Genomic DNA, 46,177 nt, shown 5'->3' with positions numbered 1-46,177 from the left:
CGACCGAACAGGTCGTCGCGCGTCGTGCTGTCTGCACCGACGTCGGCGTTCTGCGTTGTGGTCCGGGCACGCCTGTGCGCAGGATGAGGTCATGCGCCTCGGACTGCAGGTCTCCTACTTCTCCTGGCCGGGGGCCCCGGCCTCCATCGGCCCCACCTTCGGCCGGATCGCCCGCGACGCTGAAGGCGCCGGCCTGTCCAGCCTCTGGGTGATGGACCACTTCTTCCAGATCTCGATGATCGGCCCGCCGGACCTCGACATGCTCGAGGGCTACACGGCCCTGGCCTTCGCGGCCGGCCAGACCACCCGTATCGAGCTCGGCACGCTCGTGACGGGCGTGACCTACCGCCACCCCGGGCTGCTGGCCAAGACGGTCACGACCCTCGACGTGCTCTCCGGTGGACGGGTGTGGCTCGGGATCGGCGCCGCGTGGAACGAGGAGGAGCACCGCGGCCTCGGCGTGCCCTACCCGCCCACCGGTGAACGGTTCGAACGGCTGGAGGAGACGCTGCAGATCTGCCTGCAGATGTGGGCCGGCGACGACCGGGCGTACGAGGGGAAGCACCACCTGCTCGAGCGTCCCCTCAACGTGCCGCAGAGCCTGCGACGCCCGCACCCGCCGATCCTCATCGGCGGCGGAGGTGAGAAGAAGACCCTGCGGCTCGTGGCGCAGTACGCCGACGCCTGCAACCTGTTCGACAACGGGCTCGGGCCGGAGGGGATCCCGCGCAAGCTGGACGTGCTGCGCCGGCACTGCGAGGACGTGGGCCGCGACTACGCCGACATCGAGAAGACGGTGCTGGCCCGCGTCACGCTGGGGCCGAAGGGCGGCACCAGCCCCTCGGGTGAGCCCTTCGCGTCGGTCGACGAGACCGTGGAACGGTTCGGCCGGTTGTCGGAGGCCGGCGTCGACACCGTCCTCATGGGCATGTCCAACGACACCGACGAGGCGGTCTACCCGCAGGTGGCCGAGCTCGTCCGCCAGGTCGAGCCGCTGCAGGCGCCGGGCCGCTGACGCCAGGCGCTGCGACCGGTGCTCACGCCGTTGGCGAGGCAGCCGTGGGTCATCGGCGGTGGCTCACCCGAGCCGTGGCTCAGCGGGTGGGGGGTTCAGCGGGCGGTGACGAGGCGGATGCCGAGGTCGGCGTACGCGTCGCCGATCGCCGCAGGGGTGCGCTTGATCTCCGGGTCGTACCAGCGGGCGACGTCGACGGCCATCGACATCAGCGCCAGGGTGGTGTCGGGGACGTCGTCGACGCTGAACTCGCCGCTGGCCACCCCGGCCGTGACGACGTCGCGCACCACGGCGTCGATCTGCTTGCGCAGGGCGAGGACGGCGTCGCGGTGCTCGGGGGTCAGGTTGCCGAACTCGTACTGCACGATGCGAGCCACGCGGAAGTGCTCGGCGTGCCAGCGGGAGAAGGTGCCCATGATCGCGCGCAGCGCCTCGGTGGGGGAGCCGGCGCCGGCGGCCGCGGCGACGAGCATGTCGCGTGCGGCCTCGTGGCCCTCGCGGCTCAGCTGGTAGAGCAGCTCCTCCTTGGAGGAGAAGTGGACGTAGACGCCTGCCGGTGACAGCCCGGCGCGGGAGGCGATGTCGCGGGTGGTCGTGGCGTGGAACCCCCGGTCGGCGAACGCCTCGGCGGCGGCCTCGAGCAGGCGGTGGGCAGTGGCCGAGGTCGTGTCCGAGGTCGTGTCCGAGGTCGTGTCCGAGGTCGGTCCCGAAGTCGTGTCGGAGGTGGGGTCGGCCCGGTCCTCGGGGGCGCGCGCGGGGGTCGACATGGTTGACAGCATGCCGCAGCCATCGCAGACTAAGCAAGCGCTTAGTCACCAGCGTTTCACCGTCAAGGAGAGCCATGCCCCGCAACCTCTACGGCCCCGACCACGAGGCCTTCCGCAGCTCGGTCCGCGAGTTCATCGACCGCAACCTCAAGCCCCGCGCCGAGCAGATGCTCGAGGTGAAGTCGATCGACCGCGACATCTGGAAGGAAGCGGGCAAGCAGGGGCTCTTCGGCCTCGACATCCCCGAGGAGTTCGGCGGCATGGGTGCCGACGACTACCGGTTCAACGCGGTGGCCGCCGAGGAGATCGCCGGCTTCAACTTCGCAGTCTCGTCCTGCTTCGGGATCCACTCCGACGTCTGCCCGCCCTACATCGTCGACCTCGGCACGCAGGAGCAGAAGGAGCGCTGGCTGCCCGGCATGGCCAACGGCGACCTCATCTGCGCCATCGCGATGACCGAGCCCTCCGGCGGGTCCGACCTCGCAGCCCTGAAGACCACCGCTGTCCGGGCCGACGACGGCTCCGGCGACTGGATCCTCAATGGTTCCAAGACGTTCATCACCAACGGCTACCAGGCCGACCTCGTGATCGTCGCCGCCCGCACCGACCCGTCCAAGGGCGCCAAGGGCATCAGCCTGCTCATGGTCGAGGCGGGCATGGAGGGCTTCAGCCGCGGCCGCAAGCTCGACAAGGTGGGACAGGAGGAGGCCGACACCTCCGAGCTCTTCTTCGAGAACGTCCGGGTCCCCGACGCCAACCGCCTCGGCGAGGAGGGCCTCGGCTTCATCTCGATGATGCAGCGCCTGCCGCAGGAGCGCATCGGCGCAGCCGTCGCCAACACCGCGCACGCGTTCCAGATCTTCCGCGAGACGGTGGAGTACACCAAGGAGCGCAAGGCGTTCGGCCAGCCCGTGGGCTCGTTCCAGCACAACAAGTTCAAGATGGCCGAGCTGCAGACCAAGCTCGAGGTCACCCAGGCCTACGTCGACGACTGCATCGCCGCCCACGCCGACGGCAACCTCACCGCGGTCGACGCGGCGAAGGCCAAGTGGTGGTCGGCGCAGGTGCAGAACGACGTCCTCGACGAGTGCGTCCAGCTCTACGGCGGCTACGGCTTCATGAACGAGTACCGCGTGGCCCGCGCCTGGCGCGACGCCCGCGTCTCCAAGATCTGGGCCGGGTCCAACGAGATCATGAAGGAGCTCATCGGCCGCGACCTCGGCCTCTGACACCCATGAGCCACCTGACGCACGACAACGCCGTCGCCGTCGTCACGGGCGCCTCTCGCGGGATCGGCCTCGGCATCGCCGAGAAGCTGGTCGCCGAGGGCGCCCGTGTCGTCATCACCGCCCGCAAGCCCGAGGCCCTCGCCGCCGCCGTCGACCACCTCGGCGGCCCGTCCAAGGCCCTCGGCATCGCGGGCAACGCCGCCGACGAGGCCCACCAGGACGAGGTCGTCGCCGCCGCCCGGGAGACCTTCGGTGGCTTCGACCTCCTGGTCAACAACACCGGCATCAACCCCGTCTACGGACCGATGCTCGACACCGAGCTCGACGTCGCCCGCAAGATCATGGAGGTCAACGTCCTCTCGGCGTTCTCGTGGACGCGCAAGGCCGTCGCCGCCGGACTCGGCAGCGAGGCGCACCCCGGGTCCGTGGTCAACAGCGCCTCCATCGCCGGCCTCGGCGCCACGGGTGCGATCGGCTGGTACGCCGTGAGCAAGGCCGCGCTGATCCACCTCACCGTCGAGCTGGCCTACCAGCTCGGGCCCGCCGTGCGCGTCAACGCCGTGGCCCCCGCCGTGGTCAAGACGAAGTTCGCCGAGGCGCTGTACGAGGGGCGCGAGGAGAAGGTGGCCGCCGCCTACCCGATGAAGCGGCTCGGCGTCCCCGAGGACATCGCCGGGGCCGTGTCGTTCCTGCTCTCCAAGGAGGCCGGCTGGGTGACGGGGCAGACGCTCGTCGTCGACGGCGGCGTCACGCTCGGCGGCCAGCTGTGACCCTCGACCTCACCGGCCAGGGCGTGGTCGTGACCGGTGCCGGGCGTGGCATCGGTGCGGCCTACGCCAAGGCGTTCGTCACTGCCGGGGCCCGGGTGGTCGTCAACGACCTGGACGCCGAGGCTGCGTCGTCGGTGGCAAAGGCGTTGGGGGACAACGCAGTTGCCGTGCCCGGTGACGCCTCCAGCGAGGACGGCGTGGGCGCGCTGGTGGCCGCGGCGCGGGAGCACCTCGGCCAGGTCGACGTGTACTGCGCGAACGCCGGCGTTGCCCGGGGCGGCACCGAGGCGGTCGCCGAGAAGGCGTGGGACGTCTCGTGGAACGTCAACGTCATGGCGCACGTCCGGGCTGCCAAGCTGCTCGTGCCCGAGTGGCTGGAGCGGGGGAGTGGCGCCTTCGTCGCGACGATCTCGGCCGCCGGGCTGCTCTCGATCCCCGGCGCGGCGCCGTACGCCGTCACCAAGCACGCGGCGCTGGCGTTCTCGGAGTGGCTGTCGATGACCTACGGCGACAAGGGAGTTCGCGTGCACGCTGTCTGCCCGCAGGGCGTGCGCACCGACATGTTGTGGAGCTCGGGCGCGGCGGGCCGCGCCCTGATGGAGCCGGACGCGGTCGACCCCGAGGACGTCGCCCGCGACCTGTTCGCGGCCATGGAGGCCGGGCAGTTCCTGGTCCTCCCGCACCCCGAGGTCGCCGAGATGTACGCACGTCGGGCGTCCGACCCGGACCGCTGGCTGGCCGGGATGCGGCGCATGGCAGGAGCCCTGCCGGCGGCCACCATGGGCACCGACTGAGGTCCTCAGCCCTGAGCAGCAGGAGGCATTCGTGCAGGCATGGCAGGTCACGTCCCTCGGCGAGCCGTCCGAGGTGTTCGCCCTCGAGGACGTCGCAGCGCCACAGGCGCCCGGAGGGCACGTCCGGGTCCGCGTGCTGGCCACGGCGCTGAACTTCCCCGACGTGCTGATGGCGCGTGGCCACTACCAGGTGCGTCCGGACCTGCCGTTCACGCCCGGGGTGGAGGTCTGTGGCGAGGTGCTGGAGGTCGGGCCGCCCGTCGGTGGGGTCACGACCGACCCCGCGCTCGAGGTCGGTGACCGCGTCGTCGGGACGACCGCCCTGCCGCACGGGGGCCTCGCCGAGCAGTGCCTCATGCCCCTCGCGGGGACGTTCCCGGCCCCCGGCGCCCTCGACGACGCCGAGGCGAGCACGCTGACGATCGCCTACCAGACGGCGTACGTCGGGCTGGTGCACCGGGCGGCGCTGCAGCGAGGGGAGACCGTGGTCGTCCACGCGGCGGCGGGCGGTGTCGGCACGGCAGCGGTCCAGGTCGCCAAGGCGCTCGGTGCGCGGGTCGTGGCAGTGGTCGGCGGCGAGGCGAAGGCCGAGGTCGCGAGGCAGGCCGGTGCGGACGTCGTCGTCGACCGCAGCGCCGGCGACCTCGTCGCCGGACTCAAGGAGGCAGTGGGGCGCTCGGGTGCCGACGTGGTGTTCGACCCCGTGGGCGGCGCGTCCTACGAAGCCTCCACCAAGGTCGTCGCGTTCGAGGGTCGCATCGTCGTCGTGGGGTTCACCAGCGGCATCATCCCGGCGCCTGCCCTCGGCCACGCGCTGGTCAAGAACTACTCGATCCTCGGGCTGCACTGGGGCCTCTACCTCCAGCGCGACCCGGCCGTCGCCCGACAGGCCCACGAGGCGCTCTCGGCGTGGGCGGGCGAAGGCCTGGTGAGACCGGTGGTGTCCGAACGGGTCCCGTTCACCGAGGTCCGGGCGGCACTCACGCGCCTCGGTGCCGGTGAGACGACCGGTCGCCTCGTCGTCGACGCCCCCTGAGGCCCGACAGCAGCCGAGGCGACTCACGCCGTAAAGTGCCCGAATGGCCCCTACTCCCACCAGGTGAGGGCCATTCAGGCAGCTTCCGGCAGCTTTCGCCGCGCCGAAAGCTGCCGAAAGCGCCGGGTCAGGCGACGAGCTGCTGCAGACGGGCGAGCTCGGGCGCCGGGAACAGGGCGCGGGGCAGGAACAGCGAGGGCCGACTGCGCCCGAAGTCCAGGCGCACCACGCGTCGCCCCAGGACGCAGCGGCGCACCGAGGCAAAGGGCCAGGTGTCCTCGAAGTCGTCGTCGGTGCGCAGGCGCAGGCCGGACTCCGTGATGTCGGCGCGCACGAGTCGTCCCGGCCGGTACATGCGGCCGACGAGCCGTACCGTGGCGACCGTGCGCAGGGCCACCAGGCCCAGGCAGAGGACCCCGATGGTGCCGGAGGCGGCATCGGCGTCGGTGACCGCGAACCCGAGCAGCAGGACTGCCAGGCCCAGGAAGTAGTAGGTGGAGGGCCGTCGCCACAACCGGCCGACGACCGCTCGCTGGACGTCTCGCCTCGTGGCGGCAGTGACGGCCAGCTCGAGGGGCAGGTCGTCACCGGGCGTGGTCCCGGATCGAGCGGCGCCGGGGGTGGGTGGTGACAGCAGGAACGCCAGGTCCTCGTCGGTGAGCAGGGCGCTGGGGACGAACCCTCGGTGGCGGGTCCGCCCCAGCCGCAGGAAGGTGACTGCGCCTCGCCTCTGGTACGACTCCACGGAGCCGCCGTGGAAGTCCGTGCGCCCGCGGCCGGACTCGAGGGCCAGGACGCCGGGCGCCGTGTACCAGCTCCGCGCGGTGCTGCCGGGAGGGAGGATGCGACGGGTCTCCCGGCCCAGTCGCCATACGATGAACCCGACCTCGATGAGGTAGAGGGCCAAGGCGGCTGCCGCGAAGAACCACCAGGAGAACGACTCCGCCGAGGCGACGACGAGGTAGCCGAGCGCGATGGCGACGCCGCCCAGGACCAGGCCTCGGATGCTGAGGACCGTGCCCCTGGCGGCCGCGCTGATGACCTCGCGCGTCAGTGCCTTGGTGGACGCGAGCTCGATGGGCGGCCGGCCTGAAGGTGTCGCCTCCGCTGCGGGCCTTGCTCCCGCTGGAGGCATGACCGCCTGACCCTCGGCCCAACCGGGCTGCTGCTCGTCCCCCACGGCCACGGAGTGTAGGGCGCGGTGGTGGGTGGCCGGACGCAGTTCGGAGAACCTGTCCAGCGCCCGCCGACCAGTCAGTCGAGGGGGCCGCCCGCGACGTAGATGACCTGCCCGGACACGAAGCCCGCTTCCTCGGAGGTGAGGAACGCGATCGTCGCCGCGATGTCCTCGGGCTGGCCGACGCGCTGCACCGGGATCTGCGAGGCGGAGTGGGCGATGAAGTCCTCGAACGAGACCCCCATCCGCTCGGCCGTCGCCTTGGTCATGTCGGTCTGGATGAAGCCGGGGGCGACGGCGTTGGCCGTGACGTTGAAGCGGCCGAGCTCGATGGCGAGGGTCTTGGTGAACCCCTGCAGACCCGCCTTGGCGGCCGAGTAGTTGGCCTGGCCCCGGTTGCCCTGCGCCGAGCTGGAGGACAGGTTGACGATGCGGCCGTACTTCTCCACCGTCATGTGCGCCTGCACCGCGCGGGTCATGAGGAACGACCCCTTGAGGTGCACCGACATCACGGTGTCCCAGTCGTCCTCGGTCATCTTGAAGATCAGGTTGTCGCGGATGACGCCCGCGTTGTTGACCAGGATGGTCGGGGCGCCCAGCTCGTCGGCGACCCGCTTGACGGCAGCCTCCACCTGGTCTGCCTTGGAGACGTCCACGCCGACGGCGAGCGCGCGGCCACCCTCGGCGGTGATCGCCTCGACGGTGCCGGCACACGACGCCTCGTCGAGGTCGAGGACGGCCACGGCGTGCCCCTCGGCGGCCAGCCGCCTGGCGGTGGCGGCGCCGATGCCGCGGGCTGCTCCGGTGACGATCGCGACGCGCTGGGTACTCATCGGTCCTCCAAGGGGTGGGACGTCGGTGGGGCTGGCTGGGACGGTCGGTCCGTGTGGTGTGCACTGTACTAAGCGCCCGCTCACCTCCGCGTCGCGCGGGTGCCGTGCGCCGGTCGGCGCGGACGCCGTACCTCCGGCACAATGGGGACCTCCCCGAGGTCACCGGCGCCCTCGACCAGCACGGACGTGGCCCTGGCCGCGACATCGACACGAAGGCGACACATGCAGATCTGGCCCGGCAAGGCTTACCCGCTCGGCGCCACCTACGACGGGACCGGCGTCAACTTCGCGCTCTTCTCCGAGGTGGCCGAGAACGTCGAGCTGTGCCTCATCGACGACGAGGGCGGCGAGACCCGCGTGCCGCTGCCCGAGGTCGACGGCTTCGTGTGGCACGGCTACCTGCCGGGCGTGCAGCCCGGTCAGCGCTACGGCTACCGCGTCCACGGGCCCTACGACCCGGCCGCGGGTCACCGGTGCAACCCCGCCAAGCTGCTGCTCGACCCGTACGCCAAGGCCATCGACGGCCAGCCCGACGGCGACGAGTCCCTGTTCTCCTACCGGTTCGACGACCCGAGCGACGAGCCTGAGAAGGCCAACACCGACGACAGCCTCGGCCACACGATGCTGTCCGTCGTCATCAACCCGTTCTTCGACTGGGGCCAGGACCGCCTGCCGCGCCACGAGTACCACAACAGCGTCATCTACGAAGCCCACGTCAAGGGCCTCACCGAGACCCACCCCGACATCCCGGAGGAGATCCGCGGCACGTATGCCGGCATCGCCCACCCGGTGATCATCGAGCACCTCAAGAACCTCGGCATCACGGCCATCGAGCTCATGCCGGTGCACCAGTTCGTCAACGACTTCACCCTGCGCGACAAGGGCCTTTCCAACTACTGGGGCTACAACACCATCGGCTTCCTCGCGCCGCACAACGGGTATGCCGCGTTCGGCACCCGCGGCGAGCAGGTCGCCGAGTTCAAGGGCATGGTCAAGGCGCTGCACGAGGCGGACATCGAGGTCATCCTCGACGTGGTCTACAACCACACCGCCGAGGGCAACCAGCTCGGCCCGACGATCTGCTTCCGGGGCATCGACAACGCCGCCTACTACCGCCTCGTCGACGAGGACAAGGCGCACTACTACGACACCACCGGCACCGGCAACAGCCTGCTCATGCGTCACCCGCACGTCCTGCAGCTCATCATGGACTCGCTTCGCTACTGGGTCACCGAGATGCACGTCGACGGCTTCCGGTTCGACCTCGCGGCGACACTGGCCCGCCAGTTCCACGAGGTCGACAAGCTGTCGGCGTTCTTCGACCTCGTGCAGCAGGACCCGGTGGTCAGCCAGGTCAAGCTCATCGCCGAGCCCTGGGACGTCGGCGACGGCGGCTACCAGGTCGGCAACTTCCCGCCGCTGTGGACCGAGTGGAACGGCAAGTACCGCGACACCGTGCGCGACTTCTGGCGGGGCGAGAGCGCGACCCTGGGGGAGTTCGCGTCGCGGCTGACGGGTTCCAGCGACCTCTACGAGCACAGCGGCCGCAAGCCCATCGCCTCCATCAACTTCGTCACCGCCCACGACGGCTTCACGCTGCGGGACCTGGTGTCCTACAACGAGAAGCACAACGACGCCAACGGCGAGGACGGCAACGACGGCGAGAGCCACAACCGCTCGTGGAACTGCGGTGTCGAGGGCCCGACCGACGACGCCCAGGTGAACGACCTGCGGCTGCGCCAGCAGCGCAACATGCTGACCACCCTGATGCTGTCGCAGGGCGTGCCGATGCTGCTGCACGGCGACGAGCTGAGCCGCAGCCAGGGCGGCAACAACAACGGCTACTGCCAGGACAACGAGATCTCGTGGATCGACTGGCAGCTCGACCAGGACGAGCTCGACCTCATCGCCTTCACCCAGAACCTCGTCGAGCTGCGCCGGGAGCACCCCGTGTTCCGTCGTCGCCGCTTCTTCGCCGGCTCGGCCGACCACGGTGGCGAGAGCGCCATCGGCGACATCGCCTGGTTCGAGCCCGGGGGCAACCACATGGACGAGGAGTCCTGGGCCAACGGCTTCGCGCGCTCGATGATGGTCTTCCTCAACGGGCAGACCATCCCCGAGCCGGACAGCCGCGGGCAGCAGACCCTCGACGACCACTTCCTCGTGATCTTCAACGGGCACAGCGACGAGATCGACTTCGTCCTGCCGCACGGCGACTACGGCGACCGCTGGGTGACCGTCCTCGACACCACCGCCCAGGAGGTCGAGGCCACCGAGTACAAGCCCGGCGACACCGTCACCGCCCAGGGGCGCAGCACGGTGGTGCTGCGCTGCCCGCGTCCGCTCACCTCGGGTTCGCCTGCCGGGGCGGCCGTCGCCCGCCGATGACCTCGCAGGAGATGGGTATGCAGCGTGGCGCCCCCCACCGTCCCGGCCCGGGGAAGGAGGTGCCCACCGCGACGTACCGGCTCCAGGTCCACGGCGGCTTCACCTTCGACAACGCCTCCGAGCAGGCGAGCTACCTCGACGCGCTCGGGGTCTCGCACGCCTACCTCTCGCCGGTGCTGCAGCCGAGCCCGGGCTCGACGCACGGCTACGACGTGGTCAACCACGACCTCGTCAACGAGGAGGCGGGCGGCGGCACCGAGCTGGCACGCCTGTCGCGGACCCTGTCGCTCTACGGCCTGGGCGTCGTCGTCGACGTGGTGCCCAACCACATGACGACGCCGACCCCCGCGTGGCTCAACCGCCAGTGGTGGTCGGTGCTGCGCGACGGGCGCGGCTCCGAGTACGCGCACTGGTTCGACGTCGACTGGGCCGCTGAGGACGACCGGGTGCTGGTCCCGGTGCTCGGTGCACCGCTGGGCAAGGTGCTCGCCGACGACGAGCTGTCCGTGGCCCACGACGGCGGGGTGCGCGGCGACGAGGCGGTGCTGCGCTACTACGACCACGCCTTCCCGCTGCGGCCCGGCACCGAGCACCTCCCGCTCGAGGAGCTCGTCGAGGCACAGCACTACCTCCTGTGCGACTGGCGCGAGGGTGGCGAGCGGCTCAACTATCGCCGCTTCTTCGACGTGACGACGCTGGCGGCCATCCGCGTCGAGGACGAGGACGTGTTCGACGCGACGCACCGGCTGCTGCTCTACCTGCACCGGTCGGGCTTCGTCGACGGCTTCCGCATCGACCACCCGGACGGCCTCGCTGACCCGGGCGGCTACCTCGCGCGGCTGGCCGGGGCCACCGGCGACGCCTGGGTGGTGGCGGAGAAGATCCTCGAGGGCCACGAGGAGCTCGCCGACGACTGGCGCTGTGCCGGCACCACCGGCTACGACACGTTGCTGCGGGTCGGGGGCGTCTTCGTCGACCCCGCGGGCAAGGGCCCGCTGACCGACCTGCTGGCCCAGGTCGTCGGGCACCCCGAGGAGCTCGACGATGTCGTCACGCAGGCCAAGCGACAGGTGGTCAAGGAGGTCCAGGCTGCCGAGGTCAACCGCCTCATGCGGCTCGTGGCCCGCGTGCTGCCCTGGCACGACCAGGACTCGCTGCGGCGGGCCCTCGAGGCGCTGCTCGTCGCGATGGACCGCTACCGCGCCTACCTGGGGGTCGACGAGCCCGCGAGCGGCGACCAGGTCGCGGTCCTCAACGCCGCCGAGTCGCGGGCCATCGCCGCCGTCGCGGGACCCGACCAGCTCTCGGTGAGCACCATCGCCCAGCTCGCGCGCGGTGGACGCCTCCCCGAGGCCCAGGCCGACACCGAGGACGCCCAGCGCGAGTTCCTCGTGCGCTTCCAGCAGACCTGCGGGCCGGTGATGGCCAAGGGCATCGAGGACACGGCGTTCTACCGGTATGCCCGCCTCACCTCGCTCAACGAGGTCGGGGGCGATCCCGAGCGGGTGGGCATCTCCCCGGAGGAGCTGCACGAGTTCGCCGCCCGGCAGCTGGCCACCTGGCCGACCACCATGACGACCCTGTCCACCCACGACACCAAGCGCTCGGAGGACCTGCGGGCCCGCCTCGCCGTCGTCTCCGAGCTCTCAGCGGAGTGGCGCACGTGGCTCACCGCTGGTCGACGGCTCGCCGCACCCCACCGCGGATCGCGCCTCGACGGCGCCACGGAGTACCTCCTGTGGCAGACCGCCGTCGGCGCCTGGCCGATCAGCGCGGAACGGCTGCAGGCATACGCCACCAAGGCGATTCGCGAGGCCAAGCGGCACACGACGTGGACCGACGTCGACGAGACCTACGAGCAGGACGTCCAGAGGTTCGTGACCGCGCTGGTCACGCAGCCGGCCCTCGTGGCCCACTGCCAGGCCTGGGTCGACCGCACCGCGCAGGCGTCCCGCGTCAACATCCTCGGCCAGAAGCTGCTCCAGCTCGTCGTCCCGGGGGTGCCCGACGTCTACCAGGGCACCGAGCTCGTCGACCTGTCGCTCGTCGACCCCGACAACCGGCGCCCCGTCGACTACGGCGCACGCCGTGACCGGCTGGGCCGCCTCGATGCCGGCGAGACGCCCCACGACCTCGACGACGAGAAGCTCCTGGTCACCTCCCGCGCCCTGAGGCTGCGGCACCACCACGCCCAGTGGTTCACCGGGGAGCAGGCGACCTACGCCCCGGTGCCCACCACGAGCGAGCACGCGTTGGCCGTGGGTCGTGGCGACGAGTCCGGGACCCAGGTGGTCGCGGTCGTCACCCGTCTCAGCGAGGGCCTCGGCGACGGCTGGGGCGATGCCCACCTTGCGCTGCCGGAGGGGGAGTGGCACGACCTGCTCACCGGCCGGGCCGTCGTGTCGGTGGAGGGTCGCCCGGGCGTCCGGCTGGGCCGGGTGCTGGCGGACCTCCCCGTCGCCCTGCTCGTGCGGCATGGCACGCTGGGGCGCGATGAGATCGCCTGAGCCGCACCCGAACCCGCAGTCGGACCAGCACGCCGAGCTGACGGTCTGGGCGCCCTACGCCGAGGGCGTCGAGGTCGAGTGGTCCCTCGACGGGGGCACGTCGCAGCGCACGGCGATGGAACGCCGCCCGGAGGGCTGGTGGGCCGTCCGCCTCCCGGTCGCGACCTCGGCCGCCGCTGCGCAGACGCTCGGCTACGGGTTCCGCGTCGACGGCGGCGACCTCACTCCCGACCCGAGGTCGGCGTGGCAGCCCCAGGGCGTCCACCGCGAGAGCCGCTGGTTCGACACGGGAGCCTTCGCCTGGCACGACGCCACCTGGGCCGGTCCGCAGCAGGGCCTCGGTGTCCTCGGGGCCGTGGTCTACGAGCTGCACGTGGGCACCTTCACCGCCGAGGGCACCCTCGATGCCGCCGTCGAACGCCTCGACCACCTCGTCGACCTCGGGGTCGACGTCGTCGAGCTCATGCCGCTCGCCGTGTGGCCGGGACGCTGGAACTGGGGCTACGACGGGGTCGGCCCGTGGGCGGTCGACGACGTGTACGGCGGCCCGGCGGCCCTGCAGCGCTTCGTCGACGCCTGCCACGCCGTGGGCCTCGGCGTCTGCCTCGACGTCGTCTACAACCACCTCGGACCGGTCGGCAACTACCTGTCCCGCTTCGGGCCCTACTTCTCCGACGCGCACCCCACGCCGTGGGGGTCGGGGTTCAACCTCGACGGCCCCGACAGCGAGCCGGTGCGCCGCTGGATGGTCGACAACGCGCTGCGGTGGTTCGAGGAGTTCCACGTCGACGCACTGCGCCTCGACGCCGTGCACGAGCTGCGCGACGACTCGGCCACCCACGTGCTGGCCCAGCTCGCCGACGAGGTGGGCGACCTGTCCCGCCGGCTGGGGCGGCCGCTGCACCTCATCGCCGAGAGCGACCTCAACGACGCGGTCATGGTCACCGCGACGGGCGAGGGTGGGCGCGGCATGGACGCCCAGTGGGACGACGACGTCCACCACGCGCTGCACGTGGCGCTCACGGGGGAGACGCAGGGCTACTACGCCGACTTCGCGGGGCACTCCCGCGCGCTGCCAGACGGCGGCCCGGTGGCGGTGCTGGCCAAGACGCTCACCCGTGGCTTCCTCCACGACGGCACCTGGTCGAGCTTCCGCGGTCAGGACTGGGGCGCGCCCGTCGACCCGACCGTCGTGGACGCGCGACGTTTCGTGGCCTACCTCCAGACCCACGACCAGGTGGGGAACCGCGCTGTCGGGGAACGGATCTCGGCGCTCGTCAGCCCGTCCCTCCAGGCGGCCGGCGCGGCCCTCTACCTCACCTCGGCCTTCACGCCCATGGTCTTCATGGGCGAGGAGTGGGCGGCCACGACGCCGTTCCAGTTCTTCACCGACTTCGAGGAGCCGGAGATGGCCAAGGCCGTCACCGAGGGGCGCCGGCGCGAGTTCGAGTCGCACGGCTGGGCGGCCCACGACGTGCCCGACCCGCAGGACGAGCAGACCTTCCTGCGCTCCAAGCTGCGGTGGGACGAGCTGGAGGCTGACGACCACGCGCGGATGCTCGGGTGGTACCGCGACCTCATCGCGCTGCGCCGCAGCCACCACGATCTCACCGACGGCCGACTCGACGCGGTGCACGTCGACTTCGACGAGCGTGAGCAGTGGCTCGTCATGCGCCGGGGCGACCTGCGCACCGTGGTCAACCTCGCCGCGTCGCGCTGGACCGTCGCCCTCGACGCCGAGCCGAGCGAGGTCGTCCTCGCGTGGGAGCCGTCGCAGACCAAGTTGAAGCCGCGAGCCCTCTACCTCCCGCCGCACACGGCTGCGGTGGTCAGGGTCGGCTGACCGCTTCCTTCACGCGGACCATGCCCTCCTGCGCCACGGTGGCCACCAGGGCGCCGTCCGCGCCGAACATGCGGCCCAGCCCGAGACCGCGCCCACCCGAGGCCGACGGGGACTCCTGGGTGTAGAGGATCCAGTCGTCGACCTGCGCCGGTCGGTGGAACCACATCGCGTGGTCGAGGCTGGCCGGGCGCAGGCGCCGGTCGCTCCACGCCAGGCCGTGGCGGCGGATGACGGGTTCGAGCAGGGTGTAGTCGGAGGCGTAGGCCAGCACGGCGGCGTGCACCAGCGGGTCGTCGGGAAGGTCGCCGATCGCCTTCAGCCAGACGCTCTGGTGGGCCAGCTGCTCGGGCCCGGGCTCGGCGAAGACGTCGCCCTCCACGTGCCGCAGCTCGATGGGCCGGCGCAGCAGGTGACGCGCGGCGGGGTGGTCGACCGCGCCGTACAGGTCCGACAGCGGCGGCAGCGTCTCGGGGCCGGCCACCTGCGGCATCGTCTCCTGGTGGTCGAGACCTCCGGCGGCCTCCTGGAACGAGGTGATCATCGACAGGATCGGCAGGCCGTCCTGGATCGCGTGCACACGCCGCGTCGAGAACGACCGGCCGTCGCGCATCCGCTCGACCGCGAACCGGATGGGCTTGGTGTCGTCGCCGGGTCGCATGAAGTAGCCGTGCAGCGAGTGGATGGTCCGCACACCGTCGCCGTCGTCGATGTCCGCCACGGTGCGGCCGGCGGCCATGACGCACTGGGCCAGCACCTGGCCGCCGAACACCCGTCCGTGCGGCATCTTCTGGCTGCGCCCGATGAACACCGTCGCCCCGGACTCCCCGAGGTCGATGCTCTCGCCGCCGTCGGCACCCTCGACGGTGATCCGGGCCGTGCCGAGCTCCTCGAGGTGGAGCGTGTCGAGCAGGTCGGTGAGCGGGTCGGGGGAGGCGGGGCCGTCGATGGTCACGGGGCAGAGCCTATGCGCCACAATGTGCCGGTGACGCGGACGGCCCTGACCCCCATGACCCCGCTGCAGCAGCTTCGGGCCGGGCGCACGACGCGCCGGGTGCCGCAGCTGTTCGCCGGGCTCGCGCTCTACGGGATCTCGATGGGCATGCTCGTCCGCGCACAGCTCGGGCTGGACCCCTGGGACGTCCTGCACTACGGCATCGCCCGGCACCTGCCGGTGAGCTTCGGGACCGTGACGATCATCGTCGGCGCTGCCGTGCTGCTCCTCTGGGTGCCCCTGCGCCAGCTGCCGGGGTTCGGCACCGTCGCCAACGTCGTGGTCATCGGCGTCGTCACCGACCTCACGCTGGGGCTGCTCGAGCCCCCGAGCGCCCTCGGGTGGCGCGTGGTCCTGCTGGGTGGCGGCATCCTGCTCAACGGCCTGGCCGGGGCGCTCTACATCGGCAGCCAGTTCGGTCCCGGTCCGCGCGACGGGCTCATGACCGGCCTGGCCCGACGCTCCGGCCGCAGCATCCGACTGGTCCGGACGTCGATCGAGGTCACGGTGCTCGTGGTCGGTTTCCTGCTCGGCGGCGTCGTCGGCGTGGGCACGGTGCTGTATGCCGTGCTCATCGGCCCCACGGTGCAGCTGTTCCTGCCACTGTTCACCGTGCCGCTCGAAGCCCCTGCGGGCCGTGAGGCCGCCGCGCCGGTCGAGGCCCGCTGCGAGTAGCCGCCCAGGGCCGCAGGGCCCCGGCGTGGGCCTCGGGCCGCGACCAAGGGCCGTCCTCAGGCCTCCAGGGCGAGGACGAACGGCAGCACGGCGTCGGCCCCGGCCTCACGAAGCGCCTGCGCTGCCACGGTGAGCGTCCACCGGGACGACGCCAGGTCGTCGACGAGGAGCACCGGCCCGCCGACGGAGCCGAGAGCCTGTCGCATCTCGGGGCCGGGAGCCAGCCGGCCCCACACCCCGGCCAGCCGGAACGCGCTGTTGCCGCCCGCCTCTCCCGCCGGCCCGCCGTGCACCAGGTCGAGGGGGCCCAGCCACTGCAGGCGTCCCATCTCGGCCAGTCCCCGGGCCACCGACTCGACGAGCTGGGGGCGGGTGCGCGACGGAATGCTGGCCACGGCCACCGGGCGCTCGGCCCAGGTCCAGTCGCGAAGGATGGGGACACACGCCCGCAGCAGCTCGGCCGGGGCCGGGCCGTCCTGCTCGCGCAGCAGCGTCCGCAGCTGCTGGCCCCAGCCCAGGTCGGTGAGCCGGGCGACGGCGCGCCCCGGCTCCATCGACTCGCCCGGACCTATGCGGCCCTTGAGCGGCACGCCCAGCCGGTCCATGCCGGAAGGCCACTGCGCCCGCGGTTCGAGCTCGACCCCGGCGCGCTCGAGCCGGCCGCGAGCGGTGGTCACGGCCGTGTCCGGCACCTCGGTGGGGAACCACCCACCGGCGCACGAGTCGCAGCGGCCACAGGGCACGGCGGTGTCGTCGTCGAGCGACTCCTGCAGGAAGGCCATGCGGCACTCGCTGGTCTGCTCGTAGCCGAGCATGAGGTCCTGCTCGCGCACTCGCGCGGCGCTGACGCGCTCGTAGCGCTCGGCGTCGTACGTCCACGGCTCACCGGTCGAGGTCCACCCACCGGGGACGCGCTGCACGGCCCCGTCGACGTCGAGCACCTTGAGCAGCAGCTCGAGACGTGTGCGCCGGATGTCGACGACCGCCTCCAGGGCGACGGTCGACAGCGGCTTGGGCGACTGGGCCAGGGCGGTGAGGACCGCGTCGGCCTGCTCCTGGCGCGGCATCGACGCCGAGGCGAAGTAGGACCAGATGTCCTTGTCCTCCGGCCCGGGCAGGAGCAGCACGTCGGCGCGCTCGGTGGCGCGCCCGGCACGGCCGACCTGCTGGTAGTAGGCCACCGGCGACGAAGGTGCCCCGAGGTGCAGGACGAACCCGAGGTCGGGCTTGTCGAACCCCATACCCAGCGCCGAGGTGGCCACCAGCGCCTTGACCTGGTTGTCGCGCAGCATGGCCTCGAGGCGCTCGCGGTCGGCCGGGTCGGTGCGGCCGGTGTAGGCGCGCACCTCGTGACCCGCCTCCCGCAGGGCGACGGCGACGTCCTCAGCCGCCGACACGGTGAGGGTGTAGACGATGCCGCTGCCGGTCAGGCTGTCGAGGTGGGCCAGCAGCCAGGCGAGCCGCTGCTCGGGAGAGGTGAGGCGCATGACGCCGAGCCGCAGGGAGTCCCGGGCCAGGCCACCGCGCAGCGTCAGGACGTCGTGGCCGCCGGCTCCGAGCTGCTCGACCACGTCGGTGACGACGCGGGCGTTGGCCGTGGCGGTGGTCGCCAGCACGGGGGTGTCGGACGGCAGGGTGGTGAGCAGGTCGCGGATGCGGCGGTAGTCGGGGCGGAAGTCGTGACCCCAGTCGGAGACGCAGTGGGCCTCGTCGACCACGAGCAGGCCGCAGCGACGGGCAAGGTCGGGCAGCTGCTCGTCACGGAACCGGGGGTTGTTGAGCCGCTCGGGGCTCACGAGGAGCACGTCGACCTCGTCGGCGGCCAGGGCCGCGGACACGCGTCCCCACTCGTCGGCGTTGGCGGAGTTCATGGTGACGGCCCGGATGCCGGCGCGCTCGGCCGCGGCGACCTGGTCGCGCATGAGGGCCAGCAACGGGGAGACGATGACGGTCGGGCCCGCGCCCTCCTGGCGGCGCAGGGCGGTGGAGACGAAGTAGACCGCCGACTTGCCCCACCCGGTGCGTTGGACCACGAGCACCCGCCGACGCCTGCCGACCAGGGCCTCGACCGCCTCGAGCTGGCCGTCGCGGAAGTCGGCATCGGCCCGACCCACCAGCCGCCGCAGGACGTCGGTGGCCCGGGCGCGCAGCCCGGACCCCGGCTTAGCGCCCTGGTCGTGGACGGGGTCGGCGGTGGTCGTCTCCATGGTGACCACCGTATGCGGCCGCCCCGACACCCCTGACAGGATGGGCGCATGGCAGACCAGCCCCGCGAGCGTTACCGGGTCAACGTGCCGCTCCGCTGGAGCGACATGGACGCCTACGGCCACGTCAACAACGTGCAGTTCCTGCGCCTGCTCGAGGACGCTCGCGTCATTGGGTTCGAGGAGTGGTTCGGGCAGGACCGCTCGGTGCTCTCGGAGGGGATCCTCGTGGCCCGCCACGAGATCGAGTACCTCGCGCCGCTGCTGTTCCGGGTGCCGCCGATCGTCGTCGAGATGTGGGCCACCAAGATCGGTGGTGCCGGCTTCGACCTCGCCTACGAGGTGCGCGACGGCCACGCCGGCGACGACACCGTCTACGCGCGGGCCGAGACGACCCTCGTGCTCTACGACTTCGCGACGTCGACCCCTCGGCGGATGGCGCCCGACCTGCGCGAGATGCTCGAGGCGCGGGCCGGTGAGCCGGTCCCGTTCCGGTGGCGGCGACGCTGATGGAGCTGCGCTTCCCCGACGCCCAGGGGCTGGACGACCTGCGCACGTATGTCTCGCGCGCCAAGGCCGCCGACGACGACGGAGCGGTGCGCCTGCAGGCGAGCGGCACGACGCTCGCGGCATACGTCGGCGTGCTCCCCGGCAGCGGGCTCATGGGCGAGGGCGCGGTGATCGGGCTGCGCGCCATGCCGCTGGCCGAGCCCGCCGAGCTGGACACCACCGTCTCCCTCGCCTCGCTCACCGACCGGCTCGCCCGCGAGGGCGGCACGACGCTGTCGGTGCCGCCGACCACCGTGAGCGTCGGCTGGGCCGCCATGGCGCCGCCGCGCGCCGGATGGGAGCGGGTCGGTGCCCTCACCGCCGAGGAGGTGTATGCCGTCGCGCGCGACGGCATCGCGCAGGTCGCCTCGGGCGCCCCTTCGGACGCCGGCGGCGCCGCCGTGACGGCGCTGCGACGGCACGTGTGGGGACGGCTGACGACCACCACGCCACCGGTGCCGGCGGGAGGTGCGTTCGCGACCTACGCCCTGGGCTTCGCCGCGCCGGGGTCGGAGGTGACGGTGTGGACCCAAGGCCGTTGGACGCGCCTGTCGACACCGGCCGGGCACGTCCTCATCCGGTGACCTGGCGCGCTCAGGTGCTGATGCGGCGCCCGGCGACGACGACGAGCGCCGACACGGCGCTGAGCCCGAGCCACATCGCGACGTAGACCGGCACGTCCTGCCCCGCCCTGGTGTGCATGGCCGCGAAGACGGCGCCTGCCGCAGCGATCCCGAGCACCGAGCCGAGCACGTCGGCGAGCTGCAGCGAGGACGAGGTCGAGCCGTGGTCGGCCGGTGCCGTGAGCAGCAGGGACAGCACCGAGAGGCTGGCGGTGCCCAGACCCATGCCAGTGCCACAGGCGACGAGGGCGACGGCCACGAGGTAGGGGTTCCAGCCGAAGTGGGTCACCGCCACGACGGTGAGCAGGCCGGTGGTGAGCAGCGCGCCGCCCACGGAGACGAGCCGGTGGCGACGTCCCGCCCAGCGGTCGCGACCCTGCACCCACGACCCGGCTGACCAGCCGAGCGAGCCGACCGCGAGGATCGTGCCGGCGGCCCCGAGGGAGAGCCCCCGCTCGTTGACGAGCATCAGCGGGATGTAGGTGATGGTGCCGAAGAACGAGCAGGTGAGCAGGAACCGCGCCACCATCACCGAGGGCAGCCCGCGCCGCATCAGCCAGGTGCCACGGGGCAGCAGCAGGGGAGCCGCGGCCGCGATACCGGCGACGCCGACGACGGCGACCAGGCTCTGCGCCGACCACTCGACCTCGAGGTCGTGGGTGCCCCACTGCAGGGCCCCGGCCGACGCCGCGATGAGCAGCCCCGCCCACGCCGCCCGGGCGTGGGCGCGGTGGTCGCGACCCGACGCCTCGACGCCCTCGTCGGCGGCGTGGATCTGTCCCCGTCGCGCGACGACCGCGACCATCGCGACGACGACCGGCACCACGACCAGCCAGAAGACCCAGCGCCACGAGAAGGTCGTGGTGACCCACGCGGAGATCGGCGGCCCGAGGAGTGAGGGCAGGACCCACGCCGCCGAGATGACGCTGAACACCTTGGGGCGCAACGACTCCGGGTAGGCGCGGCCGATGACGACGTAGCCGGCGACGATGATGAGCCCGGCCCCCAGGCCGGCCACGCCGCGACCGGCGAGGAAGGTCCCGAACCCGGTCGACGAGCCGCACACGCCGCAGCCGACGGCGAACAGCACCTGGCCGAGGTAGAGCGAGGGCAGCGGTCCGGACCGGTCGCACCAGACGCCGGCGAGGACGATGCCGAGCAGCTGCGTGGTGAGCATGACCGAGAACGCCAGCCCGTAGGACCGCACCGCGTCGAGCTCGCGGGCCGCGGCCGGCATGGCGGTCGAGACGGCCATGCCCTCGAAGGCGATGACGGTGATCAGTGCGACGAGCGCGAGCGAGACGAGGGCGTATGCGGGGTCGAACACCCCGCCCCGCGACCCCGCGGCCTTCACGGCGGGGCGGAGGGACGCGGTCACTGCCCCAACGGTACGCCGCGCTCGGCGAGGACGTCGGCCAGCGTGTCGATGCGGTCGGACACGATCCCGTCCACGCCGAGGTCGAACAGCCGGTGCATCTCCTGGGCGTCGTCGATGGTCCAGACGTGTACGTGCTTGCCCATGGCGTGGACGCGTTCGACGAGGGCGGGGGTGACCAGGTCGAGCCGCCGGCCGCCGACCACGTGGCCCGTGGGGACCTGCAGCACCGCGGCGGGGGAGCGCAGCCAGTCGGCCACGAGGCGGGGTGCGAAGCGCAGCACGCCCACCTCGGAGGGCACGGCCGCGGTCGCCACCGCCGGGCCGAGGAGGGCTCGCACGGCTCGCAGCCTGCCCCGTGAGAACGAGCCGATGCAGACGCGGTCGAAGGCGTCGTGCGCCCGGACGACCGCCGCCAGCGGCTCGATCGCCCCTGCTGCCTTCACGTCGATGTTGACCCGCGCGTCGGGCAGCTCCTCGAGCAGGTCGGACAGCAGCGGGATCGCTTCGCTGCCACCCACGCGGGCGGCGCGCACGGCGGCGTACGGGAGGTCGGCGATGCGCCCCCGCTGGTCGGTGACGCGGTCGAGGACGTGGTCGTGGAAGGCCACGACCCGGCCGTCGCGGGTCGCGTGGACGTCGGTCTCGAGGTAGCGGTAGCCGAGGTCCACGGCGTGGCGGAAGGCGGCCAGGGTGTTCTCCAGCCGCAGGTTCGCCTCGACCTTGGCGCCTCCGCGGTGCGCCAGCCCGATCGGGGTCGGCGCGTCGAAGTACGCGAAGTCGGCGGCTCTCACCGGCCCAGTCTGCCCCGACCCGCCCAGCGCGGGCGGATCGGGGCAGGTGGCTCAGATGGAGGCCCAGACGGTCGTGTCGGTGGGGAGCGAGCCGTCAGCGGCAAGCGGGCCGGACGCGACCAGCACGGTGGCGCCCTCGGGCAGGGCCACTGTGGAGGAGCCGAGGTTGGTGAGCACGAGCGTGTCGCCCTCGCCGGCGCCGGTGTTGACCAGCGCCACCACCTCGTCGCCGTAGCCGTCCAGCACCTGGAGGCCGCCGGTGCCGAGCGAGCGCTCGCGGCGGGTCGCCAGCAGCGTCCGGTAGAGCTCGAGGGTCGAGCCCTCCACGCCGTCCTGCTGGTCGACGGCGTACTCGCCGTACACCGCGGGCTGGGGCAGCCAGGTCGCGTCGGTGGGCCCGAAGCCGAAGGACGGGGCGTCCTTCTCCCACGGGATCGGCACCCGGCACCCGTCGCGGCCGATCTCCTCGCCCTGCGTGCGGATGAACGTGGGGTCCTGGCGGAACTCGGCCGGCATGTCGGTCGACTCGGGCAGGCCCAGCTCCTCGGCCTGGTAGATGTACGCGCCACCGGGCAGCGCCAGCATCAGGGCCGAGGCGGCACGGGCCCGGCGGAGCCCCAGCTCGCGGTCGGGCTGCGGGTCGTCGGCGCTGATGCCGTTGGGCTGGCGCTCGTCGACGGGCAGGCCGAGCCGCGACGCGTGGCGGACGACGTCGTGGTTGGACAGCACCCACGTGCTGGGGGCGCCGACCGAGTCGGCTGCGGACAGCGACGACTCGATGACCGCGCGCAGGTCCTGCGCGTCCCACTTCGCCTTGAGGAAGTCGAAGTTGAACGCCTGGTGCATCTCGTCCTGGCGGACGTAGCGGACTGCACGCTCCTGCGGACGGACCCACGCCTCGGCGCACAGGATGCGGTCGGGCTCGCCGTAGCTGTCGAGCACCTTGCGCCAGCGGCGGTAGACCTCGTGCACGCCGTCCTGGTCCCACATGGGCGGGACCGGGGCGCCGGGCTTGAGCTCGCCGTCGAGGATGTGCAGCTCGGCGTCGTAGTCGGGCAGCGCCGGCTCCTTGACGAGGCCGTGGGCCACGTCGACCCGGAAGCCGTCGATGCCGCGGTCGAGCCAGAAGCGCAGGATCGACTCGAACTCGTCGCCGACCTCGGGGTTGTCCCAGTTGAGGTCGGGCTGCTTGGTGTCGAACAGGTGCAGGTACCACTGGCCGGGGGTGCCGTCGGCCTCGGTGACGCGGGTCCAGCCGTTGCCGCCGAAGACCGAGTGCCAGTCGTTCGGCGGGAGCTCGCCGTGCTCGCCGTTGCCGTCGCGGAAGATGTAGCGGTCGCGCTCGGGACTGCCGGGCGCCGCCGCCAGCGCCTCCTTGAACCACGCGTGCTCGTCGCTGGTGTGGTTGGGGACGAGGTCGACGATCACCTTGAGCCCGAGCTCGTGCGCCTTGGCCACCATGGCGTCGGCGTCGGCCAGGGAGCCGAAGAGCGGGTCGATGTCGCGGTAGTCGGCGACGTCGTAGCCGGCGTCGGCCTGGGGCGAGGTGTAGAAGGGGCTGAACCAGACGGCGTCGACACCCAGCGCCTTGAGGTAGGGCAGGCGCGCGGTCACGCCGGGCAGGTCGCCGATGCCGTCGCCGTCGCCGTCGGCCCAGGAGCGGGGGTAGATCTGGTAGATCACCGCGTGGCGCCACCAGGCGGCGTCGGGGGAGTCGGCGGGGTGGACGAGGTGCGCGGAGCCGGTCGGGCTCACCGTCGTGGAGAGGGTTTCAGTCACGGGCAACCATGGTGGGGCATGAGCCCCCTCGGCACGAAACCGGTATTGCGTCGTCTCACTCCTCGTCGAGGGAGTTGACCAGGCTGTGCGCTGCCCGTTCGAGGTAGTCGCGCAGCAGCAGGTCGTTCGCGGACGCCAGGTCGAGGGTGTCCACGGCCGTCATCATGTGCCGCAGCCAGCGGTCGCGCTGGGCCGGGGTCACCTTGAACGGGTGGTGCCGCATCCTCAGCCGCGGGTGGCCGCGCTGCTCGGAGTAGGTGGTCGGCCCGCCCCAGTACTGCTCGAGGAACAGCCGCAGGCGGTCCTCGGCCGGGCCGAGGTCCTGCTCGGGGTAGAGCGCGCGCAACGCCGGGTCGTCGGCCACGCCCCGGTAGAACTCGTGCACGAGCTTGCGGAAGGTCTCGTGACCGCCGACCTGGTCGTAGAAGCTGCCGAACTGTCCCGAGGCCGTCACCGGGCACCGCCCGCCGGGCCGAAGGGCGTCATGACCGGCACCTTGACGCCGTGGCTGTCGAACGCGACCTTGACCCGCTCACGGATCTCGCGCGAGACGCCGTACTGCTGCTCCGGGGCCGTCTTGGCGATCACCCGGATGGTGACGACGCTGCCGGTGATGGACTCCACGCCGACCACGTTCGGCTCCTCGAGCAGGGCGGCCTGCCAGTCGGGGGACTGGTCCATCTCGTGCACGACAGAGCGGATCAGCGGGATGACCTTCTCGAGGTTCTCCTCGTAGGAGACGGGGAGGTCGACGATGGCGGTCGACCAGCCCTGGCTCTTGTTGCCGATCCGGACGATCTCGCCGTTGCGGATGTACCAGACCACACCGCTGCCGTCGCGGAGTCGTGTGACGCGGAGGCTGACCTCCTCGACGGTGCCGACGGCCTCGCCCGTGTCGATGACGTCGCCGACGCCGTACTGGTCCTCGAGGATCATGAAGATCCCCGAGAGGAAGTCCTTGACCAGGCTCTGCGCACCGAAGCCGAGGGCGACGCCGCCGACCCCGGCCGTCGCCAGCAGCGGCGCGAGGTTGATGCCGACGATCCCCAGCACCGTGAGCACCACGATCAGGCCCACGACGAACGTGACCGTGCTGCGCAGCAGCGACCCCATGGTCAGGGTGCGCTGACGGTGCCGTTCACGGTCGATGCCCGCGGCTGCCGCGAGGGCGTTGCCGGCCCGGCCGACCCGGCCGGGCTCACGGGCCCGGCGCGCGTCCGACTTGGCCAGCGTCAGCCGGACGACCCGCCCGATCGAGCGCAGCATCAGCCAGCGCAGCACGATCCCGAGGATGACCGTGACGACGACCCTGAGGGGGGCTCCGAGGAACCAGTCCCAGACCCCCTCGGGCGTCAGCTTGGTCAGAGTGCTGAGGAACGACTCAGGCATCGGCATCCCGGGCCTGGGCGCGCAGGGCGCGGGCGATGCCGTCCCGGTTCTCGGCGACCAGGCGCACCAGCCCTGCCGGGGCGTCGGTGTGGGCGTCGAGCCAGCCCTGCGACGCGTCGAGCAGCTGCTGGTCGGCGATCAGGGTGGGGTAGTAGGTCACCAGGATCGACTCGGCGATGGCGTGCGTCCGCGACTCCCAGATGTCGAGCAGGGCCTCGTGGTAGCGCTCGACGTAGGGCCGCAGCAGCTCGGGGTCGTTGGCCTGGGTGAAGCCGAGGCCGGTCGCCTCGACCACCGAGTTGGGCAGTGACGTGTCCTCGACACCGTCGTGCCACGCGGCCGCCTTGGCCTCCGCGGTCGGCATGGCGGCGAGGGCCCGAGCCGCCCGCTCCCGGCCGGTCGCGGTGTTGTCGCGCTCGCGCTCGGCGTCGACCTCGGCCTGCGTGGCGTCGCCTGCCGCGGCCAGCGCCGTGAGCAGGGTCCAGCGCATCTCGGTGTCGACAGCCAGGCCCTCGAGCGTGGTCGTGCCCTCGAACAGCCCGCGCAGGTACGCCGCGTCGTCGCCGCCGCGCTGCACCGACGCGTACGCGGTGAGCAGCTGGAGCTGTGCGTCGCTGCCGGGCTCGGCCGCCTCGGCGAGGCGGCGCAGGCCGGCGGTCACCGTGGCGAGGGTCTCGTCCCGGTGCTGGGGTGCGACGTAGAGGTGCGCCGCGGACGAGAGCTGCGCCAGCACGGTACGGAGCATCGTGGAGTTGGTCTCGCCGGGTAGGGATGCCAGCACCAGGTCGACGAAGTCGCGCGCCGACATCTCCGCGTCGCGGGTCATGTCCCAGGCCGCGCCGAGCACCAGGGCGCGGGGCAGGCTGTCCTGGAAGCCGCGCGGGTGCGCCAGGGCCGTGGCGAGCGAGCGCGCGTCGAGGCGGATCTTGGCGTAGGCCAGGTCCTCGTCGTTGACGAGCAGCAGGTCCGGCACGGGGCGCCCGACCAGCTCGGTGACGGTGGTCTGCGCGCCGTCGACGTCGAGCTCGAGGCGGTCGGTGCGCACGAGCACCGGGCCGTCCGCGCCCTCCTCCACCGAGTAGAGGCCGACCGCGAGGCGGTGGGGACGCAGGGTGGGGTGCTCGGCCGGGCTGGTCTGCTCGATGACCGCGGAGCTGATGAGCCCCTGGTCGTCGGTCTCGACCACCGGGCGCAGCGTGTTGACCCCAGCCGTCTCCAGCCAGAGCTTGGACCACGTGCCGAGGTCACGGCCCGAGGTCTGCTCGAGCTCGCCGAGCAGGTCCTGCAGGGTGGTGTTGCCCCACGCGTGCTTGGCGAAGTAGGCGCGCAGGCCGGCGACGAACGGCTCACGGCCGACGTAGGCGACGAGCTGCTTGAGGACGGAGGCGCCCTTGGCGTAGGTGATGCCGTCGAAGTTGACCTCGACGTCCTCGAGGTCGCGAATCGGTGCGACGATCGGGTGGGTCGAGGAGAGCTGGTCCTGGCGGTAGGCCCACGCCTTCTCGCTGATGCCGAAGGTCGTCCAGGCCGACTCCCACTCGGTGGCCTCGGACTGGCACGTGGTCGACGCCCACTCGGCGAACGACTCGTTGAGCCACAGGTCGTTCCACCACTTCATGGTGACGAGGTCGCCGAACCACATGTGCGCCAGCTCGTGCAGCAGCGTCAGGGCGCGGCGCTCGATGATCGCCTCGGTGACCTTGGCCCGGAACACGTAGGTCTCGTTGACCGTGACGGCCCCGGCGTTCTCCATCGCACCCATGTTGTACTCGGGCGTGAAGAGGGTGTCGTACTTCTCGAACGGGTACTCGCAGTCGAACTCGTTCTCGAAGAACGCGAATCCCCGCTTGGTGCAGTCGAACACGTTGTCGGCGTCGAGGTGCTCGAGCATCGACCTGCGGCAGAAGATGCCGAGCGGCACGGTGCCGCGGCGGGTCTGCACCTCGTCGCGCACGACCGCGTAGGGGCCGGCGACGAGCGCGGTGATGTAGCAGGACATGCGCTGCGTGGTGGGGAACGCCCACGTCGCCACGCCGTCCCGCACCGGCGTCGGCTCGGGGGTCGGGGCGTTGGAGACGACCTCCCAGTGCGCGGGGGCGGTGATGGTGAAGGCGTAGGTGGCCTTGAGGTCGGGCTGCTCGAAGACCGCGAACATGCGGCGGCAGTCGGCGACCTCGAACTGGGAGTACAGGTAGACCTCGTCGTCGACGGGGTCGACGAAACGGTGCAGACCCTCGCCGGTGTTCATGTAGGCAGCCGTCGCGTCGACCGTCAGGGTGTTGTGCTCGGCGAGCCGGGGGAGCGTCACCCGCACGCCGTCGAAGTGGGTCGCCGGGTCGAGCGCCTCACCGTTGAGCGTGATCGCCTCCACCGAGGGGGCGATGAGGTCGACGAAGGTCTGGCCACCCTCCTGGCCCGTGAACGTCACGGTCGTGGTCGTGCGGAACGTCGTGTCCGACGTCGTGAGGTCGAGCACGACGTCGTAGTGGTCGACGGCCACGAGGGCAGCGCGGGTGAGCGCCTCGTCGCGGGTCAGGTTCTTGCCAGGCAACAGACTGCTCCTGTAGGTGCGAGTGTGCAGGGGAGGGCGCCATCCTCGCACGGCCGACCGGTCGGTCGAGGACCCCTTTACCGCCGGTTGACCGGCAATGGCAGGATTGTTCGGGTGAGTGCCACCGACACGACTGCGCCCCGTACCTCCGCCGAGTTCTGGTTCGACCCCCTGTGCCCGTGGGCCTGGATGACCTCGCGCTGGATGATGGAGGTCGAGAAGGTCCGCCCCGTCGACGTGACCTGGTCGGTCATGAGCCTGGCCGTGCTCAACGAGGGCCGTGACCTGCCCGAGGAGTACCGCGCGATGATGGACCGCGCGTGGGGCCCGGTCCGCGTCATTCTGGCGGCCAAGGAGGAGTACGGCGACAAGGTCGTCAAGCCCCTCTACGACGCGATGGGCACCCGCATCCACCTCGGCGGCGAGAAGGACTACGCCAAGGTCATCGTCCCGGCGCTGGAGGAGGTGGGCCTGCCGCTCGAGCTGGCGGAGTTCGCCGACACCGACGAGCACGACGACCGGCTGCGGGCCAGCCACCAGCGCGGCATCGACCTCGTCGGTGACGACGTGGGCACCCCGGTCGTGGCGGTCGAGGGGGTCGCGTTCTTCGGGCCCGTGGTGAGCCCCGCACCCAAGGGCGAGGCGGCGGCGAAGCTGTGGGACGGTTGCGTCCTCGTGGCCGGCACCCCCGGCTTCTTCGAGCTCAAGCGCAGCCGCACCGTCGGCCCCATCTTCGACTGACCCGACCGGAGACCCATCATGCGAGTCCACATCGGTGGCGACCACGCGGCCTACGACCTGCTCGGTGAGCTGGTCACGTTCCTGGAGTCCGAAGGGCACGAGGTGACCAACCACGGGCCCCACGACTTCGACGCCGAGGACGACTACCCCGTCTTCGTGCTGCGCGCCGCCGAGGCCGTCGCCGCGGACCCCGGCTCGCGGGGCGTCGTGCTCGGAGGGTCGGGCAACGGCGAGCAGATGGCAGCCAACAAGGTCAAGGGCATCCGCGCCGCCCTCTGCTACAACGAGGAGCTCGCCCAGCTTGCGCGCGAGCACAACAACGCCCAGGTCATCTCCATCGGCGGCCGCATGAACACCGTCGAGGAGGCCAAGGAGATGGTGCGCGTGTTCCTCGGCACCGCCTTCTCCGAGGCGCCCCGCCACGTGCGGCGCATCGACATGGTCAGTGCCTACGAGCACGACGGCGCGCTGCCGCCCCTGTCCTGATCGCTGCATTCACCGGTGGGGTGCGTGACCGCCCCGCTAGGCTGCCGGGGCAGGACTGGTCTGGGGGCCGGTCCAGCCCATGACCATGTTGGGTGCCCCTGTACCCCGGACCAGGCCGAAGGATCTCGCACACGTGGACGAAGGCAGGACGGTCCTCGCGCGTCGCTCCGTCCTCACGCGCCTCCAACGGGGACGTACGCGCCTCAACCGGTGGAACACCGGCCTGACGGTCGTCGCCCTCGTGGTCGCCAACCTGTTGCTCTGCTGGGCCCAGGCGGTTGAGGTCCCCTTCTTCCCGTTCTCGGTGTACCTGCCCGTGGCGGTCCTCGCCGGCCTGTTCCTCCCGCCGAAGTGGCTGGCCCTGGTCGACACCACGATCCTGCTCACGGGCATGTTCACCGTCCTGGGGCGCGGGAACGGGTCCGCCAACTACTGGGGCGCCTACGCCGTGCTGATCTCGGTGATGGTCATCATGTTCTGGGTCGCGGCGTCCCGCGCGAGGCTCGGGGTCCAGGGCAACCTCGGCGAGACGATGCTCGTGGACCTGCGCGACCGCCTGCGCACCCAGGGTGAGCTCCCCGAGCTGCCGCCGAGCTGGGGCGCCGAGCTGTCGGTGCTCTCGGCCTACGGCGACTCGTTCTCCGGCGACTTCCTGGTGACCAGTCGCGACGACGACGTCCTCGAGCTGGCGCTGGTCGACGTCTCGGGCAAGGGGATCGCCGCCGGCACGCGCTCGCTGCTGCTCTCGGGCGCGTTCGGTGGCCTGCTGGGCTCGCTGCCCTACGACCAGTTCCTCGACGCCGCCAACGGCTACCTCCTGCGCCAGCAGTGGGACGAGGGCTTCGCCAGCGCGGCGCACGCGATGATCGACCTGTCGACGGGGGAGTACAGCCTCGCCTCGGCCGGCCACCCGCCGCCGGTCAAGTTCTCGGCCGGCTCGGGTCGCTGGCAGGTGCTCGAGGGCGACGAGGGCCCGGTGCTCGGCGTCGCCGAGTCGGTCACGTTCCCGAGGATCACCGGACGGCTGGGCCGTGGTGACGCGCTGCTGCTCTACACCGACGGCGTCATCGAGGTGCGCAACCGCGACCTGCGCGACGGCATCGACCGCATGCTCGGGACGGCCGAGCGCATGATCGGGCGCGGGTTCGAGGGCATGGCGGCCAAGATGTGCGCCGCCGCCCGGGCCGGCGAGACCGACGACCGCGCTGCCGTCCTCGTCTGGCGCCGCTGACGCCTGCCGGTCCTGGAGGCCACGCCTCAGGCGGCGGCGCTCTCGCGCGGCCTGCTGCGACGGCTGATGTCGGCGCACTCGAGGCAGACCGACTCGGGGATGACCCCGAGCCGCATGAGCCAGCCGAAGGCGATGCAGCCGACGCAGACCCCGGCGAGCGACTCCAGGGCGGGGAACACCACCATGACGACGCCGATGACGACCACGGGCAGCGTCGCACCGGCCAGCCACAGCGCGCTGGCGGCGACCGTCAGGACCGCCCCGATGGCCGCGGCGAACCGCTTCGGCGGCCCGGCGGTGTACCGGGGAGCGGCGTCGACCCGGGGGCGGACCCAGCGACCCACCAGCTGGGCGACCGGGCTCGCCGACGGTCCCCACCCGGCGCGCAGCACGAAGTCGGCGGCGAGCACGGCGTAGAGCCACCACTGCTGGGTGGCGAGGGCCACGACCCCGACGACGAGGACGACGCCGGCGATGAGGCGCACAGCGACCTCGTCGACGATGTTGGGGAACCGGGAGATGCGCATGGATCCATTATGGGACACATAAGCTGCCGTTATCTCCGGCGTCCCGCCCCTCGGGCGTGAGCCCAGCCGCCGGGCGCCGCGGCGTTGGGGGTGGTTGGCTCGTGCGGGACCCAAGGCGGAGGGTGCTTACGCTGAACCACGGACTACCGGCTGAGGAACGGGTGCACCTAGCTCGGCAACGCCACGAATCACGAATACACCGTCTCCAAGTGGAGGCTAATCGGCATCCAAATTGCGCTGAATGTCTGTAGGGTCGCGCCATGGTGACGGGTGGCGAGGCGGCGGCGGCAAAGGCAGCGATGGCGGCTGGGAGGCAGGTGCTGGGTGAGGATGCCTCCGTCAAAAAGCAGCTAGCTGAACTGGCGAAGGACTCGCCGAATATGAAGCGCGCTGCCGAGAGTTACGCCAAGCGGATTGCGATCAAGCAGGATCTGCTGCTCAAGTTGTACGAGCCTCTCGCCAAGTGGACGGGGGTCGCCCAACAATATTTCGAGACCGACTTTGCAGAAGATATGGCTGTAAGGGTCGCTGACATTCCCGATGAAGCCATTGTGGCACCGCGCACCTCGGTGGCCGTTCCCGCGATGCAGGGCTTGGCGTATTCACTCGATGAGCCCGACCTGAAATCGATGTACCTCAACCTGCTTGCCGCCGCGAGTGATGCACGCAAGCCTGACGCCGCGCATCCCTCGTTTGCCGAAATCATTAAGCAACTGTCGGCTCCAGAGGCGTCGCACCTGACGTCCATACTCGATCTGGGCCAAGTGCCGATCGTGAGGTTTAGGCGAGTTGATAACAGCGTCGAGCACCCGGGTGACCGTTACGTACAGGTGCATGTTGTCGATCTTCGGAGCCGGTCCGAGTCTGCCGAGCCTGTTGAACTGTCCCAATATGCCGCATGGGTTGACAACTGGGTGCGCCTGGGTCTGGTTGATGTCGACTACGAGAGGTATTTCACCGACCCCGGCCAATACGCCTGGGTCGAAGGCCGTCCGGAGTTGAAAAGGCTACAGGAGCAACATGTGGCGGCGGGTGTGACGATCGAGTTCGACCGAGGTGTATGCAGGGTGACGGACTTCGGCCTGACCTTCGCGGCGGCCGTGCGGTGAGCAGAGTCCGCAGGCCAGCGCAGCGGCGACTTCACTTGAACCAGCAACACAATTCGTCGGTGAGTCCAGGGGTGGGCGTCGTCCCAAAGTTGCGGTCGTTGGCGGTGGGGATCCGGTCAAGGGCGCGCAGCGGCGGAGCGAACCCTTGACGGGCGGAGGAGTCGCCAGAGACTGGCGCAGCGGGACGGCGACCGCCAATGGTGACTGAACGGCTGAGGTGACAACGGTGTAGTCCGCGGGGTCTGATGTGCCTGCGGCGCCTCTGACCGGGGGCGAACAACACCTAACTCAAACGATGGCCAGCCCAGGCCGCTAGGCAAGCAGGAACGCCAAAGCGGGCTCCGCGAGACTTGCAGGGTGACGGGATCACGACCCGCCAGGCTCGACCGCACGAGCCGGGGTTGCCCTGATACACACACTCACTTGCACCGGTCGAGCCAGAGGCTCCCGGTACTTTCCGTGTCTGGGGGCTCCGCCTTCGTGTCGTGGAGTCAGGGTGTCATCGTCATCAGTTCGGATTCCGGCCACCTTTTCGGGGTGGTCGCTGAGGTTGTGTGCTGCTGCCGGGGAGGCTGGCGGTTGTTTCGTGTCGGCGCGGCATTAACGTCACGGTGGTCGCGGTGGTGGTCCGGCGGCTGATCCGGAGCGGGCCCGGGATGATGGGGGCGTCGGGCACGTGGTCGGTTGCGGAGGCACTGCGCGGCGAACCGGTTGAACCGGTTGGGAACGTTGACATATCGCGGCGCGGGGGAGCACGACCCGCGGCAGGTGCGGGCTGATGTGGGGGTGTTCTTTCGGCGGTTGCGTGCAGGACTGGATGACGGGCCGGCGCGATACTGAGGCCGCACCTTGCCGCTGTGCGCGGACACGTCATCGTCCACGAACTCGGCCACGACCGGCCAGCCTCGCCGCTCGGTCTCAGCCCGGCAGTCCTGCAACCGACGCCTAACCCCCAGCGCCTCACCGGTGCGGTCCTGGCTGACGCGCGCGTAGATCGCTGCTGCCCTCTGCATGGGGGCTGACTAGCGATCACTGGGGACTGCGACTTTGCTCCACTGTCTGGTCACATCGCTGAAACGGAGGTGCGGTTGTGTGACCAGACAGGAGTGGTCAGGTTGTGGGTGCTGGGTCGGCGGCCGAACAGCACGGCGCCTCAGCATGCCGGGTGGGAAGCCCGTCGCTCGGACATGTGCGTTTCGTTCGTAGGCTGGGGTGGTGCACAGGGCAGGCGCAGGCTCCGACCCGGCTCCGTCTCCGGACGTGGCGCCGGTGTTCGACGACGAGTTCGGGGAGCCGTTCGGCGACGGCAACGGCGAGGTGCGCGGAAGGGTCCGCTCGTATGCCGCGCGGCGGGGCCGCCTCTCCGCGCTCACCCGGGAGCGGATGGAGCGGCTGCTCCCCGACCACGGCATCCCGGAAGGCCTGCTCGACCCGGCAGCGGCGTTCGGGCGCGAGGCGCCGGTGGTCCTCGAGGTGGGTTGCGGGCACGGGGCGGCCGCGCTCGCCTACGCCGAGGCACACCCCGACCACGACCTCCTGGCCGTCGACGTGTTCACGCCGGCCCTCGCCCGGATGCTCGCCGAGGCGGCGCGTCGCGGTCTGTCCAACGTGTGGGTGCACCAGGGTGACGCCGTGCTCCTGCTCGAGCAGCGCATAGCCGTCGCCACGCTCGCGGCGGTGCACCTGTTCTTTCCCGACCCGTGGCCGAAGGCGAAGCACAGCAAACGGAGGTTCCTGGCCAGGCACACCCTCGACCTGGTCGCCTCGCGGCTCGTCCCCGGCGGCCACCTGCTCGTCGCCACCGACCACCCCGTGTACGCCGACCACGCCCGTGCCGAGCTCGCCGCCGACGAGCGCTTCGTCGTGACCGAGGGGGAGCGGCCGTCGTGGCGTCCGACCGACGGCTTCGAGGCGAAGGGGCTCGAGGCGGGGCGGAGCGTCGCCGAGTTCCGGGCCGTGCTGTCGGGGTAGCCGGATTCGAACCGGCGGCCTTCCGCTCCCAAAGCGGACGCGCTACCAAGCTGCGCCATACCCCGTGGACGGCGGGCCGATTTCGGCCCGCGCGATCTCGGGCATTAGGCTAACGCCCCGGACCAGCCGCTCCCCGGAGGGGCCGGTGTGCCGCGCGGGTGTAGCTCAATGGTAGAGCCCTAGTCTTCCAAACTAGCTACGCGAGTTCGATTCTCGTCACCCGCTCATCGTGCGAAGGGCCCCACCTCTCGGTGGGGCCCTTCGTCGTGGAGAGTCGCGGTGGTGGCCGTCGGCGTCAGCTCTTCCCGCCCATGCTCAGGGCCCGTAGCCGGCGCCCGTGGTCACAGCCCGTACTCCTCCAGCAGGCGCAGCCAGATCTCGCTCATCGTCGGGTAGGACGGAACCGCGTGCCACAGCGTTGTGAGCGGAACCTTGCCGACGATGGCGACGGTGCCGGCGTGGACGAGCTCGGCCACGTCCTGGCCCACGAAGGTCGCTCCCACGAGGACGCCTGCGTCCTCGTCGACCACGATCCGCGCCTGCCCCTGGTACCCCTCGGCCTGCAGGCCCGAACCGGCCGCGCTGTCCATGGGGAGGTCGACGACCCGGATCCGCAGGCCGCGCTCGCGAGCCTCGGCCTCGGTCAGCCCGGCGGCTGCCACCTCGGGGTCGGTGAACACCACCTGCGGCGCACCGAGGTCGTCCGCCCACGGCGTCGTCCGGTCGGCGTCCGGTTCCCGGCCCGCTGCCCGGGCACCGATCAGGTCGCCGCACGCGCGGGCCTGGTACTTGCCCATGTGGGTGAGCAACGCGATGCCGTTGACGTCGCCCACGGCGTACAGCCACGGGGTGTCGCCCCCGGCGCCCTCGACCTCCATGCGGGCGTTGACCGCGACGTACCCCGCGTCCGTGAGCTTCCCGCCGACGGCCTCGACGCCCAGGTCCTTCGTGGCGGGCGTGCGACCCACGGCGACGAGCAGCTCGTCGGCGACGACCTTCGCCCCGCCCTCGAGGTGGACGGTCACCTCACCGCTCGGCCCGAGTCGTGACACCGACTCCGCAGCGGTGTCGACGCGCACGTCGACCCCGTCGCGCTCGAGGGCCTCCTTGACGGCGGTGCCGGCGAACTCCTCGTGGCGGCCGAGCAGGCCGGGCGCCTGCTCGATGATGGTCACGGTGGAGCCCAGGGCCGCGTAGACCTGCGCCAGCTCGCACGCCACGACCCCGCCGCCGAGCACCGCCAGCCGCTTCGGGATGCGCCTGGAGGTGGTCGCCTCGCGGTTGGTCCACGGCCGGGCCCCCTGCAGCCCGGGGATCGGCGGCACGGTCGGGGCGGTGCCGGTGGCCAAGACCACGGCCTTGCGGGCCCGCACCGCGCGGCCGTCCACCTCGAGCGCGAGCTCGCCGGTCAGGCGGCCCTCCCCGCGCAGCAGGGTGATGCCGACGTGGTCGAGCCAGCCGACCTGCCCGCTGTCGTCGAGGTGGTTGATCCAGGCGTCACGCCGGGCCAGCACCCCCTTCGGGTCGAGGTGGGCGCCCTCCGACCCCTGCACCCGCTGTGAGGCGCGCGTCGCGTGGACCGGCCGCAGCAGGGCCTTGCTGGGGGAGCAGGCGTAGAAGCTGCACTCGCCGCCGACGAGGTGCTTCTCGACGATGGCGACGGTCAGGCCGGCCTTGTGGGCGCGGTCGGCGGCGTTCTCCCCGACCGGGCCGGCGCCGACCACGACGACGTCGAACTCGAGTGGCTGCTCGTGCTCGCTCATGAGCGCACGGCGCCGGCGTCGAGGTTGCCGGTCAGCGCGTCCCAGAGGCGGGAGCGGCCACCGTCGCGGTCGAGCTCGTGCTCGACGCGCCGCACGAGCCGCTCGGAGGGCCAGACGTGCCAGGCCATGAGGAGCAGCGACAACGTGCCGCCGACGACGTAGGTCATGGCGGTGCGGGGCTCGACGACGAACGCCGCGACGAGGGCGACCATCGCCACGGACTCGCAGAGGGCGAAGCGCAGCACCATCGAGGTCTGGTACGCGGCGCGGCCGGCGGCCGCGGCGTCGGACTCGGGGGTCGCCGGGGCGATCGCGGGCACGCGGTAGCCGACGGCCTGCACGAGGAGGTGCACCGCGACCGCGAGCGCGCCCAGCGCCGCAGGCACCCAGACGGGCGGGTAGCCCTCGAGCCCGAGGGCCGGGGCCATGACCACGGCGAGGACGACGAGGGCGCCGATGAGGGTGCCGGCGAGGATCCGCAGCTGGGCGAGGGGAGCGGGAGGAGGCGGCGACGAGGGCTGGCTCATGCGCCAAACCTAGGGGGAGGGGGCCCCGTACCGCGTGCCGGACGGCCCCGGGCCGGTGCCCGGGGCCGTCGGTGGTGCAGTGCTGTGCAGTGGTGCAGTGCGGTGGTGCGGTCCCGGTCAGAAGGCCGAGGTGCCGTTCGGGGTGCCGAGGCCGGTCGGGCCGTCCCAGCCGCTCTTGGCGGTGCACCACGAGGCGCACGTGCCGTTGGAGCCTGACGTCACGTCGAACAGGCCGGAGGCGTGGGCGTAGGGGAGGGTGTTGGCGTAGCCGGCGGTGTTGCCGCTCAGCGCGTAGACCGAGGCGACGATGGGGGCCGACAGGCTCGTGCCGCCGTACTGCGCCCACGACGAGGAGTTCTGCGTGGTCGGGGCGTAGGTGGCCAGGCCGGTGTTGGGGTCGGCGACGGCCGAGACGTCGGCGATGGCGCGGCCGGAGCAGCTCGTCATGGCCGAGGTCTGGCCGGTCGGGGCGGCGTTGAGGGTCGTGCAGCCGGAGCCGGCGCCATTCCAGGCCGACTCGTTCCAGCCACGGGCCGAGGAGTCCTTGAACAGCGAGGTGCCGCCGATCGCGGTGACGTAGTGCGAGGAGGCCGGGAAGCTGCCACCCTGGTAGCCGTTGTCACCGGTCGAGGCGGTGACCGCGATACCGGGGTGGTTGTAGGCCGCGCCGTAGGAGCTGTCGGCCAGGTCGCCGCCGCCGTAGCTGTTGGAGATGGCTGCGACACCGGCCTGCTTGGCGGCCGTGTTCACCGCGGCGCCGAGGTCGGTGAGGCTGGCGCTGTTGGCCTGCACGAGGACGATCTTGCAGGACGGGCAGGTGGCCGAGACGGCGTCGAGGTCGAGGGCCTGCTCACCGGCCCAGCCCGAGTTGAAGCGCGGCAGCGAGGTGCCGCCGGTCTGGTTGATGATGCGCAGGCAGCCGTTCGCGGTCGTGCAGGACGACAGGCCCCACTGGGAGCGGTAGACGCCCAGGTCGCGCTCGGCGTTCGGGTAGCCGTAGGCGTCGACGATGGCCACGGTGCGACCGCCGGCGGACAGCCCGGTCACCTTATAGGCGCTCTGGATGTCGGCGGGGGTCTTGCCGGAGATCGACTGGGGGGTGATGGGGCGGCCGGAGGGGTTGACCGCGCGCCCCGAGTCGTCCGTGAGCTTGAGCGCGTGGCAGGCCGCCACGGTCGGGGACGACGGGGTGGCACAGACACGGCTGGCGTGGCTCTTGGCCGAGGGCGCCGCGGACGCGGTGGTGACCGCGGTCGTGACGAGCCCCAGGGATGCCGAGGCCGCCAGTGCGACGGAGAGGATCTGCTTGCGCATGCGTGGATTCTCCTGGTGTGGGGGGATGGGCGACCGATGTCGCCCATGTCGGACCCTGTGCCCGGTATCCATTGCGAGGCAATGCTTTTCGCGCCCGGGTCCGTGACCTTGCGAAGAAATGGCTCGCGGGTGGCGAGAACTTTGCGGAAAGTCGTGACGGATGTCATGGCGTCGCGCCGGTCACGTATGGGTCAGGCCCCTGACCTGCGGCGACGGCTCGGTTCGGTGCGTGACCCGGCAAGGGCTACCATGGGTTTTTGGCCCGCGCGCGCCTTCCGCCGGCGCACTGGGCCTTTCCTGTTGCCCACCTGAACCTGGAGTACCCCGCAGTGAAGAGTGCCGTCGAGACCCTCAACCCGACCCGGGTCAAGCTGACCGTCGAGGTCCCGTTCGAGGAGCTCAAGCCCAGCCTCGACGCGGCATACGCGACCATCGGCTCCCAGATCCAGGTCCCCGGATTCCGCAAGGGCAAGGTGCCGTCGCGCATCATCGACCAGCGGGTCGGCCGTGGCGCCGTGCTGCAGGAGGCCGTCAACGAGGCCCTGCCGCAGTTCTACGGCCAGGCCGTCGAGGACAACAAGGTCCGCCCCATCGGCCAGCCCGAGGTCGACGTGACCGAGGTCCCGGCCGAGGACGGCCAGGAGCTCAAGTTCACCGTCGAGGTCGACGTGCGGCCCGAGGTCGAGCTGCCCGAGGACTTCAGCACCATCACCGTCGAGGTCGACGAGGCCAAGGCGTCCCCCGAGGACGTCGAGGAGCGGCTCATCGCGCTGCAGGAGCGCTTCGGCACCCTCAAGGGCGTCGAGCGCGTCGTCGAGACCGGTGACTTCGTGTCGATCGACCTCGAGGCCTCCATCGGCGACGAGGAGATCGACTCGGTCAAGGGCATCTCCTACGAGGTCGGCTCGGCCAACATGCTCGAGGGCATGGACGACGCGCTGCTCGGCATGGCCGCCGGCGAGACCAAGAAGTTCACCGCGCCGCTGGCCGGTGGTGACTACGAGGGCCAGGACGCCGACGTCACCGTGAGCGTGCAGTCGGTCAAGGTCCGCGAGCTGCCCACCCTCGACGACGACTTCGCCCAGCTGGCGTCGGAGTTCGACACGCTCAAGGAGCTTCGCGCCGACGTCACCAAGCAGGCGGAGAAGGCCAAGAAGTTCGAGCAGGGCGTCCAGGCCCGCGACAAGGTCCTCGAGCACCTCCTCGAGACCGTCGACGTCCCCGTGCCCGACGGCATCGTCGAGGCCGAGGTGCACGCCCACCTCGAGGGCGAGAACCGCCTCGAGGACGACGAGCACCGCGCCGAGGTCGAGGAGAGCACCCGCAAGGCCCTCAAGGCCCAGTTCCTCCTCGACGCCATCGCCGAGAAGGCCGAGGTCAAGGTCGAGCAGCCCGAGCTCATCGAGTACCTCGTGATGTCGGCCCAGCAGTACGGCATGGACCCCAACCAGTTCGCGCAGGCGATCGACCAGCAGGGTCAGGTGCCGGCCATGGTCGCCGAGGTCGCCCGCCGCAAGGCGCTCGCCACCGTGCTCGAGCAGGCCAAGGTCGTCGACACCGCCGGTGCCGAGATCGACCTCAGCGAGGTCACGGCGACCGACATGGTCTCCGAGCTGGCAGCCGACGACCACGAGGGTCACGACCACGACTGAGGCGCAAGCCAACCGCAGGCAAACGTGTGCCGCGCCCCGGATCCCGGGGCGCGGCATACGTCGTTTGCGGGATCTGTCGGGTGACGGTGCGCCCGACCCTTGTCTCCATGGACATGACCTCCTTCCACAAGCTGCGGTGGGCGGTGCAGGAGAACGCACACCGAGCGGACCCGCGCCACGCCGCGGCGCTGCAGGCGGCCCTGGAGAGGTCGCTGCGGGCGAGCCGGCTGTTCGCGGAGGTGGAGCTCGGGCGCACCGACGACCCGGACCAGATGGTCATCGGTGTCTGCCGCTGCGCCGACGACGTCGCCCCCTGGGAGGCCGGTGTCGGTGTCGAGCGGCTCTGGGGTGTCGTGGCGCTGGAGACCAAGTGGGAGGCGCACGCGGTCGGATGCACCGACAGCCTGATGGAGTTCGAGGGCGCCGTCACGATCGACGACTCGGGGCACTACATCACCGTGCACCTCGTTGCCGAGCCCGCGCCGGTCGCCGAGCCTGCGCCGGTCGCCGAGCCGGCCCCGGCCACAGCCGTGCAGGACGACCAGGCGGCCGGCTCTCCCGCGGTCGGCGCCACGATCGACGCCTGACGCCTGACGCCTGACGCCTGACGCCGGGCTCAGCCCTGCGCAGGTGCTGCGGTGGTCGTCCCGATGCGCAGGTCGCCGGCCTGCAGCTCGTCCTGCGGCCGCTCACCGTCGAGCAGACGGCGCAGCAGCTCCCCGAGCCGGCGCCCCTTCTGCTCACCGTGCTGGTCGATGGTCGTCAGGGTGCCCGGGAACCACGGCAGCTCGACACCGTCGAACCCGGTGACGCTGAGGTCCTCGGGCACCCGCAGTCCCAGCTCGTCCGCGGCACGGACCACGCCCATCGCGAGCAGGTCCGACTGTGCGACCACGGCTGTGGGGCGGTCGGCAGGGGGACGGTCGAGCAGCAGCCTGGCCGCGGCAGCACCCTGCTCCACGTCGGGCAGCGAGGTCTGCGCCATCAGCGACGAGTCGTCGAAGACGTCGAGGAACCCCAGCGCCCGGTCGCGGCTGTCGGCGAACTCGGCGTCGTCGAGCGCCGTGCGGGTCGCCAGCCCGGTGGGGCTGTCGTGGCGCAGCGGCATCATGAGGTGGGCGACGCGGCGGTGGCCGAGGTCCTTCAGGTGGCGGCTCACGGCGGCGCTGCCGCCCCGGTTGTCGAGCGCGAGCTGCACGACGCGCTCGTCGGCGGGGGAGCCGTCGCCGACCATGGGGATGCCGCGGGCGGCGAGGTGGTCGACGGCCGGGTTGTCGTCGGGCCCGCACAGCGAGAAGACCACCGCGTCCAGGGCCGTGCCGGCCAGCTGGGGGATCGCCTTCTCGGGTGAGCCGGCGTGCTGGGCGATGAGCAGCATCCCGGCGGGCACCTCGTCGAGCACCTGCGAGAGCCCGTCGAGGACGCTGACGGCGAACGGGTCGCGGAAGGCGTGCAGCAGGCGTCCTTCGACGATGACGCCCACGACGCCGGACCGGCCGTGGCGCAGCGACGAGGCGAGCGGGTCGGGCCCGGTGTAGCCCAGGCGCGCCGCAGCGGCCAGGACGCGCTCGACGGTGTCGGCGGCCACCGGCCCCTTGCCGCTGAAGGCGAGCGAGGCCGTCGAGGTGGAGACGCCCGCGGCCTCGGCGACAGCCCGCAGCGTGGCCCGGGGTTGACGGTCGGTGGTCATGCGCGACACACTATCGAAACGATTCGATCGAATCGATTCGACCGCTCGCCCTGAAAGCCCTTCGTGAACCACACCGCCTCCCTCGACCGCACCCGCGTCGTCGCCGCCCGCAACGCCGTCTTCGTCGTCTTCGCCCTCGCCGGCATCGCCTTTGCCTCGTTCGCCGCCCGCATCCCCGACGCCAAGGCGGCGCTCGGGCTCTCGGCCGGCCAGCTCGGGCTCACCCTCTTCGCCGCCTCGGCCGGCTCGCTCACGGCGCTCCCGTCGGCGGGGCGGGTGGCCGACCGCATTGGCGCCGCGCGCACCGTCGTGACCGGTGTCATCGTCTCCTTCGCCGGGCTGCTGGTGGTCGCCGCAGGCGTCGACCTGGTCGAGTCCCGCTGGGTCGTCGCGGCCGGCCTGTACTTCGTCGGCATCGGCGTCGGGCTGTGGGACGTCGCGATGAACCTCGAGGGCGCCGCCGTGGAGCGGCTGCTCGGCCGGACCGTCATGCCGCACTTCCACGCGGCGTTCTCCGGCGGCACGGTGCTGAGCGCGCTGGTCGGGGCGGGGATGTCGTGGGCCAAGGTGCCGCTGCTCGCGCACTTCGGCGGCGTGATCGTGGTCGCGTCCGTCGTCGCGGCGTGGGCCCTGCGCTCCTTCCTCCCACGTGCGGTCGAGGCAGAGGCCGAGCTCACCGAGGCGGAGGTGGCCCGGCCCGTGAAACCGCGCTCGGCCTGGCTGGAGCCCCGGACCCTGATGATCGGGCTCGTCGTGCTGGCGGCGGCCTTCACCGAGGGCACCGCCAACGACTGGATCTCCGTGGCCTTCTCCGAGGGCTACGACCTACCGCGCTGGGCCGGGGTGCTCGGCCTCGCCGCGTTCCTGTCCTTCATGACCGCCGGCCGCCTCCTCGGCACCCGGCTGCTCGACCGCTACGGGCGGGTGCCGGTGCTGCGAGTCACCTTCGTCATGGCGGCCGTGGGTTCGCTCATGGTGATCTTCGGCGGCACGGTGCTCGCCTACGTCGGTGCGGCCATCTGGGGTGTGGGCGCGTCCCTCGGCTTCCCCGTCGGCATCAGCGCCTCCGCCGACGACCCGGCGCGCGCCGCGGCGCGGATGTCGGTCGTCGCCACCATCGGCTACACCGCGTTCATCGCGGGGCCACCCCTGCTCGGCTTCCTCGGCGACCACTTCACCGTGCTCCGCTCGCTGATGGCGGTGACCGTCATGGTCGTGCTCGCGATGCTCGTCATCCCGCAGACCCGCGAGCTGCGGGGGGTCTCCACCGAGGCGGAGGCCAAGGTCTCCGCCTGACCACTCCCGAGCCGTCGCGCCCCCGGTCCCGTGCACGGGGAACCTGGGGCGCGCCCGTGCCGGCGTGCGTGCGGCAGGGGCTCGACGCCGTACCCGGCCTGTGCGCTCAGGGCGAACACGGCGTGGATCGGGGACTTACGCCCACCACGTCCGCGTTAGGGTCACTGCAAGCCAAGGACGCCAAGGGAAAAGAGACATGGTGAGCAGCGCCGAGACGCCACAGAGGATCGTCGGTGCGGGCGAGGGCCCGCAAGGCGGTCTGGACGACCACATCTACAACCGCCTCCTCAAGGAGCGGATCATCTTCCTCGGCTCGGACGTCCGCGACGACAACGCGAACGCGATCTGCGCGCAGCTGCTGCTGCTCGCCGCCGAGGACCCCAGCAAGGACATCTGGCTCTACATCAACAGCCCCGGTGGCTCCATCTCCGCGGGCATGGCGATCTACGACACGATGAACTGGATCCCCAACGACGTCGCGACCGTCGCGATGGGCATGGCTGCCTCCATGGGGCAGTTCCTGCTCTCGGCCGGCACGCACGGCAAGCGCTACGCCACGCCGCACGCCCGCGTCATGATGCACCAGCCCTCGGGCGGCATCGGCGGCACCGCCTCGGACATCAAGATCCAGGCCGAGCAGATGCTCTACGTCAAGAACCAGATGGCCGAGCTCATCGCCCAGCACACCGGTCAGACCAAGGAGCAGATCGAGCTCGACTCCGACCGTGACCGCTGGTTCAGCGCCGAGGAGGCCAAGGAGTACGGCTTCGTCGACCACGTGTTCAGCAGCGCCTCCCAGGCCGGCGGCCGCAGCGCAACCGACGACAACCCCGTCACCGGGGACAAGTGAGGACCTCGATGAACTACGACGTCAACCCCGCGATGCACGGCGGTCTCCACGTGCCCGGCCCCTCGAGCCGCTACATCCTGCCGCAGTTCGAGGAGCGCACCTCCTACGGCATGAAGCGCCTCGACCCCTACACCAAGCTGTTCGAGGACCGCATCATCTTCCTCGGGGTGCAGGTCGACGACGCGTCCGCCGACGACGTCATCGCCCAGCTGATCGTGCTCGAGTCCCAGGACCCCGACCGCGACATCCTGATGTACATCAACAGCCCCGGTGGCTCGTTCACGGCCATGACGGCCATCTACGACACCATGCAGTACATCCGCCCGGACGTGCAGACGTTCGTCATCGGGCAGGCCGCCTCGGCGGCCGCGGTGCTGCTGTCGGCAGGTGCGAAGGGCAAGCGGTTCGCCCTCCCGAACGCCCGGATCCTCATCCACCAGCCGGCGCTCGCCGGCGGTGACTACGGCCAGGCCTCCGACATCGAGATCCAGGCCAACGAGGTGCTGCGCATGCGCACCTGGCTCGAGGAGACCTGGGCGGGCCACACCGGCCGGACCATCGAGCAGGTCCGCAACGACATCGAGCGCGACAAGATCCTCTCCGCCGCGGAGGCCAAGGAGTACGGCCTCATCGACGAGGTGCTCGGCTCGCGCAAGGCCACGCTCGACGACTGACGCTGCGCGCCGTACGGCGCCGCGGCCCGATGCCGCCCGCTCACCGCCCCCGCACCGCGTGGGGCTCCGAGTGGGCGGCATCGTCGTGCCCGCCCGCGTCCCTGCCCCCGCGGGTGGCGGCCAGGCTCGTGGCCGTCACCACGGCGAGGATGCCGACGATCACGCCCAGGGAGGCGAGCGTGGGGACCTGGGGGGCCGACGGCCAGACGCCGTGCGCCCAGTGCAGGACGAGCTTGACGCCGATGAAGCCGAGGATGGCCGCGAGGCCGTAGCCGAGGTGGACGAGCCGCGACAGCGCACCCTCGAGCACGAAGTACAGGGCGCGCAGGCCGAGCAGCGCGAAGGCGTTGGTGGCGAACACGAGGTAGGGGTCGCCGGTGATGCCGTAGACCGCAGGCACCGAGTCGACCGCGAAGACGATGTCCGTGGCGAGGATGGCGACGGTGACCAGCGCGAGCGGGGTGAGGGCGCGGCGCCCAGCGTGGCGGTCGGGGCGCCGTACGGTCATGGCGGTCGAGTGGTAGCCGTCCTCGACGGGCATGACCCTGGACAGCAGCCGGACGCTGCGCATCCGGGACACGTCGATGGTGTGGTCCTGGCCGGACAGGGCGTCCTTGAGCAACTTGACGCCGGTGACCAGGAGCACGGCCCCGAACAGCAGGAACGTCCAGTCGAACGTCTGCAGCATCTGGGCGCCGAGGGCGATGAAGACCCCGCGCAGCGCCAGCGCCCCGACCACGCCGATGAGCAGCACGCGCTGCTGGAGCTCGCGGGGCACCGCGAACGCCGCCAGTAGCAGCATGAACACGAACAGGTTGTCGACCGACAGCGACTTCTCGACGAGGTAGCCGGTGTAGTACTCGACGCCGATCGTCCCGCCGTGCTGGGACCACAGGTAGCCGCCGAAGGCGACGGGCAGGGCGATGTAGAAGGCCGACCAGCCGACGGCCTCCTTCATGGAGACCTCGTGGGGCCGGCGGGTGAGCAGGAAGTCGAGCAGCACGAGCAGCAGGACGCCCGCGATGCTGACCGCCCACAGCGTGGGGGTGCCGATCGAGTCGCCTGCGGCGGGGTCGGCTGCGGCGGTGACGAGGGTGTGGGGGAGCTGGGGAAGTCCAGGTGTCATTGGGGGTTCCTCGGGCGGGTCGAGCCGTCCGAGGTCTCCTTCACCGCACCGGTGGGGCGCGGCGCCGTCCGGGAGCACCATGGGGTGCTCGTACTGACCGGACCGGCTCTGGGAAGTACTCCCCTCGTGGTGGACAGGGTACCGGCGCGCGGCGCCACCCACCAACTTCAGCGACCTGCCGCAAGGGGCAGTCCGTGGGTTGGCGGCAGTTGTCCGCCCTCAGCGGACAAGGCTGACTGGGACCCGACTCGGCGGTTTCAATGGAGCGTAGGAGGCCCTCGGCGCTGTAGCGTCGGGGCCGGTGCTGCTCGGCCTGGGCAGCATGCGAACGGAACGGACCGGAGGACGCCAGTGGCACGCATGGGAGAGAGCGGCGACCTGCTGAAGTGCTCGTTCTGTGGCAAGAGCCAGAAGCAGGTCAAGAAGCTGATCGCGGGTCCGGGTGTCTACATCTGTGACGAGTGCATCGACCTGTGCAACGAGATCATCGAGGAGGAGCTCGCCGAGTCCTCCGAGCTGGGCCTGGACGAGCTGCCCAAGCCCCGCGAGATCTTCGACTTCCTCCAGAACTACGTCGTGGGGCAGGACGTCGCGAAGAAGGCGCTCGCCGTCGCGGTCTACAACCACTACAAGCGGATCCAGGCCGGCGAGGCGACCGCGAAGAAGGACGTCGAGTCCGTCGACATCGCGAAGTCCAACATCCTGCTCATCGGCCCGACCGGCTGCGGCAAGACCTACCTGGCGCAGACGCTCGCGCGCATGCTCAACGTGCCCTTCGCCATCGCCGACGCGACGGCCCTGACCGAGGCCGGCTACGTCGGCGAGGACGTCGAGAACATCCTCCTCAAGCTCATCCAGGCCGCCGACTACGACGTCAAGAAGGCCGAGACGGGCATCATCTACATCGACGAGGTCGACAAGATCGCCCGCAAGTCCGAGAACCCCTCGATCACCCGTGACGTGTCCGGTGAGGGAGTGCAGCAGGCGCTGCTGAAGATCCTCGAGGGCACGACCGCGTCGGTCCCGCCGCAGGGCGGTCGCAAGCACCCGCACCAGGAGTTCATCCAGATCGACACCACCAACGTGCTGTTCATCGTCGGTGGCGCGTTCGCCGGCCTCGAGAAGCTCGTCGAGTCGCGCAACGGCAAGAAGGGCCTGGGCTTCGGCTCCGAGCTGCACACGCCGAAGGACCTGGCCGACTCCATCGGCGAGGTGATGCCCGAGGACCTGATGAAGTTCGGGCTCATCCCCGAGTTCATCGGTCGCCTGCCGGTCATCACCACGGTCAGCCCGCTCGACCAGTCGGCGCTGGTGACCATCCTGTCCGAGCCGCGCAACGCCCTGGTCAAGCAGTACAAGAAGATGTTCGAGATCGACGGCGTCGAGCTCGAGTTCACCGACGACGCGCTGCAGGCCATCGCCGACTCGGCCCTCAAGCGCGGCACGGGCGCCCGTGGCCTCCGCGCGATCATGGAGGAGGTGCTCCTGCCGGTGATGTTCGACGTCCCCAGCGACGACGGCATCTCCCGCGTCGTGGTCACCAAGGAGGTCGTCCAGGACAACGTCCTGCCGACGATCGTGCGCCGCGACGAGGAGCCCAAGCGCACGCGCAAGCGCTCCGCCTGACCCCACCGACACCCGTGAGGGGCCGCCCGGACGTCCGGGCGGCCCCTCACGCGTCGGAGGAGCGGGACGGCGCGTGACCTGCGGTCGACGGGACGGCCGCGTCAACCCCGGTCGTCGTCGCGCGCCAGGAGGTGCACGGCCAGGGCGAGCACCGCGGCTGCGGCGATGGCGGCATACGTGAGGCCGACCTCGCCGGGCACGCGCTGCTCCCCGGCGACCAGCGCCAGCGTCCACACCGGGAGCGTGAGGCCGGCGACGACGGCGCCCCGGCGGGCCCACCGGCGCAGCGTCGCGCGGGGGAGCGG

At 71.4% G+C, this 46,177-nt stretch carries 41 protein-coding genes and 2 tRNA genes; 23 read left to right on the top strand and 20 right to left on the bottom strand.

The features are described from left to right. Nucleotides 1-91 precede the first annotated feature (91 nt). Entirely contained in the window at nt 92-1,015 is a 924-nt protein-coding gene (locus AB4Z02_RS14640; RefSeq protein WP_441971817.1) for an LLM class F420-dependent oxidoreductase, read from the top strand. A 95-nt stretch (nt 1,016-1,110) separates the two neighbouring features. Here AB4Z02_RS14640 and AB4Z02_RS14635 read toward each other — a convergent pair whose 3' ends face one another. Continuing rightward, nucleotides 1,111-1,782 (bottom strand): TetR/AcrR family transcriptional regulator, encoded by a 672-nt coding sequence (locus AB4Z02_RS14635; protein WP_441971815.1) that lies wholly within the window; start codon nt 1,780-1,782, stop codon nt 1,111-1,113. Between the two features lie 74 nt (nt 1,783-1,856). Here AB4Z02_RS14635 and AB4Z02_RS14630 point away from each other — a divergent pair, with 74 nt between their 5' ends. Genes AB4Z02_RS14630 through AB4Z02_RS14615 form a run of 4 tightly spaced genes read left to right on the top strand, consistent with a single transcriptional unit; the run spans nt 1,857 to nt 5,611 of the window. Next, nucleotides 1,857-3,011 (top strand): acyl-CoA dehydrogenase family protein, encoded by a 1,155-nt coding sequence (locus AB4Z02_RS14630; protein ID WP_056884777.1) that lies wholly within the window; start codon nt 1,857-1,859, stop codon nt 3,009-3,011. A 5-nt stretch (nt 3,012-3,016) separates the two neighbouring features. Then, entirely contained in the window at nt 3,017-3,781 is a 765-nt protein-coding gene (locus AB4Z02_RS14625) for an SDR family oxidoreductase (protein WP_441971813.1), read from the top strand. After that, nucleotides 3,778-4,575: an SDR family oxidoreductase gene (locus tag AB4Z02_RS14620; protein ID WP_441971811.1), complete on the top strand. Its 798-nt coding sequence runs from the start codon at nt 3,778-3,780 to the stop codon at nt 4,573-4,575. Before AB4Z02_RS14625 ends, AB4Z02_RS14620 begins: the two co-directional genes overlap by 4 nt. A 31-nt stretch (nt 4,576-4,606) precedes the next feature. Continuing rightward, entirely contained in the window at nt 4,607-5,611 is a 1,005-nt protein-coding gene (locus tag AB4Z02_RS14615; RefSeq protein ID WP_441971810.1) for an NADPH:quinone oxidoreductase family protein, read from the top strand. Nucleotides 5,612-5,738: 127 nt separating this feature from the next. On the opposite strand, the gene AB4Z02_RS14610 is transcribed toward AB4Z02_RS14615, so the two are convergent. Continuing rightward, a complete protein-coding gene (locus AB4Z02_RS14610; protein ID WP_441971808.1) occupies nt 5,739-6,791 on the bottom strand; it encodes a hypothetical protein in 1,053 nt (350 codons plus the stop codon). Nucleotides 6,792-6,865: 74 nt separating this feature from the next. After that, complete coding sequence (gene fabG, locus AB4Z02_RS14605) at nt 6,866-7,621, bottom strand: 3-oxoacyl-ACP reductase FabG (RefSeq protein WP_441971807.1); 756 nt, start codon at nt 7,619-7,621, stop codon at nt 6,866-6,868. Nucleotides 7,622-7,843: 222 nt separating this feature from the next. On the opposite strand from fabG, the gene glgX reads away from it, so the two are divergent. Genes glgX through treZ form a run of 3 tightly spaced genes read left to right on the top strand, consistent with a single transcriptional unit; the run spans nt 7,844 to nt 14,359 of the window. Beyond that, nucleotides 7,844-10,009 carry a glycogen debranching protein GlgX gene (gene glgX / locus AB4Z02_RS14600; protein ID WP_441971805.1) on the top strand — a complete coding sequence of 722 codons (2,166 nt, stop codon included), beginning with the start codon at nt 7,844-7,846 and terminating at the stop codon, nt 10,007-10,009. Nucleotides 10,010-10,026: 17 nt separating this feature from the next. Then, complete coding sequence (gene treY, locus AB4Z02_RS14595) at nt 10,027-12,516, top strand: malto-oligosyltrehalose synthase (RefSeq protein WP_441971804.1); 2,490 nt, start codon at nt 10,027-10,029, stop codon at nt 12,514-12,516. Further along, a complete protein-coding gene (gene treZ / locus AB4Z02_RS14590) occupies nt 12,503-14,359 on the top strand; it encodes a malto-oligosyltrehalose trehalohydrolase (RefSeq protein WP_441971802.1) in 1,857 nt (618 codons plus the stop codon). The genes treY and treZ overlap by 14 nt, the downstream gene beginning before the upstream one ends. Here treZ and AB4Z02_RS14585 read toward each other — a convergent pair. Further along, a complete protein-coding gene (locus AB4Z02_RS14585; protein WP_441971800.1) occupies nt 14,346-15,311 on the bottom strand; it encodes an acyl-CoA thioesterase in 966 nt (321 codons plus the stop codon). The two genes, treZ and AB4Z02_RS14585, sit on opposite strands and share 14 nt — an antisense overlap. Before the next feature lie 12 nt (nt 15,312-15,323). Between AB4Z02_RS14585 and yczE the strand changes: the two genes are divergently transcribed. Then, entirely contained in the window at nt 15,324-16,025 is a 702-nt protein-coding gene (yczE, locus tag AB4Z02_RS14580) for a membrane protein YczE (protein WP_056884768.1), read from the top strand. Nucleotides 16,026-16,081: 56 nt separating this feature from the next. Here yczE and AB4Z02_RS14575 read toward each other — a convergent pair whose 3' ends face one another. Further along, nucleotides 16,082-18,232, bottom strand: a complete 2,151-nt coding sequence (locus tag AB4Z02_RS14575; RefSeq protein ID WP_156400047.1) for a RecQ family ATP-dependent DNA helicase — start codon at nt 18,230-18,232, stop codon at nt 16,082-16,084. A gap of 48 nt (nt 18,233-18,280) precedes the next feature. Here AB4Z02_RS14575 and AB4Z02_RS14570 point away from each other — a divergent pair, with 48 nt between their 5' ends. Both AB4Z02_RS14570 and AB4Z02_RS14565 read left to right on the top strand, forming a co-directional pair. Next, a complete protein-coding gene (locus AB4Z02_RS14570) occupies nt 18,281-18,739 on the top strand; it encodes an acyl-CoA thioesterase (RefSeq protein WP_056884767.1) in 459 nt (152 codons plus the stop codon). Next, nucleotides 18,724-19,362, top strand: coding sequence for a hypothetical protein (locus tag AB4Z02_RS14565; protein WP_441971797.1), 639 nt, complete (start codon nt 18,724-18,726; stop codon nt 19,360-19,362). Before AB4Z02_RS14570 ends, AB4Z02_RS14565 begins: the two co-directional genes overlap by 16 nt. A gap of 10 nt (nt 19,363-19,372) precedes the next feature. Here AB4Z02_RS14565 and AB4Z02_RS14560 read toward each other — a convergent pair whose 3' ends face one another. The 6 genes from AB4Z02_RS14560 to pepN are packed head-to-tail and all read right to left on the bottom strand — an operon-like array spanning nt 19,373 to nt 27,289. Further along, nucleotides 19,373-20,779: an MFS transporter gene (locus AB4Z02_RS14560; RefSeq protein ID WP_441971795.1), complete on the bottom strand. Its 1,407-nt coding sequence runs from the start codon at nt 20,777-20,779 to the stop codon at nt 19,373-19,375. Then, a complete protein-coding gene (locus AB4Z02_RS14555) occupies nt 20,776-21,570 on the bottom strand; it encodes a glycerophosphodiester phosphodiesterase (protein ID WP_441971793.1) in 795 nt (264 codons plus the stop codon). Before AB4Z02_RS14555 ends, AB4Z02_RS14560 begins: the two co-directional genes overlap by 4 nt. Nucleotides 21,571-21,621: 51 nt before the next feature. Beyond that, nucleotides 21,622-23,349, bottom strand: a complete 1,728-nt coding sequence (locus AB4Z02_RS14550; protein ID WP_441971791.1) for a glycoside hydrolase family 13 protein — start codon at nt 23,347-23,349, stop codon at nt 21,622-21,624. 55 nt (nt 23,350-23,404) lie between these two features. After that, nucleotides 23,405-23,803 carry a globin gene (locus AB4Z02_RS14545; protein ID WP_441971789.1) on the bottom strand — a complete coding sequence of 133 codons (399 nt, stop codon included), beginning with the start codon at nt 23,801-23,803 and terminating at the stop codon, nt 23,405-23,407. Beyond that, nucleotides 23,800-24,738: a mechanosensitive ion channel family protein gene (locus AB4Z02_RS14540; protein WP_056884851.1), complete on the bottom strand. Its 939-nt coding sequence runs from the start codon at nt 24,736-24,738 to the stop codon at nt 23,800-23,802. Before AB4Z02_RS14540 ends, AB4Z02_RS14545 begins: the two co-directional genes overlap by 4 nt. Next, the gene (gene pepN / locus AB4Z02_RS14535) at nt 24,731-27,289 is read right to left on the bottom strand and encodes an aminopeptidase N (protein ID WP_441971788.1); all 2,559 of its coding nucleotides are present in this window, start codon (nt 27,287-27,289) and stop codon (nt 24,731-24,733) included. The genes AB4Z02_RS14540 and pepN overlap by 8 nt, the downstream gene beginning before the upstream one ends. Before the next feature lie 114 nt (nt 27,290-27,403). Between pepN and AB4Z02_RS14530 the strand changes: the two genes are divergently transcribed. The 3 genes from AB4Z02_RS14530 (at nt 27,404) to AB4Z02_RS14520 (ending at nt 29,747) form a co-directional block, all read left to right on the top strand. Beyond that, a complete protein-coding gene (locus tag AB4Z02_RS14530; RefSeq protein ID WP_056884762.1) occupies nt 27,404-28,030 on the top strand; it encodes a mycothiol-dependent nitroreductase Rv2466c family protein in 627 nt (208 codons plus the stop codon). 18 nt (nt 28,031-28,048) lie between these two features. Next, nucleotides 28,049-28,516, top strand: coding sequence for a ribose-5-phosphate isomerase (locus tag AB4Z02_RS14525; RefSeq protein WP_056884761.1), 468 nt, complete (start codon nt 28,049-28,051; stop codon nt 28,514-28,516). Nucleotides 28,517-28,649: 133 nt separating this feature from the next. Further along, complete coding sequence (locus AB4Z02_RS14520; protein ID WP_056884760.1) at nt 28,650-29,747, top strand: PP2C family protein-serine/threonine phosphatase; 1,098 nt, start codon at nt 28,650-28,652, stop codon at nt 29,745-29,747. Nucleotides 29,748-29,773: 26 nt separating this feature from the next. On the opposite strand, the gene AB4Z02_RS14515 is transcribed toward AB4Z02_RS14520, so the two are convergent. Continuing rightward, nucleotides 29,774-30,274, bottom strand: a complete 501-nt coding sequence (locus tag AB4Z02_RS14515) for a DUF4395 domain-containing protein (protein WP_441971786.1) — start codon at nt 30,272-30,274, stop codon at nt 29,774-29,776. A 260-nt stretch (nt 30,275-30,534) separates the two neighbouring features. Here AB4Z02_RS14515 and AB4Z02_RS14510 point away from each other — a divergent pair, with 260 nt between their 5' ends. Then, complete coding sequence (locus AB4Z02_RS14510; protein ID WP_441971784.1) at nt 30,535-31,383, top strand: DUF4393 domain-containing protein; 849 nt, start codon at nt 30,535-30,537, stop codon at nt 31,381-31,383. Between the two features lie 491 nt (nt 31,384-31,874). Here the strand turns inward: AB4Z02_RS14510 and AB4Z02_RS14505 are convergent, their stop codons facing one another. After that, nucleotides 31,875-32,396, bottom strand: a complete 522-nt coding sequence (locus AB4Z02_RS14505; protein ID WP_441971782.1) for a recombinase family protein — start codon at nt 32,394-32,396, stop codon at nt 31,875-31,877. A gap of 202 nt (nt 32,397-32,598) precedes the next feature. Here AB4Z02_RS14505 and trmB point away from each other — a divergent pair, with 202 nt between their 5' ends. Then, nucleotides 32,599-33,354, top strand: a complete 756-nt coding sequence (trmB, locus tag AB4Z02_RS14500; RefSeq protein ID WP_441971780.1) for a tRNA (guanosine(46)-N7)-methyltransferase TrmB — start codon at nt 32,599-32,601, stop codon at nt 33,352-33,354. Here the strand turns inward: trmB and AB4Z02_RS14495 are convergent. Continuing rightward, a tRNA-Pro gene (locus AB4Z02_RS14495) sits at nt 33,346-33,419 on the bottom strand. The two genes, trmB and AB4Z02_RS14495, sit on opposite strands and share 9 nt — an antisense overlap. Before the next feature lie 89 nt (nt 33,420-33,508). On the opposite strand from AB4Z02_RS14495, the gene AB4Z02_RS14490 reads away from it, so the two are divergent. Beyond that, nucleotides 33,509-33,579, top strand: a tRNA-Gly gene (locus tag AB4Z02_RS14490). A 116-nt stretch (nt 33,580-33,695) separates the two neighbouring features. On the opposite strand, the gene AB4Z02_RS14485 is transcribed toward AB4Z02_RS14490, so the two are convergent. The 3 genes from AB4Z02_RS14485 to AB4Z02_RS14475 form a co-directional block, all read right to left on the bottom strand. Continuing rightward, a complete protein-coding gene (locus AB4Z02_RS14485) occupies nt 33,696-35,117 on the bottom strand; it encodes a dihydrolipoyl dehydrogenase family protein (RefSeq protein ID WP_441971778.1) in 1,422 nt (473 codons plus the stop codon). Beyond that, nucleotides 35,114-35,644 carry a hypothetical protein gene (locus AB4Z02_RS14480; protein ID WP_441971776.1) on the bottom strand — a complete coding sequence of 177 codons (531 nt, stop codon included), beginning with the start codon at nt 35,642-35,644 and terminating at the stop codon, nt 35,114-35,116. The genes AB4Z02_RS14485 and AB4Z02_RS14480 overlap by 4 nt, the downstream gene beginning before the upstream one ends. Nucleotides 35,645-35,761: 117 nt before the next feature. Further along, on the bottom strand, nt 35,762-36,958 hold the full coding sequence (locus AB4Z02_RS14475) for a S53 family peptidase (RefSeq protein WP_441971774.1): 1,197 nt from the start codon (nt 36,956-36,958) through the stop codon (nt 35,762-35,764). 329 nt (nt 36,959-37,287) lie between these two features. Between AB4Z02_RS14475 and tig the strand changes: the two genes are divergently transcribed. Together tig and AB4Z02_RS14465 are read left to right on the top strand one after the other, a co-directional pair. Further along, a complete protein-coding gene (gene tig / locus AB4Z02_RS14470; RefSeq protein WP_441971772.1) occupies nt 37,288-38,610 on the top strand; it encodes a trigger factor in 1,323 nt (440 codons plus the stop codon). 107 nt (nt 38,611-38,717) lie between these two features. Beyond that, nucleotides 38,718-39,197 (top strand): hypothetical protein, encoded by a 480-nt coding sequence (locus AB4Z02_RS14465; RefSeq protein ID WP_441971770.1) that lies wholly within the window; start codon nt 38,718-38,720, stop codon nt 39,195-39,197. A 29-nt stretch (nt 39,198-39,226) separates the two neighbouring features. On the opposite strand, the gene AB4Z02_RS14460 is transcribed toward AB4Z02_RS14465, so the two are convergent. Next, entirely contained in the window at nt 39,227-40,300 is a 1,074-nt protein-coding gene (locus tag AB4Z02_RS14460; protein WP_441971768.1) for a LacI family DNA-binding transcriptional regulator, read from the bottom strand. A 63-nt stretch (nt 40,301-40,363) separates the two neighbouring features. Between AB4Z02_RS14460 and AB4Z02_RS14455 the strand changes: the two genes are divergently transcribed. From AB4Z02_RS14455 to AB4Z02_RS14445, 3 genes are all read left to right on the top strand, one after another. After that, nucleotides 40,364-41,596, top strand: coding sequence for an MFS transporter (locus AB4Z02_RS14455; protein WP_441971766.1), 1,233 nt, complete (start codon nt 40,364-40,366; stop codon nt 41,594-41,596). Nucleotides 41,597-41,792: 196 nt separating this feature from the next. Next, on the top strand, nt 41,793-42,446 hold the full coding sequence (locus tag AB4Z02_RS14450) for an ATP-dependent Clp protease proteolytic subunit (RefSeq protein ID WP_056884752.1): 654 nt from the start codon (nt 41,793-41,795) through the stop codon (nt 42,444-42,446). 8 nt (nt 42,447-42,454) lie between these two features. Continuing rightward, nucleotides 42,455-43,120, top strand: a complete 666-nt coding sequence (locus AB4Z02_RS14445) for an ATP-dependent Clp protease proteolytic subunit (RefSeq protein WP_056884751.1) — start codon at nt 42,455-42,457, stop codon at nt 43,118-43,120. A 40-nt stretch (nt 43,121-43,160) separates the two neighbouring features. Here the strand turns inward: AB4Z02_RS14445 and AB4Z02_RS14440 are convergent, their stop codons facing one another. Next, nucleotides 43,161-44,246 carry a TerC family protein gene (locus tag AB4Z02_RS14440; protein ID WP_441971763.1) on the bottom strand — a complete coding sequence of 362 codons (1,086 nt, stop codon included), beginning with the start codon at nt 44,244-44,246 and terminating at the stop codon, nt 43,161-43,163. 351 nt (nt 44,247-44,597) lie between these two features. Between AB4Z02_RS14440 and clpX the strand changes: the two genes are divergently transcribed. Further along, nucleotides 44,598-45,872, top strand: coding sequence for an ATP-dependent Clp protease ATP-binding subunit ClpX (gene clpX, locus AB4Z02_RS14435; protein ID WP_056884749.1), 1,275 nt, complete (start codon nt 44,598-44,600; stop codon nt 45,870-45,872). Nucleotides 45,873-45,973: 101 nt separating this feature from the next. Here the strand turns inward: clpX and AB4Z02_RS14430 are convergent. Continuing rightward, on the bottom strand, nt 45,974-46,177 hold a 204-nt coding region (locus tag AB4Z02_RS14430; protein ID WP_441971760.1), incomplete at its 5' end, for a hypothetical protein.

The sequence above is a fragment of the Pedococcus sp. 2YAF34 genome (assembly GCF_052114585.1).
Lineage (GTDB): Bacteria > Actinomycetota > Actinomycetes > Actinomycetales > Dermatophilaceae > Pedococcus.
Note: the sequence above shows the minus strand (reverse complement) of the source record. Positions and strands in the feature narration are given on the sequence as shown.

Bases quoted from the DNA above. Each gene is read 5' to 3' on its own strand.
- AB4Z02_RS14445 (WP_056884751.1), top strand. From the start codon at position 42,455: ATGAACTACGACGTCAACCCCGCGATGCACGGCGGTCTCCACGTGCCC.
- AB4Z02_RS14515 (WP_441971786.1), bottom strand. From the start codon at position 30,274: ATGCGCATCTCCCGGTTCCCCAACATCGTCGACGAGGTCGCTGTGCGC.
- AB4Z02_RS14525 (WP_056884761.1), top strand. From the start codon at position 28,049: ATGCGAGTCCACATCGGTGGCGACCACGCGGCCTACGACCTGCTCGGT.
- AB4Z02_RS14510 (WP_441971784.1), top strand. From the start codon at position 30,535: ATGGTGACGGGTGGCGAGGCGGCGGCGGCAAAGGCAGCGATGGCGGCT.
- AB4Z02_RS14465 (WP_441971770.1), top strand. From the start codon at position 38,718: ATGGACATGACCTCCTTCCACAAGCTGCGGTGGGCGGTGCAGGAGAAC.
- treY (WP_441971804.1), top strand. From the start codon at position 10,027: ATGCAGCGTGGCGCCCCCCACCGTCCCGGCCCGGGGAAGGAGGTGCCC.
- AB4Z02_RS14570 (WP_056884767.1), top strand. From the start codon at position 18,281: ATGGCAGACCAGCCCCGCGAGCGTTACCGGGTCAACGTGCCGCTCCGC.
- AB4Z02_RS14475 (WP_441971774.1), bottom strand. From the start codon at position 36,958: ATGCGCAAGCAGATCCTCTCCGTCGCACTGGCGGCCTCGGCATCCCTG.
- AB4Z02_RS14440 (WP_441971763.1), bottom strand. From the start codon at position 44,246: ATGACACCTGGACTTCCCCAGCTCCCCCACACCCTCGTCACCGCCGCA.
- treZ (WP_441971802.1), top strand. From the start codon at position 12,503: ATGAGATCGCCTGAGCCGCACCCGAACCCGCAGTCGGACCAGCACGCC.
- AB4Z02_RS14460 (WP_441971768.1), bottom strand. From the start codon at position 40,300: ATGACCACCGACCGTCAACCCCGGGCCACGCTGCGGGCTGTCGCCGAG.
- AB4Z02_RS14625 (WP_441971813.1), top strand. From the start codon at position 3,017: ATGAGCCACCTGACGCACGACAACGCCGTCGCCGTCGTCACGGGCGCC.
- AB4Z02_RS14505 (WP_441971782.1), bottom strand. From the start codon at position 32,396: ATGCAGAGGGCAGCAGCGATCTACGCGCGCGTCAGCCAGGACCGCACC.
- fabG (WP_441971807.1), bottom strand. From the start codon at position 7,621: ATGAGTACCCAGCGCGTCGCGATCGTCACCGGAGCAGCCCGCGGCATC.
- AB4Z02_RS14640 (WP_441971817.1), top strand. From the start codon at position 92: ATGCGCCTCGGACTGCAGGTCTCCTACTTCTCCTGGCCGGGGGCCCCG.
- AB4Z02_RS14480 (WP_441971776.1), bottom strand. From the start codon at position 35,644: ATGAGCCAGCCCTCGTCGCCGCCTCCTCCCGCTCCCCTCGCCCAGCTG.
- AB4Z02_RS14630 (WP_056884777.1), top strand. From the start codon at position 1,857: ATGCCCCGCAACCTCTACGGCCCCGACCACGAGGCCTTCCGCAGCTCG.
- AB4Z02_RS14485 (WP_441971778.1), bottom strand. From the start codon at position 35,117: ATGAGCGAGCACGAGCAGCCACTCGAGTTCGACGTCGTCGTGGTCGGC.
- AB4Z02_RS14575 (WP_156400047.1), bottom strand. From the start codon at position 18,232: ATGGAGACGACCACCGCCGACCCCGTCCACGACCAGGGCGCTAAGCCG.
- AB4Z02_RS14635 (WP_441971815.1), bottom strand. From the start codon at position 1,782: ATGTCGACCCCCGCGCGCGCCCCCGAGGACCGGGCCGACCCCACCTCC.
- glgX (WP_441971805.1), top strand. From the start codon at position 7,844: ATGCAGATCTGGCCCGGCAAGGCTTACCCGCTCGGCGCCACCTACGAC.
- AB4Z02_RS14540 (WP_056884851.1), bottom strand. From the start codon at position 24,738: ATGCCTGAGTCGTTCCTCAGCACTCTGACCAAGCTGACGCCCGAGGGG.
- AB4Z02_RS14450 (WP_056884752.1), top strand. From the start codon at position 41,793: ATGGTGAGCAGCGCCGAGACGCCACAGAGGATCGTCGGTGCGGGCGAG.
- yczE (WP_056884768.1), top strand. From the start codon at position 15,324: ATGCGCCACAATGTGCCGGTGACGCGGACGGCCCTGACCCCCATGACC.